The sequence below is a fragment of the Geobacillus thermocatenulatus genome, assembly GCF_002217655.1.
Classification (GTDB): domain Bacteria; phylum Bacillota; class Bacilli; order Bacillales; family Anoxybacillaceae; genus Geobacillus; species Geobacillus thermocatenulatus.
The window spans coordinates 1,776,791-1,834,102 of the sequence record NZ_NEWK01000002.1 but is presented as its reverse complement, the minus strand read 5'-3'; the positions used below and the strand labels follow the sequence as shown (position 1 = coordinate 1,834,102).

Below are 57,312 nucleotides of genomic sequence, written 5' to 3'. Positions count from 1 at the left end.
CTTGTGCACCGGAGACCTTGGATTCTCGGCGGCGAAAACGTACGATATTGAAGTTTGGCTGCCAAGTTACGGAACGTACCGGGAAATTTCGTCATGCAGCAACTTTGAGGCGTTTCAAGCGCGCCGTGCCAACATCCGCTTCCGTCGCGATCCAAAAGCGAAACCGGAGTACGTGCATACATTAAATGGTTCGGGGCTAGCCATTGGGCGGACGGTCGCCGCCATTTTGGAAAACTACCAGCAAGAAGACGGCTCGGTCATCGTTCCGGAAGCGCTTCGTCCTTACATGGGGAATCGGGACGTCATTCGCTGAAAAAAGGTGCTTGAGGCAAATCGTTGGTTGACTTTTCCCGACTGCCGTGTTATAGTGAATGACGTTGGCAATGAGGAACAAGAAATCTTGTTCTTGGCCAAGACGATGATGAAGAGGACTGACGCGCATAAGAGGAGATTGTCATCTGAAACGGCTGACCGCCGAAAGCCGTTTCCCATCATAAAAAAACCCGCCGGTCAACGGCGGGTTTTTTATGCCTTTATTTTTTTACAACAGTAAATTGATCAGCGATCAGCAGCCAGTTTTGTGGAAAATCAATGCCAAGTTTCCAATAGCTGACCCCGCGCAAACCAAGTTCCTTCACGAGATTCAATTTTGCTTGAATGGAGCGGGCGTCCTCAAACCATACTTCATGCTCGCGTCCGTTTTCGTCGCGATAGCGAAAATGCGGTGCTTGTGCCTCCGTATCGTATTCGATGGCAACGTTATACTTTGCGGCGAGGGCGATGGCTTGCTGCGGGCTGATGGCCTGGGCGTACGGGCCGCCGGGTACATATGGCAGCGTCCAGTCGTAGCCATACAAGTTTTGCCCCATCAAAATTTTTCCGGCTGGCATTTCAGAGATGGCGTACTCGAGAACGCGGCGGACCGGACCGAGCGGGGACACCGGCATCGGCGGCCCGCCGCTGTAGCCCCATTCATACGTCATGATCACGACAAAGTCGACAATTTGTCCATGGGCTCGGTAGTCGTGTGCTTCGTACCAACGTCCGCGCTGGGTCGCGCTCGTTTTCGGCGCCAAGGCGGTCGACATCATCCATCCTTCCCGTTCAAACCGCCGTTTCGCTTTGCGCAAAAACGCATTATACGCCTCACGGTCTTCCGGGCGCAAATATTCAAAATCAAAATGGATGTCGCGGAAGCCATACCGTCTAGCGGTCACGACAATGTTGTCGAGCAGACGATTTTGCAGCGTTTCGTTTGTTAACATAAGCGCGCCGAGCTCGTCGCTGAACTGCCCGTTTTCAATGTTGGCGACAACCATAACGAGCGTGACGCGGTTGACGCGGGCAATATCCGGAAAGTCGTCAAGCGGCGGCTCTTGCAATGTCGCGTCGCGTCGGATCGCAAAATAAAAAGGACTCAAATAAGTCAAATACGGAGCGGCTTCGCGAGCGCTCGCCTCCAGCGCTGGGCTGACAGTCGCGCCGCGCGGTTCAATATAGGCGTTAAACTCCGCTCTTCGCTTGGCGCCGGGCGGTATATAAAGCCGCTGTCCGACCTTAAGCGGAGCGTTTAAGGAGAGGCGATTCACTTCGGCAAGCCGCTGCATCGGAATCGAAAATCGGCGTGCAATCGACCATAACGTGTCGCCGCGCTGCACCCAGTAAAAACGACCGACGATCGGGATCACGAGCGCCTGGCCGACAACGAGCTTATCAGGGTTTGGAAGCTTGTTGGCCCGGACAATTTCTTCCGCCGTGGTCCCGTATGCCTCGGCGATCCCACTTAACGTTTGTCCACTCTGCACTACGTGGATTTGCATACTTGACCTCCTAGTTGCGTCTTTATTCTCCATATTCTATGATGAAAAGAAAGGAGAAATGACCGTTGTGTGAAGGGGTATACGATGAACACCGACGAGTACTACATGCGATTGGCAATGGAAGAAGCAAAAAAAGCGGAGCAGATCGGCGAGGTGCCGATCGGCGCTGTCATCGTTCAAGACGGCCGCATTATCGCCCGCGCCCATAATTTGCGGGAAACTGAACAACGCGCCATCGCTCATGCAGAAATTTTGGCAATCGATGAAGCATGCCGGGAAACTGGTTCATGGCGGCTTGAGCGGGCGACGTTGTACGTAACGCTTGAGCCGTGCGCCATGTGCGCAGGCGCCATTGTTCTTTCCCGCATCGAACGAGTCGTGTTTGGCGCGTTTGACCCAAAGGGAGGGTGCGCTGGGACATTGATGAACTTATTGCAGGAAAGCCGATTTAACCATCAGGTTGAGGTGGTAAGCGGAGTGCTTGCTGATGAGTGCGGTTCGCTGTTGAGCCAATTTTTTCGACGATTGCGCGAACAAAAGAGAAATGTTGGCGGGAGTGCCAATGAAAATTCCGTCGATTGACATTGCATTTTTTCCGCTAACGAGCTATACTGATAGTGCCGTGCTAAGCGGGGAGGTAGCGGTGCCCTGTACTCGCAATCCGCTCTAGCGAGGCTGAATTCCTTCTCGAGGTTAGTCTGTTGCGAGGCCTGTCTCAAGCAAGTGGTGTTGACGTCTGGGTCCCGCGCAATGGGATTCCGTGAACCCTGTCAGGTCCGGAAGGAAGCAGCAGTAAGCGGATGCTCCCATGTGCCGCGGGGGCGCCTGGGCTGAGCTAACTGCTTGAGCAACGCTCGGGGCAGCTAATCGACAGAAGGTGCACGGCCTTACATAGCGATAGGGAACAAAACCCACTCATGGCGAGTGGGTTTTTTGTTATTTCAAATTGCAATAGGAAGTTATATAATAGATAGGACGAGAGAAAGAGGAGGGCCGTTTTCCGTGGCATACCAAGCGTTATATCGCGTGTTTCGGCCGCAGCGCTTTGCGGACATGGTCGGCCAAGAACACGTGACCAAGACGTTGCAAAGCGCCCTGCTTCAACATAAAATATCGCACGCTTACTTATTTTCCGGCCCGCGCGGTACAGGAAAAACGAGCGCAGCGAAAATTTTCGCCAAGGCGGTCAACTGTGAACAGGCGCCAGCGGCGGAGCCATGCAATGAGTGTCCAGCTTGCCTCGGCATTACGAATGGAACGGTTCCCGATGTGCTGGAAATTGACGCTGCTTCCAACAACCGCGTCGATGAAATTCGTGATATCCGTGAGAAGGTGAAATTTGCGCCGACGTCGGCCCGCTACAAAGTGTATATCATCGACGAGGTGCATATGCTGTCGATCGGTGCGTTTAACGCGCTGTTGAAAACGTTGGAGGAGCCGCCGAAACACGTCATTTTCATTTTGGCCACGACCGAGCCGCACAAAATTCCGGCGACGATCATTTCCCGCTGCCAACGGTTTGATTTTCGCCGCATCCCGCTTCCGGCGATCGTTTCACGGCTAAAGTATGTCGCAAGCGCCCAAGGTGTCGAGGCGTCCGATGAGGCATTGTCCGCCATCGCCCGTGCTGCAGACGGGGGGATGCGCGATGCGCTCAGCTTGCTTGATCAAGCCATTTCGTTCAGCGACGGGAAACTTCGGCTCGACGACGTGCTGGCGATGACCGGGGCTGCATCATTTGCCGCCTTATCGAGCTTCATCGAAGCCATCCACCGCAAAGATACAGCGGCGGTTCTTCAGCAGTTGGAAACGATGATGGCGCAAGGGAAAGATCCGCATCGTTTGGTTGAAGACTTGATTTTGTACTATCGCGATTTATTGCTGTACAAAACCGCTCCCGATGTGGAGGGAGCGATTCAAATTGCTGTCGTTGACGAAGCGTTCACTTCACTGTCGGAAATGATTCCGGTTTCCAATTTATACGAGGCCATCGAGTTGCTGAACAAAAGCCAGCAAGAGATGAAGTGGACAAACCACCCGCGCCTTCTGTTGGAAGTGGCGCTTGTAAAGCTTTGCCATCCATCAGCCGCCGCTCCGTCGCTGTCGGCTTCCGAGTTGGAACCGTTGATAAAGCGGATTGAAACGCTGGAGGCGGAATTGCGGCGCCTGAGGGAACAACCGCCTGCCCCTCCGTCGACCGCCGCGCCGGTGAAAAAATTGTCCAAACCGACGAAAACGGGGGGATATAAAGCCCCGGTTGGCCGCATTTACGAGCTGTTGAAACAGGCGACGCATGAAGATTTAGCTTTGGTGAAAGGATGCTGGGCGGATGTGCTCGACACGTTGAAACGGCAGCATAAAGTGTCGCACGCTGCCTTGCTGCAAGAGAGCGAGCCGGTTGCAGCGAGCGCCTCAGCGTTTGTGTTAAAATTCAAATACGAAATCCACTGCAAAATGGCGACCGATCCCACAAGTTCGGTCAAAGAAAACGTCGAAGCGATTTTGTTTGAGCTGACAAACCGCCGCTTTGAAATGGTAGCCATTCCGGAGGGAGAATGGGGAAAAATAAGAGAAGAGTTCATCCGCAATAAGGACGCCATAGTGGAAAAAAGCGAAGAAGATCCGTTAATCGCCGAAGCGAAGCGGCTGTTTGGCGAAGAGCTGATCGAAATTAAAGAATAAACCGTTTCAAGGAGGATGCCAAGATGATGCGTGGCGGAATGGGCAATATGCAAAAAATGTTAAAACAAATGCAAAAAATGCAAAAAGAAATGCAAAAAGCGCAGGAAGAGTTGGCGGAAAAAACGGTGGAAGGCACGGCGGGCGGAGGTATGGTGACCGTTGTCGCTAACGGTCATAAACAAATTTTGGAAGTAAAAATTAAAGAGGAAGTCGTCGACCCAGACGATATTGAAATGCTGCAAGATTTGATTTTGGCAGCGACAAACGATGCGTTGAAAAAAGCGGATGAGTTGGCTAATGAAATGATGGGGCAGTTTACAAAAGGACTTAACATTCCAGGGTTGTTCTAGGGGGGGCGTATGCATTATCCAGAACCGCTATCGAAGTTGATTGACAGTTTTATGAAACTGCCCGGCATCGGCCCGAAAACGGCTGCCCGCCTTGCATTTCATGTGCTGGCGATGAAAGAAGACACCGTGCTTGGGTTTGCCAAAGCGCTCGTTGATGTCAAGCGGCATATTCATTATTGCACGATTTGCGGACATATTACAGATACAGACCCTTGCTACATCTGCAAAGACGAGCGGCGCGATCGGACGACGATTTGCGTTGTTCAGGATCCGAAAGATGTCATCGCCATGGAGAGGATGAAAGAATACAATGGCCTGTACCACGTGTTGCACGGGGCCATCTCGCCGATGGAAGGCATCGGACCGGAAGATATTAAAATCGCCGAGCTGCTCACGCGATTGCAGGATGAGACGGTCCAAGAGGTGATTTTAGCGACCGACCCGAACATCGAGGGAGAGGCAACGGCGATGTACATCTCCCGCCTGTTGAAGCCGACAGGAATCAAAGTCACCCGCATCGCCCATGGCTTGCCGGTCGGCGGCGACTTGGAGTATGCGGACGAAGTGACGTTATCAAAAGCGTTGGAAGGGCGCCGTGAGCTATAGAGAGAAAGAAGGTGGGGATCGGTTTGTTATGGCGGCGAAAGGGGAAACTAAAAAGACAATTTGATGAGAAGTTAATGGCTGAACTACAAAAGGCTAGAACGGAATGGCTTGAGCAGAAACAACTCATCGAAAAAAGCGTCGATCCGTCTCCGGAGGTGCTGAGCGCATTGCAACTCGCTGAGGCCAAATATTTTTTTCTCCTCCGTGAAGCGAAGCACCGCCGCATCACACTTAAGGAAGTGCGTTAACTTCCTTATTTTTTTGTTCTTTTTTCCCCTGTTTCTCATACGTTGGTAGTACAAGCGTGCAAAAAGGGGGTTCAAACGTTGGAGCCGAACGTCGTCATTACCGTGTTGCTAGCGCTTATCGCCGTTTTGCTTATCGTCGGCGCCCGTCTCAAAGCGCTTCGTCTGATTGGCTACGCTGCTATCCGCCTGATCGTCGGGGCGCTCGCGCTGTTTGTCATCAACGCCATCGGCGGGCATTTTAACATCCATATTCCGATTAACCTCGTTACCTCAATCGTTTGCGGATTTCTTGGCCTCCCTGGAGCGGCAGCGTTAATCGTGATTGACCGATATATTTTGTAGGCATCATTATTCAAGATGCCTTTTATTTTTTTTGTTTAAAAGTTATTGACTTTTATATGACAATGCATTATATTAATCAATGTCGCTGTTCATGAAAGATATGTTGACAACAAATTAAATGATATGTATAATAATAAAAGTGTGCAAGATAAACAAGTTCCTTGAAAACTAAACAAAACGCAAGCGTCATAAGAAAAGCGGAGGTCCGATATTTCGCCTAACAGCAGCCCGCGTCCTGCGGGCAACGGTGAAATATCGCCATCCTGGCGATCGCGACGGGCAAATGTTCTTCACCCGCAGGGGTGCTTGCACCCCGAGGGGGGAGGTGATTTGACCCCGAGCGGCGGCGGACCGAAGCTGGACAATTCGAAAAGCAGAGGCCGCTTGCCTATCGGCGAAACGCGCTGAGAGGCCCGCGAGCGGGCTTAGCCCGCCAAAGCGGGACACGAAGCGTCGCGAGCCGATAGCGGCCGAAGCTAGACAATCCGAAAAGCCAATCAACTTTCTTTTGGAGAGTTTGATCCTGGCTCAGGACGAACGCTGGCGGCGTGCCTAATACATGCAAGTCGAGCGGACCGAACGGGAGCTTGCTCTCGTTTGGTCAGCGGCGGACGGGTGAGTAACACGTGGGCAACCGCGTTAGGCGGGTAAGATCCCTCGAAGATGACGAGGTCGATAGGTCCGAGGTGGAAGCGTGGCGACACGTGGAGCTGACGGATACTAATCGATCGAGGGCTTAACCTAGAAAAGTGGAAGCGCCGCGGCTTCTTCCAACGGTTATCTAGTTTTGAAGGAATGAATTTCCTTCTTGACATTGTTTGTTTTCCAAGTATAATAAATGATGTCAAAACTGAATCGCTTGCCTAGTGGCTATGGCGGAGGGGAAACACCCGTTCCCATCCCGAACACGGAAGTTAAGCCCTCCAGCGCCGATGGTAGTTGGGGCCAGCGCCCCTGCAAGAGTAGGTCGCTGCTAGGCAATAAACGAGCAGCCAGTTGCATTTGTGCAATTGGCTGCTTTCGTTTTTTGAGGAAAAAACGATAAGGACCCGCTCAATGTCTCTCTTCCTTTCATCTACTAGTATAGAATGTTAGCAATGTGGGAAACATAGAGGATGGGAGGTGGAGAGCGTGAGGACATCAATAGCAGACCGGAATCAACGCGAACATGCATGCATCGTTTGTGAACAGGAAAAAAAGGAAGGTATTTTCCTGTTTGGCCATTTTCTTTGTTTGGACTGCAACCAGGCGATTGTGCAAACGAATACGGACGACCCGGACTACTCGTTTTATGTGCGGCAGCTGCGCAAAATGTTTACATCGAAAATTCACTCGTAATCAGGGCCTGCATTTGGGCCTGTTTTTATTTGCGTTTGACGCGACTCGTGCGTTTTTTCGGGCGTTTGTGATACTATATGTTTGATGTTTCTCCTGCATATCCCATGCATTTCGGCAGTCTGCCCGGATGATGGCCGTTCTGGGACAGACAGCAAGGAAAGAGGATGATGATGGATCAAACGAAAACTCCTTTATATGACGCTCTCGCGCACCATTGGGCGCGCCGCCCGGTTTCGTTTCACGTGCCGGGACATAAATACGGCGCTTTGTTTTCAAAACGAGGGCGAGATATGTTTGCGCCGCTGTTGGCGTTGGATGCGACGGAAATTTCCGGCTTGGATGACTTGCATCATCCTGAGTCGGTGATTGCCGAGGCGCAGGCGCTGGCGGCTGAGCTGTATGGCGTTAGGGAGACGTTTTTCCTTGTGAACGGTTCGACGGCAGGGAATTTGGCCATGATCGCCGCCGTGTGTGATGGAAAGAGGAAGAAAGTAATTGTACAACGCAATTGCCATAAATCGGTGATGCATGCATTGCAACTCATGGGGGCCACTCCTGTTCTACTTGCTCCCGAGTTTGACCGTGATGTGTGTGTCGCGTCGCACATTCGTCCTGAAGCGGTCAAAGAGGCATTGGCGCTTTATGATGATGTTGCTTCGGTTGTATTGACGAACCCAAATTATTATGGAATGGCCGCCGATTTGACAGAAATCGTCCGTCTCGTTCATGAACATGGCATTCCGGTGCTGGTTGATGAGGCGCATGGCGCTCATTTCGTTGCCGGCCCCCCTTTTCCGACATCGGCGCTTGGCTATGGCGCTGATGTCGTCGTACAGTCGGCGCATAAAACGTTGCCGGCGATGACGATGGGAGCGTTTTTGCATGTAAACAGCGAGCTGGTTGATCTTGAGCGGTTGAAATATTTTTTGCAGTTGTTTCAGTCAAGCAGCCCGTCTTACCCGATTATGGCGTCGCTCGATTTGGCGCGGAGTTATGTCGCCCAGCTTTCAAAAAGCGATACGGCGGCGATTGTGGCAGAAATTGAGAAGTTTAAAGCAGCCTTGGCCGATATTGACGGGGTGGCAGTCGTTTGTTCCCGCCATTTTGGCGTACAGACCGACCCGCTGAAAGTAACGGTGCAGACGCGCTGTTCCTTGACCGGGTATGAACTTCAGCGTCGGCTTGAGCGCGAAGGGGTGTTTGTCGAGCTTGCTGATCAAATGAATGTGCTTTTCGTTTGCCCGCTGGCGGTAACTGGGCGGCTTCAGGAAGCAGCGGAGAAAATCAAACGAGCGTGGCGCGATTTGCCAGATGGCGAGGCGCCGGTGTGTGACGCTTCGCCTTTTCTCGGACCGCCGCTATCGGTTTTAGTCCCGTATAATGAGCTTCGCCATTTGCGGACAAAAGCTGTGGCGCTCGAGGAAGCTGAAGGACATATAGCAGCGGAAACGGTCATTCCATATCCGCCTGGGGTGCCGCTCGTGTGGGTCGGAGAACGGATCGGCCGCGGCCATATTGAACAGATCCGCCAGCTTCTTTGTCAGCGGGCGCACATACAAGGCGGAAGCCGGCTGAAAGATGGTCAGCTGGTTGTATACGAATAGGAAGGATGGAAAGGATGCCGCGAGTGATGAACGGATGCTTTTTTTCGTTTGAAGGGCCGGAAGGAGCCGGCAAAACGACGATGATCAGCAAATTGGAGTCGTTGTTGCGTGAGCGGGGGATTGACGTCGTGGCGACGAGGGAACCGGGCGGGGTGCGCATTGCCGAGGCGATTCGCTCCATCATTTTAAACCGTGATTATACGGAAATGGACGGGCGGACGGAGGCGCTTTTATATGCGGCGGCGCGCCGGCAGCATTTGCTTGAGAAAATCGTGCCGGCGCTTGAGGCTGGGTGCGTCGTCCTTTGCGACCGGTTTGTTGACAGCTCCCTCGCCTACCAAGGATTTGCCCGCGGGCTTGGCATTGAAGAAGTATGGAAAATTAATGAGTTCGCTATTGATGGGTATATGCCGTCGCTGACGATTTATTTTGATATCGATCCGCAAATTGGGCTTGAACGAATCCGGCGAAACCGCGGCCGGGAAGTGAATCGGCTTGACCTTGAAACGTTGTCTTTTCATGAGAAGGTGCGAGAAGGGTATCAGGAACTCGCCAGACGGTTTGCCGACCGCATTGTCGTCATCGACGCGAACCGTCCGCTTGATGATGTATTCGCCGAAACAACAGCAGCGGTGCTTTCCCGCTTGAAAGGAAGATGACAGCGCCATTTCCATGAATCCGACCGTGATGATTCCTAGCGGACATGATAGAATAGAAATAAGAAATCAAGGAAGAGTGATGGCGATGCGATGGGAACAGCTAGCGAAACGCCAGCCGGTGGTGGCGAAAATGCTGCAAAGCGGCTTGGAAAAAGGGCGGATTTCTCATGCGTACTTGTTTGAGGGCCAGCGGGGGACGGGCAAAAAAGCGGCCAGTTTGTTGTTGGCGAAATGTTTGTTTTGTCTGTCCCCAATCGGAGTTTCCCCTTGTCTAGAGTGCCGCAACTGCCGGCGCATCGACTCCGGCAACCACCCTGACGTCCGGATGATCGGCCCAGATGGAGGATCAATCAAAAAGGAACAAATCGAATGGCTGCAGCAAGAGTTCTCGAAAACAGCGGTCGAGTCGGATAAAAAAATGTACATCGTGGAGCACGCCGATCAAATGACGACAAGCGCTGCCAACAGCCTTCTGAAATTTTTGGAAGAGCCGCATCCGGGGACGGTGGCGGTATTGCTGACTGAGCAATACCACCGCCTGCTAGGGACGATCGTTTCCCGCTGTCAAGTGCTTTCGTTCCGGCCGTTGCCGCCGGCAGAGCTCGCCCAGGAACTTGTCGAGGAGCACGTGCCGTTGCCGTTGGCGCTGTTGGCTGCCCATTTGACAAACAGCTTCGAGGAAGCACTGGCGCTTGCCAAAGATCGTTGGTTTGCCGAGGCGCGAACATTAGTGCTACAATGGTATGAGATGCTGGGCAAGCCGGAGCTGCAACTTTTGTTTTTCATCCACGACCGCTTGTTTCCGCATTTTTTGGAAAGCCATCAGCTTGACCTTGGACTTGATTTGCTTTTATATTTATACCGCGATTTGTTGCATATTCAAACCGGGCAGATGGACGGCGTGTTATACCGCGATCAGCTGGACCGCCTGCAACGATGGGCGCTTGCTTGCCCGCAGCGGCGGATTGTGGCTGGCATGGAAGCGATTTTACAAGCGAAAACGCGTTTCCATACAACGAATATGAGCACGGCGTTGCTTGTTGAGCAACTCGTTCTTCAATTGAAGCGGTAAAGGAGGGAGAGCCGTTGTATACGGTAGTCGGCGTCCGTTTTAAAAAAGCAGGGAAAATTTATTATTTTGACCCTGGCGATGCCGTGATTCCCGTCGGCGAATTCGTCATTGTCGAGACGGTCCGAGGCATTGAGTACGGAAAAGTCGTCATCGCCAATAAACAAGTCGACGAAAACGACATCGTGCTGCCGCTCAAAAAAGTGATCCGCGTGGCGAATGAGAAAGATAAATGGGTTGTAGAAGAAAACAAAAAGGCGGCGCGCGAGGCGTATGACATTTGCTTGCGCAAAGTGGAGGAGCACGGGCTGGAAATGAAGCTCGTCGATGTGGAATATACGTTTGACCGCAATAAAGTGATCTTTTATTTCACTGCCGATGGGCGCGTCGATTTCCGCGAGCTTGTGAAGGACTTAGCGTCGATTTTCCGCACGCGCATTGAGCTGCGGCAAATTGGGGTGCGCGACGAGGCGAAAATGCTTGGCGGCATCGGGCCGTGCGGCCGCATGCTTTGTTGTTCGACGTTTTTAGGCGATTTTGAACCGGTGTCGATCAAAATGGCGAAAGATCAAAACTTGTCGCTCAATCCAACGAAAATTTCCGGGTTGTGCGGCCGGCTGATGTGTTGCCTGAAATATGAAAACGAAGAGTATGAGACGGCGAAAGAACAACTCCCGGATTTAGGGGAATATGTCGAAACACCGCACGGCTTCGGCAAAGTCGTCGGCTTGAACATTTTAGAGCGGGTGCTGCAAATCGAGCTTCCAGAATTCGGACGGGTCGTCGAATATACACTCGATGAGCTGATGAAAAACGGGACGTTGTCCATTCGCGTCGCAGATTAATTTGGGGTGGGGCCAGTGGAAAAAGTAGATAAAAAAGAAGTGTTTCGATCAGTGGCCAATATGGAAGAGCAACTTAGTTATTTTTACCGCGAGCTGGTGCAGCTGAAACAGCGCGTAACGGAGCTGTTAGAAGAGAATCACCAGCTGCAAATCGAAAATGCTCATTTGCGCCGTCGGCTTGAACAATTGTCAGAAGCATGGGAAGAAGGCAAACGAAAAGGGGACAAACATGGCAAAAAACTCATCGACATTGGCGAAGGGTATGACAATTTAGCCCGCCTTTACCAAGAAGGGTTTCATATTTGTCACATCCATTACGGAAGCATTCGCACCGAGGGCGATTGTTTGTTTTGCTTGTCGTTTTTGAACAAAACCTAAAGGCAGCGCCACCCTTTCCGTTTCGGAAAGGTTATTTTTTTCAATGGAGGATCGTGCGTTATGGTGGAATTGTACGAGGATGAACGGCTCGATTATTTGTTTAACGAAGAGCTCCGCATCATTCAAAGTCCATCTGTATTTTCGTTTTCCCTTGATGCCGTGCTCCTTGCTCATTTTGCCTATATGCCGATTCAAAAGGGGCAGATTGTTGATTTGTGCACGGGCAACGGGGTGATTCCCCTCTTGTTGAGCCGGCGAACAAAAGGGACGATCATCGGCATCGAAATTCAAGAACGGCTTTGCGACATGGCGAGGCGAAGCGTGCAATACAACGGGCTTGAAGGACAAATCGAGATCATACACGGCGACATTAAAGAAGCGCCGCAACGGATCGGTTACAGCCGGTACGATGTCGTCACGTGCAACCCCCCGTATTTTCCGGCAGTCGGCAAAGACGAACTGAGCAAAAATGAACATATCGCCATCGCCCGCCATGAAATTTATTGCACCCTAGAGGATGTGATTCGAGTCAGCAGCCAGCTGTTGAAGCAAGGAGGGAAGGCGGCGTTCGTCCACCGGCCCGGGCGGCTGCTTGACCTTGTGACGCTCATGCGCCAATACCGTCTTGAGCCGAAACGGCTCCGCTTTGTGTACCCGAAAGAGGGCAAAGAGGCGAATATGATTTTAATTGAAGGGACAAAAGATGCAGGCCCGGACTTAAAAGTGTTGCCTCCGCTTGTCGTGTATGATGAGAATAACGAATGTACCGAGGAGACGAAGCGGATCTTATATGGCATTATTTCATCTTAAAGGGGCGGAACAAGGATGCTTTGGCAGCAAAAAAGTTTTACCGAACAAACGGAGCAAGGGACGCTGTACATCGTGCCGACGCCGATCGGCAATTTGGAGGATATGACGTTTCGTGCGGTTAGGACGCTTCAGGAAGCTGATGTCATCGCCGCCGAGGACACAAGGCAGACGAAAAAGCTGCTCGCTCATTTCGGCATTCATACGCCGCTCGTCAGCTACCATGAGCATAATAAATACGCGAGCGGCCGGCAGCTTGTCGAATGGCTGAAGGAAGGAAAAACGGTGGCATTGGTGAGCGACGCCGGGATGCCCGGCATTTCCGATCCGGGCTATGAGCTTATTGCTGCGGCGCTTGCTGAGCGCTGCCGCGTCGTCCCTCTTCCTGGAGCGAACGCGGCATTGACAGCGCTTGTCGCCTCCGGGCTGCCCACGGACCGCTTTTTGTTTGTCGGCTTTTTGAAACGGGTGAAAAAAGAGAAAAAAGAGCAGCTGCTGTCATTAAAAACAGCGGCGGAGACGTTAATTTTTTATGAGGCGCCCCACCGCTTGAAAGAAACGCTCGCTCTTATGTATGATATATTCGGCAATCGGCGCATCGCTCTTGGCCGCGAGTTGACGAAACGGTTTGAGGAGTTCATCCGCGGCGATTTAAGCGATGCGGTCGCCTGGGCGGAAGAACATGACATCCGCGGCGAATTTTGCCTCATTGTCGAAGGGGCGCGAGACGGGAATAAACAGGAGCAAGAGGGAGAGGAATGGTGGCAGCCGCTTTCGCTTGTCGAACATGTCGATTATTATATTCGCGAGCACAGCCTTTCCGTCAAGGAGGCGGTGAAACAGGCGGCCAGTGATCGAAATATGTCGAAACGCGACGTTTATCGACAGTATCATCAACAGCAAGAAGAAGAAAAAAAAGAGTTTCTCTGAAGCCAGAGAAACTTTTTTATTCTTTTTCTTTGTCTGTTGCTGCTTCTAGATGCTGTTGGATCTCCTGCAGCAAAATTTCCGCGCCTTCGCGGCTTAAAATGATTTTGCCGCCGGCCAGTTTGAAGTTGTCGTCCGACACTTCGCCGGTGACGACACACGTCATGTTCGGCTTATACTTTTTCAAAATGATGCGATCATCGTCAACATAAATTTCCAACGCATCTTTTTCGTTAATATCCAGCGTACGTCGCAGCTCAATTGGAATGACGACGCGGCCTAACTCATCGACTTTACGCACGATCCCTGTCGATTTCATCGTCGATTCTCCTCTCCGCAAAAAAGTTTTTGTTGTTTATTCGTCAATATTCGACAAATTTCCTACAACCTAATCATATCAGTGTTTCCATTAAGCGTCAATCCTTTAATATGTAAAATTTTAAAAAAATGTATATTGTTATTTCAAAAAAAAGTTTGTTTAGAAAGAAAGGGGAAAACGAATGAATTTGCCCATCTAAACTCTATCCTTGTATAACAAATTCGCAGCGATGGTTGAAAACGCGGCCGTATTTTTGCCGGTTTGGGTATATTTTTTCAGCCCACGAGAAATAGATGTTTTTGTAGAATGAAAAAATTATGTAAAATAGAAGTAACGCCGCTCTCGTCGCCGGACGGGGGCTTTTATGCTCAACAGTACGAGGGAGGGCCTAACCGATGGAGAAAAAAACGTTTTATTTGACGACGCCGATTTATTACCCGAGCGACCGCCTGCATATCGGTCATGCTTACACAACGGTGGCGGGGGACGCCATGGCTCGCTATAAACGGATGCGCGGCTACGATGTCATGTATTTGACCGGCACCGATGAGCATGGGCAAAAAATTCAGCGCAAGGCGGAAGAAAAAGGAGTCACGCCGCAGCAATACGTCGATGAGATCGTCGCTGGCATTCAGGAGCTATGGAAGAAGCTCGACATTTCCTACGACGATTTTATTCGCACAACGCAGGAGCGGCATAAAAAAGTCGTCGAACAAATTTTCACCCGTCTTGTCGAACAAGGCGATATTTATTTGGGCGAATATGAAGGCTGGTATTGTACGCCGTGCGAATCGTTTTACACAGAGCGGCAGCTTGTGGACGGCAACTGTCCGGACTGCGGCCGGCCTGTTGAGAAAGTGAAAGAAGAGTCCTATTTCTTCCGGATGAGCAAATATGTCGACCGCTTGTTGCAATATTACGAAGAAAATCCCGATTTTATCCAACCGGAATCGCGGAAAAATGAGATGATCAACAACTTCATTAAGCCGGGGCTTGAGGATTTGGCTGTGTCCCGGACGACGTTCGATTGGGGCATTAAAGTGCCAGGCAATCCGAAGCATGTCATCTATGTCTGGATCGACGCGCTTGCCAACTATATCACAGCGCTCGGCTACGGCACGGACAACGATGAAAAGTTCCGCAAATATTGGCCGGCGGACGTCCATTTGGTCGGCAAAGAAATCGTCCGTTTCCATACGATTTATTGGCCGATTATGTTGATGGCGCTCGGCTTGCCGTTGCCGAAAAAAGTATTCGGCCATGGCTGGTTGCTGATGAAGGATGGAAAAATGTCCAAATCGAAAGGAAATGTCGTCGACCCAGTGACGCTCATCGACCGGTATGGGCTTGATGCGCTCCGCTATTATTTGCTGCGGGAAGTGCCGTTCGGCGCTGATGGCGTGTTTACGCCGGAAGGATTTATTGAGCGCATCAACTATGACTTGGCCAACGACTTAGGCAACTTGTTGCACCGTACCGTGGCGATGATCGAGAAATATTTCGACGGCGTTATTCCGCCATACCGCGGGCCGAAAACACCGTTTGACCAAGAGTTGGCGCAAACGGCGCGCGAAGTGGTGCGTCAATATGAAGAGGCGATGGAGGGAATGGAGTTTTCCGTCGCGCTCGCCGCTGTTTGGCAGTTGATTAGCCGGACGAACAAATACATCGATGAAACGCAGCCATGGGTATTGGCGAAAGACGAACAGAAACGGGATGAGCTTGCTGCCGTCATGACCCACTTGGCTGAATCGCTTCGCCATACCGCGGTTCTGCTCCAGCCGTTTTTGACGCGCACGCCGGAGCGCATGTTCGCTCAGCTCGGCATCACGGATCATTCATTAAAAGAATGGGACAGCTTGTACGATTTCGGCCTCATTCCGGAAGGGACAAAAGTGCAAAAGGGAGAACCGCTCTTCCCGCGCCTCGACATCGAAGCGGAAGTGGAGTACATTAAGGCGCATATGCAAGGGGGCAAACCGGCCGCCGAACCGGTAAAAGAGGAAAAAAAAGCAACGGAGGCGGCGGAAATTTCGATTGATGAGTTCGCCAAAGTCGATTTGCGCGTCGCTGAAGTCATCCATGCCGAACGTATGAAAAACGCCGATAAGCTGTTGAAGCTTCAGCTTGACCTTGGCGGCGAGAAGCGGCAAGTGATCTCCGGCATTGCTGAGTTTTACAAACCAGAAGAACTCGTCGGCAAAAAAGTCATTTGCGTCGCCAATTTAAAACCAGCCAAGCTTCGCGGCGAATGGTCGGAAGGCATGATTCTAGCCGGAGGCAGCGGCGGGGAGTTTTCGCTGGCGACGGTTGATCAACACGTGCCGAATGGAACGAAAATCAAATAACGGTTTGCTTGGCAGGGGGTGTTGCGCTTGACACCTCCTTGTCGCTATTTTGTAATGGAAATGTTAACGAAATGTGACGTATGTAACCAATTTCTATGCTACACTTAACATCAAGGTGGAAAAGAGGGCATTCGTATGCTGTTTGATACGCACGCGCATTTGAATGCAGTCCAATACGAAGAAGATTTGGAACAAGTCATTGAACGCGCCCGCGATGAAGGGGTTTCACACATTGTCGTCGTCGGGTTTGACCGTCCGACGATCGATCGGGCGATCAAGCTGGCCGAGCGGTATCCGTTTATTTATGCGGCGGTTGGCTGGCATCCGGTTGATGCGATCGAGATGACGGACGATGATTTGCAGATGATTGAACAGCTCGCCGCTCACCCGAAAGTCGTGGCGCTCGGCGAGATGGGGCTTGACTACCATTGGGATAAATCGCCGAAAGACGTGCAACAAGAGGTGTTCCGGCAGCAAATTCGGCTGGCGAAAAAGGTGAAGTTGCCGATCATTATTCATAACCGTGAGGCGACGGCGGATATTTTAAACATTTTGCAAGAGGAAAACGCCGCCGAAGTCGGCGGGATTATGCATTGTTTCAGCGGCAGCGTCGAGGTGGCCAAACAGTGCATGGACATGAATTTTCTCATTTCCCTTGGCGGACCGGTCACGTTTAAAAATGCGAAAAAACCGAAGGAAGTGGCGAAGGAGATTCCGCTCAGCCATTTATTGATCGAAACCGACTGTCCATATTTAACGCCTCACCCTTTCCGCGGCAAACGAAACGAGCCGAGCTATGTCAAATACGTTGCCGAAGCGATCGCACAGATCAAAAACATTTCTTTTGCCGAAGTAGCGGAAACAACGGCGGAAAATGCCAAAAAATTGTTCGCCATCGACCGCTAAAATTAGGCGTCGAACAGCGGGGAAGCTTGTCGAAGGTGCGGCGAAGACGATAAAATTCTACAAATTCAGCCGATATGAGCCAACCGCGTGTCGACAAGTCTTCCTTCCTTTTTCACTGAATTTTCTGCATAATAGAGTATGCTCGTGCGTACATGTTAAAGGGAGAGGGGAATTCCGTAGAAAAAGGAGGCGTTCATCTAATGTTGCCGAATGGGAGGAAATGGCTGGACTTATGGAGGAAAAACGTGACCGTCACAGCGGGCGGGTTTCTCGCCATCTCCGCGACGACAGGGGTTGCTGGATATGAGATGGCCAAAGACGATGTGACGCTGATCAAAAACGGAAACAAACAAGAAATTCGCACTCATGCGAAAACGGTGAAAGAGCTGCTTGCGGAGCAAAACATTCAGCCGCGCAAAGAAGATTATGTTTATCCGTCCTTGCATTCGCCGATCACCGACGATCTCCATATTGTTTGGGAAGCAAGCAAAGAAGTGACGCTGACAGTCAATGGAAAAAAGAAAAAGATATGGACGACAGCCGATACGGTCGCGGAGCTGCTCCGTTCGCAGCACGTGGCGGTCGGGGCGTATGACAAAGTGGCGCCGGCGCTTTCGACGAAAATTCAAAAAGGCATGGACATCGGCGTTGAAAAGGCGTTTCCAGTCCACATCAATGTCGGCGGTAAACAACAGCAGGTATGGACAACTTCGACTACGGTCGCTGACTTTTTGAAGCAGCAAGGGATTCAGCTAGGTCAACTCGATCGGATAGAGCCCTCCTTGCATGAAACGGTCAAAGAACAGATGACCATTCGCGTGATCCGAGTAAAAAAAGTCACCGATGTAGTGGAAGAACCCGTCGACTTTGCCGTGGTGACAAAACGGGATGACTCATTGCCGAAAGGAGAGCGGCGCGTCATTCAGCCTGGAGAAAAAGGGACGGTTCAAAAAACGTATGAGGTGACATTGGAAAACGGCAAAGAAACGGCGCGCAAACTAATCGCTGCGAAAACGCTAAAAGAAAGCAAGGCGCGCATTGTCGCCATCGGCACGAAAATGGTGCGCCTAGCTGCCGCGCCCGACCGCCCGTCCTCGCGCGGCTCGGACCATGCCGCGAAGGAATTTTACGTCACCGCCACCGCCTACACGGCCTATTGTGCAGGCTGTTCAGGCATAACAAGCACGGGCATCAACTTGCGCAAAAATCCTTCCGCTAAAGTGATTGCGGTCGACCCGTCCATCATCCCCCTTGGGTCGAGAGTGTATGTGGAAGGATACGGATATGCCATTGCCGCTGACACCGGCTCAGGCATCCGCGGATATCAAATTGATGTGTTTTTCCCGGAACGGTCGGATGCGTTTCGTTGGGGCAGAAAGCGCGTGAAAATACGGGTATTGCCATAGAGATGCGATGGGAGAACGAAGCGGAGGGTTTTTTCCCTCTGCTTTTTTTCGCTATAATGGCATTGTGCCGAAACAATGCGCGCCGCTTCTGCCAAATTAGACGATGCAAACGAAAAAAAGTTTCAGCGAAATTCAAACAATAATAAGGGAATGAAACGGCTTTCGGCGATGATTCGCCTTACTTTTGATTTTACCGGAAAGGAGGCATTGCAGAAATAGGAAAAAGGGACGATTCCGTTGTTTCTGCAATGGGAGGATGAAGATCAAAGAAGTGATCGTTGTGGAAGGAAAAGATGATACGGCGGCGATCCGGCGCGCCGTTGATGCCGATACAATCGAGACAAACGGAGCAGCAGTGGGCGCGGATGTCATTGAGCGGATCAAGCTGGCGAAAGAGCGCCGCGGTGTGATCATTTTTACCGATCCCGATTTTCCCGGCGAAAAAATTCGCCGCACGATTGCCGAACAGGTGCCGGGGTGCAAGCATGCCTTTTTGCCGCGCGAGGCGGCCAAAGCGAAAAACGGCAAGGGCATCGGGGTTGAGCACGCGTCTCCTGACGAAATCCGTCGAGCGCTCGCCAGCGTGTATGAAGAGGCGTCGGATTGGAAGGAAGAAATTACGTTTGCTGAACTGATCGAGGCTGGGTTGATCGGCGGCGCGATGGCGCGCCGGCGGCGGCAGCGTCTCGGCGAGGAGCTGAAAATCGGCTATGCGAACGGTCGGCAGTTTCATAAGCGGCTGCAAGTGTTCCGCATTTCCCGTGATGCTTTTTATGCTGCGTTAGCGCACGTGATGCAGGAGGAGGCGGACGATGTATAAAGATATTGCAACACCGGGGCGGACGAAAGAAATTTTGGAGCGATATGGCTTTTCGTTTAAAAAGAGCCTCGGGCAAAACTTTTTGATCGATGCGAACATTTTGCGGAAAATCGTGGATGTTGCCGACATCTCCCCTGATACAGGAGCGATTGAAATCGGACCGGGCATCGGAGCGTTGACGGAACAATTGGCGCGGCGGGCGAAAAAAGTCGTCGCCTTTGAAATCGACGGCCGACTGTTGCCCATTTTGGCCGACACGCTGTCTCCTTATGACAATGTGCGCATCTTTCACCAAGATGTATTAAAGGCCGACTTGCATGCCGTCATCGCTGAGGAATTGGCTGATGTAAGCGACCGGATGGTCGTCGCCAACTTACCTTATTATGTGACGACACCGATCATTATGAAGCTGCTTACCGAGCGGTTGCCGATCCGCGGCATGGTCGTCATGCTGCAAAAAGAAGTCGCCGACCGTCTTGCCGCTAAGCCAGGGACGAAAGATTACGGCTCGCTAACGATCGCTGTGCAGTATTATACCGAAGCGGAAGTCGTCATGACGGTGCCGCGCACCGTCTTTATGCCGCAGCCGAACGTTGATTCTGCTGTCATCCGGCTCGTAAAGCGGCAGCATCCGCCTGTTGTTGTCGACGATGAGGGCGTGTTTTTCCAAGTGGTGCGGGCAAGCTTCGCCCAGCGCCGCAAAACGCTGTTCAACAACTTAACAAACAATTTGCCGGGAGGAAAAGAGAACAAAGAGCAAATTGAACGAGTGCTCGTTGCTTTGGGCATTGACCCGCGCCGCCGCGGAGAGACGCTTGACATCGCTGAGTTTGCTTCATTAAGCAACGCGTTGGCACCGCTTTTCGGCAAATGAAGGAGTCGTAAAGAAAGCGCTCCTTTGGGGGGCAGCGGTCTTTTCGTCAACCAAAGCCGTCCAAACAGGCGTCTATCACCTATTGTCCGCACGTGCATATCGTATGGATGACAACGATTATGCAATGGAGTGAGCGGTGATGGACGTCATTAAAATCGGCGATATTGTCGCCCGCAAGTCTTACCAATGTGATGTATTGTTCCGAGTGATTGATATGAAAGAAAAAAACGGCGAGTGGGAAGCGATTTTGTATGGTGAAGATGTGCGCCTCGTCGCGGACGCTCCGTGCAGCGATTTAGTCGTCATCGATGAGCAGGAGCAACAGGAACGGAAAAAGCGGGAAATCGAGCTGATCGAACAATCGTATCGGCTTTTTCGCCAAGATTATCAGGCGATCAAGCAAAAAGTCGAATATCGGGCGACCGGCGGATACCGGGTGGAGAAAGATTTTTTTCAAATTCCGGGGCGCGTCCTCCATTTGGATGGCGACCCGTTATATTTGCGCAAATGTATGGATTTGTATGAGCGGATCGGCGTGCCGGTGCACGGCATTTACTGCGAGGAAAGCGAAATGCCGGAAAAAGTTGGCTACTGGATCGAGCAGTTTCGCCCTGATATTTTAGTCATCACCGGGCATGATTCGTATTCGAAGTCAAAAGGAAAGGTGCATGAGTTAAAAGCGTACCGACATTCGCGCCATTTTGTGCAAACGGTGAAAGAGGCGCGCAAAAAAGTGCCCCATTTGGACCAACTGATCATTTTCGCCGGCGCCTGCCAGTCGCACTTTGAGTCGCTCATCCGCGCTGGGGCGAATTTTGCCAGTTCACCAGCGCGGGTGAACATTCATGCTTTGGACCCCGTCTATATCGTTTCGCGCCTCAGCTTCACCCCGTTCACCGAAACGGTCGACGTATGGGATGTGTTGCGCAACACGTTAACCGGGGAAAAGGGGCTTGGTGGGGTGGAAACGAAAGGCGTGCTCCGCACCGGGATGCCGTTTCGCCTCATTGAGGATCGGGAGGAAAACCGCCGCAGTTGATGGGCGGTTTTTTCTATACGTCCGTCGCATTTTTTTACAAAAAAGTTCCACATCACACATAAAAAGAAGGATATTGTAGAAAAATATACATTGACAGAAATAAAAATGCCCTGATATAATTTTTATTTTTTGACTTTAGACGTCATCTTTGTTATAATTACGAATAGTGAGGTGGATGATGAATGCCAAAGACTTTATCCGATATTAAAAAAACGCTGGATTCCAATATCGGGAAACGGTTGACGCTGCGGGCCAACGGCGGACGCAGAAAAATGATTGAGCGTTGTGGTATTTTGGCGGAAACATATCCATCCGTATTTGTCATTGAGCTGGATCAAAAAGAGAATTCGTTTGAACGCGTATCGTTCAGCTACGCCGATGTATTGACAGAGACGGTAAAGTTGACGTTTTGGGATGATGAGCAAGCAGGGGGGCAGTAGACAGATTTGTTTGCTGCTTTTTTGCTTTTTGTTTTGTCATAAATAGGTGACGTGAACGACTCCCACTTCGCTTTGTTTGAAGAGGGAGTTTTCTTTCGGAACTATGATAAAACCCCCTTTTTTATTTCATACTAAAACTGCCGCAGCCGCCTTTTGCCCGGCCAAATGCAAAGCCGGCTTGTTGATGCGCCGGCGGGTTGCCAAACGTTTCATGCCATAGCGCCAATGAACATGGAAAGGGGTTGCTGACATTGGGTCGACGCCGCGGGATGATGTCGCAACGCTTGAAAGAAGAGCTGGCGAAAGAGTTGGGCTTTTACGATGTCGTGCAACGTGAGGGATGGGGCGCCATCCGCGCGAAAGACGCAGGAAACATGGTCAGATTGGCGATTGAACGGGCAGAGCGGCAGCTGGCCGGAACAACGGAATAGCGTCGGCAGCGGGGCGTGTTGCGGCGAGGGTGTCCCGAACGGGGCGCCCTTTTTTGCATACATATATTGTTTGGCGTCGTCGCCAGAACATGGTAATATGATAAAATGGGTTGACGAAAGAAAGGCGGATGAGACGGGGCAAAGACAGCGGAAACGGAAAGCAGCCGATGGATGCCGATCCGCTTATTCATGATTGCGCGTGGAAGTAGGTGAGGATGAGTGAGGTTGTCGATAAAAGCGCCGGCGAAAATCAATTTGTCACTCGACGTTCTTTATAAGCGCCCGGATGGTTACCATGAAGTGAAAATGGTGATGACGACGATCGATTTGGCCGATCGCATTGAGCTTGTCGCGCTTCCAGAGGAAGATGCGGTCCGCATCGTTTCGCAAAACCGCTTTGTGCCGGATGATTGCCGCAACTTGGCGTATCAGGCGGCGAAGCTTCTTAAAGAGACGTTTTCGATCCGCCAAGGGGTGGCCATTTCGATTACGAAGCATATTCCGGTGGCCGCCGGATTGGCGGGAGGAAGCAGCGATGCCGCGGCGACGCTGCGCGGGTTGAACAAGCTTTGGCAACTCGGATTAACGGTGGATGAACTGGCAGAGCTCGGGGCGAAAATCGGCTCGGATGTCGCTTTTTGCGTCTACGGCGGAACCGCCTTGGCGACGGGGCGCGGGGAAATCATCACTCCGATCGCTTCACCGCCGCCGTGCTGGGTTGTGCTGGCCAAGCCCCCGATCGGTGTATCGACGGCGGAAGTGTACCGAAACTTGGAACTTGATCGTGTCAGCCATCCGGACGTCGATGCGATGGTGAGAGCGATCGAGCAGCAAGATTATGCGGCGATCTGCCGGTTGGTCGGCAATGTTCTTGAGGAAGTGACGTTGAAAAAATATCCGGAAGTCGCGCATATTAAAGAACAAATGAAGCGGTTTGGCGCTGATGCGGTGTTGATGAGCGGCAGCGGGCCGACCGTGTTTGGACTGATCGAGCACGATTCCAGAATGCAGCGGGTATACAATGGGTTGCGCGGCTTTTGTGACCAAGTGTTTGCGGTGAGAATGTTAGGAGAACGGCATTCTCTTGATTAAACACGTACATTTTTGTTAGAATATATTTATAATATTCGGTTTCAGGAGGTCGGCTATGAAGCTAAGGCGAAGCGGCCGTTTAGTGGATATGACGCATTATCTTCTTGAACGGCCACATCAGCTCATTCCGCTGACATTTTTTGCGGAGCGGTACGAATCGGCCAAATCGTCGATCAGCGAAGATTTGGCCATCATTAAGCAGACGTTCGAACAGCAAGGAATCGGAACCGTTCGGACGCTGCCCGGCGCTGCCGGCGGCGTGCAATACATTCCAAAAATGGATGCTGAGGAAGCGGAAGAAGTGGTTGCGTATTTGTGTGAACAACTGTCGCGCCCAGATCGGCTTCTTCCCGGCGGATACTTGTATATGACCGACATTCTTGGCGATCCCCGCATTATGAACAAAATCGGCCGCCTTTATGCGTCGATGTTTGCCGACCGTCCGGTGGATGTCGTCATGACGATCGCCACCAATGGGATTCCGTTCGCGTATGCCATCGCCAACTTTTTGTATGTGCCTGTTGTCATTGTCCGCCATGACAATAAAGTGACAGAAGGACCGATGGTAAGCATCAATTACGTATCCGGCTCGTCCAGACGCATCCAAACGATGGTCCTATCGAAGCGCAGCTTAGCGGAAGGAGCGAATGTGCTCATCGTCGACGATTTTATGAAGGCGGGGGGTACAATCAACGGCATGATCAGTTTGCTTCAGGAGTTTAACGGCAATGTCTCCGGCATTGGCGTGCTTGTGGAGTCGGAAGAGGCAAAAGAACGATTGGTCGATGAATACATTTCGCTCGTCAAACTGTCCGAGGTGGATGTAAAAGAAAAGAGGATCTCTGTTAAGGAAGGCAATTACAAAGCGTTTTTGTAGCAGCTTGCTGCTTGACATAAAAATCAAGAAAGGAGACTGGCTCATGAGAAAAGTAGAGACAACGAAGGCGCCGCAAGCGATCGGCCCGTATTCGCAAGGCATCATCGTCAACAACATGTTTTACAGCTCGGGGCAAATCCCGCTCACCCCAGAAGGGGAACTGGTGAAAGGCGACATTCAGGCGCAGACGCATCAAGTGTTCCAAAACTTGAAAGCCGTATTGGAAGCGGCCGGAGCTTCGCTCGATACAGTGGTGAAAACGACCGTATTTTTAAAAAATATGGATGATTTTGCGGCGATGAATGAAGTGTACAGCCAATACTTCCCAAACCATAAGCCGGCGCGCTCATGCGTGGAAGTAGTCCGGCTGCCGAAAGACGTCCTTGTCGAAATTGAAGTCGTTGCCCTTGTTCCGTAATGATTAGCGCCACTTTTTCCCTACATAAAAATTTATAAAAAATTTTTCGAAAAAAAGAAGGAAATGACTCGAACACGTGGAATTCATTACATCGAGTCTCATATAGGGGAAAAGGTGGTGAGCAAAATGGAAGTGACAGACGTAAGATTACGCCGCGTCAATACCGAAGGACGGATGAAAGCGATCGCCTCCATTACGTTGGACAACGAGTTTGTCGTCCATGACATCCGCGTCATCGACGGAAACAATGGGCTGTTTGTCGCGATGCCGAGCAAGCGCACACCAGATGGGGAGTTCCGTGATATCGCTCATCCGATCAATTCCGCCACGCGCGGGAAAATCCAGGAGGCGATCCTCGCTGAATATCACCGCCTCGGGAAGTTGGAAGAAGAACTTGAAGAAGCTGGCGCTTCGTAAACATATGAAAGGGAGCTTCGGTGAAATTCACCAAGCTCTCTATTTTTTTGAAAGCCGCATTGTTTCCTTGAAAAGTGCCACTGATTCATATATATTCAATTATGGATAAAAGGGTAATTGGAGGCCTTTCACATGAAACGATATGCGGTCATTTTGGCGGCCGGACAAGGGACGAGGATGAAATCGAAGCGGTATAAAGTGCTTCATCCCGTTTGCGGCAAGCCAATGGTTCAGCACGTCATCGACCAAGTGTCAAAGCTTGGGGTGGAAAAAACGATTGCGGTAGTGGGATTTGGAGCGGAACAAGTGAAAGAACAGCTCGGCTCCCAGTGTGAATATGCCCTGCAGGAGGAGCAACTCGGGACGGCGCATGCAGTCATGCAGGCGGCTCCGCATTTGCGCGGTCTTGAAGGAGTGACGATTGTCGTCTGTGGGGATACGCCGCTCATCACCGCTGAGACGATGGAGATGCTCATCGAGCATCATATGGCCGCCAAGGCGAAGGCGACCGTGTTGACGGCCATCGCTGATGATCCGTCCGGATATGGCCGCATTGTCCGCAACGAGGCTGGCCATGTCGAGAAAATTGTCGAACATAAGGATGCGAGTGAGCAAGAGCGGACCATTCGCGAGATTAACACAGGAACGTATTGTTTTGACAACCAGACATTGTTTCAAGCGCTTACAAAAGTGACCAACCACAATGCCCAAGGCGAATATTATTTAACCGATGTGATTGAGATTATCAAAGCGGATGGCGGCGTTGTATCCGCCTATCAGGCGCCTTCGTTTGAAGAAACGATCGGTGTAAACGACCGCATCGCTCTCGCTGAAGCGGAGCGGATCATGCGTGCTCGCATTTGCCGTCAACATATGAAAAACGGAGTCACGATCATCGATCCAGCTTCCACTTACCTTTCCGCCGAGGCGGTGATTGGGCGTGACACAGTCATTTACCCCGGCACGGTGATTGAAGGCGAGACAGTGATCGGTGAGGATTGCGTCATTGGGCCCCATTCGGAAATTAAAAATTGCTATATCGGCCATCGCACATCGATTCGCCATTCGGTCGCCCATGACAGCGAGATTGGGTCGGATGTGACGATCGGCCCGTTCGCCCATATTCGTCCGCTGTCAAAAATCGACGATGAGGTGCGGATCGGCAATTTCGTCGAGGTGAAAAAATCGACGTTTGGCAAAGGAAGCAAGGCGTCGCACTTGAGTTATATCGGCGATGCTGAAGTCGGCGCCGATGTTAATCTTGGCTGCGGATCCATCACGGTCAACTATGATGGGGTGCACAAACATTTGACAAAAATTGAGGACGGAGCGTTTATCGGCTGCAACGTCAATTTGATCGCCCCTGTTACGGTCGGTCAAGGCGCTTACGTCGCCGCGGGATCGACGATTACAGACGATGTTCCCGGCCGCGCACTTGCCATTGCCCGCGCCCGGCAAGTCAATAAAGAACATTATGTTGATCGCCTGCCAGGCAAGAAAAAATCTTAGCGGAGGTCTATCATGTCTGACTGTCAGCATCAATTAAAATTGTTCGCTCTGAACTCGAACATGAAGTTGGCGAAGGAAATTGCAGAAGTCATGGGAATCGAGCTCGGCAAATGTTCCGTTTCCCGTTTCAGCGACGGGGAAATTCAAATCAACATTGAAGAAAGCATCCGCGGCGACGATGTGTTCGTCATTCAATCGACGAGCGTGCCGGTCAATGAGCATTTGATGGAGCTGCTTATCATGATCGACGCGTTAAAGCGCGCCTCGGCCCGCACGATCAATATCGTGATGCCGTATTACGGCTATGCCCGTCAAGACCGGAAAGCGCGTTCGCGCGAACCGATTACAGCGAAGCTGGTCGCCAACTTGCTCGAGACGGCCGGGGCGTCGCGCGTCATCACGCTTGATTTGCATGCCCCTCAAATTCAAGGATTTTTCGATATTCCAATCGATCATTTGATGGGTGTGCCCATTTTGGCGGATTATTTCAAAAGCAAACAATTGGAGGATATTGTCGTCGTCTCTCCGGACCATGGCGGTGTCACAAGGGCGCGCAAGCTCGCTGACCGTTTGAAAGCGCCGATCGCCATTATTGATAAGCGCCGGCCGAAGCCGAACGTGGCGGAAGTGATGAACATTGTCGGGCAAGTGGCGGGGAAAACGGCTATTTTGATTGATGACATTATCGATACGGCCGGCACGATTACCCTTGCAGCCAACGCCCTCGCCGAGAATGGGGCGAAAGAAGTGTATGCATGTTGCACCCATCCGGTGCTGTCCGGTCCGGCGATTGAGCGCATCCAAAATTCCAGAATCAAGGAGCTTGTCGTCACCAATTCAATTGCCTTGCCAGAAGAGAAAAAAATTGATAAAATTGTAGAGCTGTCGGTGGCGCCGCTCATTGCCGAGGCCATTAGCCGCGTGTATGAAATGAAGTCTGTCAGCGTCCTGTTCGACTAACGCAGGAAAACATGTTTAGCCCTTCTTGTTTTAGGATAAAGTAGACAATAGATTCTAATTCAGGAAGGTGAGGAAACATGGCGATTGTGTTGGAAGCGAAGGAACGCGCAGACAAAAAACGTTCAACATTGCACCGCATTCGTTCACAAGGCGGCATTCCAGCGATTTTGTACGGCAAAAAAGTCGAAAACAAAATGATTTTCGTCAGCACTGCAGAGCTGGAGAAAGCGCTTCGTGAAGGCGGGCGCACAAGTTTGCTGACGCTGAAAGTCGGTGGTGAGGAACATTCCGTGTTGTTGCGCGAACTGCAACGCGACCCGTTGCGCGGTCATCCTCTTCACGCTGATTTTCAAGCGGTTGACATGTCAACGGAGGTTGATATTGATGTGGAAGTCCGCTTGGTGGGGGAAGCGCCTGGCGTGAAAGACGGCGGCGTGCTGCAGCAAAACTTGCATGAGCTGTCGATCCGCGTCTTGCCGGCGAACATCCCGCCAGTGATTGAAGTGGACATTTCCGGCCTGCAAGTGGGCGATACCGTCACCGTGGGCGATGTGAAAACGGACGGCAAATTTGAAATCAATCATGAACCTTCCGAGGTGATCGCCACGATCTTGCCGCCGCAACAAGAGGAAGAAATCAATAGCGGCGAACAGCAAGAGGCAGGACAGCCTGACGCTGCGGAAGGAAGAGAAACGACGCCAGAAGAGTGACAGACGTAACCGTTTCGGTTACGTCTTTTGTAGTATCATGCAAAGAGAGGAGCGCGAGGATTGAAGCTGTTTGTCGGGCTCGGCAATCCGGGCAAGGAGTATGAGCAAACAAGGCACAATGTCGGCTTTTGGGTCATCGATGAGCTGGCGAAGCGCTGGGATGTATCGTTAAAAACCGCTAAATTTCGCGGCTTGTTCGGAACGGCGTCCGTTTCTGGCGAAAAAGTAGCATTATGCAAGCCGTTGACATATATGAATTTATCAGGAGAATGTGTTCGCCCACTTATGGATTACTACGACATTGCCATCGATGATGTCATCGTCATTTACGATGACCTCGATCTCCCGCCAGGGAAAATCCGCCTTCGCTTAAAGGGGAGTTCCGGCGGCCATAACGGCGTCAAATCGCTCATTCATCACCTTGGCACCGAGCAGTTTAAGCGCATCCGCATCGGCATCGGCCGGCCGGCCGGCGGTCAGCCGGTCACGGACTACGTGCTAGGCCGATTGACAGAAGAGGAAAAATTGGCGGTGGACAAAGCGGTGCTGCGGGCGGCCGATGCGTGTGAACAGGCGGTGAAGGCGCCATTTATTCAAGTAATGAATGATTTTAACGAGTGAATATTTTCCTCTGAACTGGTGCACAATGTGAGTACGGGAGGCTGCCGAAGCGTCGGCTTTTCCTGCCTTATGGACGGAACAGCAGGTGCCCAGTAAGGAGGTTGGCTTGAATGGCGCTGCATTACTATTGCCGCCATTGCGGTGCAAAAGTCGGAACGATTGAGCAAATGCCGATATACAGCGAGAAACTGGGATTCCACCACTTAACGGAAGAGGAACGGCTCGAGATGATTTCGTATGAACCAAACGGCGACATTCATGTGAAAACGATTTGTGAAGACTGTCAAGAGGCGCTGGCGCGAAACCCGGAATGGCATCAATACGAAAAATTCATCCATTAAGGGCGGCTTTGGGCGACCAAAGCGTTTTTGCGTTTGCGAAAGAATCGTGAAATGGAAAGAAACTGGCGTTGAGAGGAGGGAGAATAGGGGTGCTTTCGTTGCATCGCTATTTAGCTGAAAACCAAGATGTCCGTACGATCATCGAAGGGCTCCATGTCCGTTTGAAGGAACAGCTTGTCGCCGGGCTGTCCGGATCGGCCCGGTCTGTTTTTATTTCCACGCTTTACAAGGAGACAGGCCGGCCGCTGTTAGTCGTCTCTCACAATTTGTTTCAGGCGCAAAAAATGTATGATGATCTCGTTTCATTGCTCGGCCCGGAAGACGTATTCCTTTACTCGGTGAACGAAGTGATCGCCGCTGAGATGGCGGTCGCCAGCCCGGAGCTGAAGGCGCAGCGCCTAGAGATTATGAACCATTGGGTGCAAGGCGGAAAAGGAGTCGTCGTCTGCCCGGTCGCCGGCTTGCGGCGTTTGTTGCCGCCCCCGTCGCTTTGGAAGCAATATTTGTTCACCTTCTCCGTTGGACAAGAGTTCGATGTAGAACGTTGTAAACAGAAGTTTGTGCAAATGGGGTACAAGCGGGTCGGCACCGTTTCCGCCCCCGGAGAGTTCAGCGTTCGCGGCGGCATCATCGACATTTATCCATTGACTGCTGAACTTCCGTACCGCATCGAGCTGTTTGATACGGAAATCGAATCGATTCGGACGTTCACCCCTGACGACCAACGTTCGCAAGAGCAAATCGAGCGCATCATGATCGGGCCGGCCGATGAAATCATTCTCGATGGCGAGACGCGGCGTCGAGGAATCGAGCGGATTGAAGCGGGGCTTGCGTCGAGTTTGGAGACGATGAAAGATGAGGCCGCCAAACAGCGGATGTATGAACATATTCACGCTGAACTTGAGCAATTGCGCGAGGGGCAGGAAATGGAGCAACAATATAAATATATGTCCCTTTTTTATGAAAAGGTTGCGAGTTTGCTAGATTACCTGCCAGAAGACGGCGTGCTGCTCATGGATGAAATGAGCCGGCTGCAAGAGGCGGCGGAACGGTTGGACCGCGAAGAGGCGGAATGGTATACGAGTTTGCTTGACGGCGGGAAAATGATTCATGGTGTGCCGCTTTCGCATTCGTTTTCTGAATTATTGCAAAAACATCGATTCCAGCGGGTATACTTATCGTTGTTTTTGCGCCATGTTCCGTATGCCCACCCACAAAACGTCGTCAATATTACGTGCAAACAGATGCAAAACTTCCATGGGCAAATGGCGCTTCTTCAATCCGAAGTCGAGCGATGGACAAAGGCAAACTATGCGGTCGTGTTTTTGGCGCCAAATGCCGCCCAGGTGAAAAAGTTGCAATCATTGCTTCAAGATTATGAGATTGACGCGTTGCCGCTTGGACGCGATGCGGCTTTGCTGCATGGCAAATGCCAGCTCCTTGAAGGAGATTTAAATACCGGGTTTGAATTGCCGTTGCAAAAAATTGCCGTCATCACAGAAGAAGAGCTGTTCAAAAAACGGATCAAACGCCCGATGCGTCGGCAAAAGCTGTCCAACGCCGAGCGGATCAAAAGCTACGCCGAATTGCAAGTCGGCGACTACGTCGTCCATGTGAACCATGGCATCGGGAAATATTTAGGCATCGAGACGTTAGAAATCAACGGGGTGCATAAAGACTATATTCATATCCAGTACCAAGGCGGCGATACGCTGTATGTTCCGGTCGACCAAATCGATCAAGTGCAAAAATACGTCGGTTCGGAAGGGAAAGAGCCAAAAATTTACAAGCTCGGCGGTTCGGAATGGAAAAAGGTCAAAAGGAAAGTGGAATCATCCGTCCAGGATATTGCTGAAGATTTAATCAAGCTGTACGCCGAGCGTGAGGCAAGCAAAGGATATGCGTTTTCGCCGGACACCGAGATGCAGCGCGAATTTGAAGCGGCGTTTCCGTATCAAGAGACGGAAGATCAACTTCGGTCGATTGAGGAAATTAAGCGTGATATGGAGAGCGACAAACCGATGGACCGCCTCCTTTGCGGCGATGTCGGCTACGGGAAGACGGAAGTGGCGTTGCGGGCGGCGTTTAAAGCCATTATGGACGGCAAACAAGTGGCCTTTCTTGTGCCGACGACGATCCTAGCCCAACAGCATTACGAAACGGTGCGCGAACGGTTTCAAGGGTTTCCGATCAAGGTTGGTCTGTTAAACCGATTTCGCACGAAAAAACAGCAAGCCGAGACAATCAAAGGGTTGAAGGACGGTACGATCGATATGGTCATCGGCACGCATCGGCTGCTGTCGAAAGACGTGAAGTTTAAAGATTTAGGCTTGCTCATTATCGACGAGGAGCAACGGTTTGGCGTGGCGCATAAAGAAAAAATCAAGCAGCTGAAGGCGAACATCGACGTGCTCACCTTAACGGCGACGCCGATTCCGCGTACGTTGCATATGTCGATGATCGGCGTGCGCGATTTGTCGATCATCGAGACGCCGCCTGAAAACCGATTCCCGGTGCAAACGTATGTCATGGAATATACGCCCGAACTCGTCAAAGAGGCGATTGAACGTGAGCTCGCCCGCGACGGGCAGGTGTTTTTCCTTTACAACCATATTGAAGACATCGATTTGAAAGCGGAAGAAATCGCACAGCTTGTCCCGGAAGCGCGCGTCACTTACGTGCATGGCCGCATGTCGGAAACGGAGCTCGAATCGACGATTTTGGCGTTTTTGGAAGGGCAATACGATGTGCTGGTGACGACGACGATCATTGAAACGGGCATCGATATTCCGAATGTCAACACGCTCATCGTCTATGACGCCGACCGGATGGGATTGTCGCAGCTGTACCAGCTGCGCGGGCGCGTCGGCCGCTCCAACCGCGTCGCTTATGCGTATTTCACCTATCGGAAAGATAAAGTGCTCAATGAAGCGGCAGAAAAGCGGCTGCAAGCCATTAAAGAGTTTACCGAGCTCGGTTCTGGTTTTAAAATTGCCATGCGCGATTTGTCGATCCGCGGAGCAGGCAACATTCTCGGTGCCGAACAGCACGGCTTTATCGACTCGGTCGGATTCGATTTGTATTCGCAAATGTTGAAAGAAGCCATCGAGAAACGGCGCGGCATCAAGCGGGAAGAAGAGCAGCCGGATGTCGTCATCGATGTCGAAGTCGACGCCTATATTCCGAGCACATACATTGCAGACGAATTGCAAAAGATCGAGATGTACAAGCGATTTAAGGCAGTGGAGACGCTCGAAGACATTGAGGAGCTGCGTGAGGAAATGGTCGACCGCTTCGGCGATTATCCAGATGAAGTTGCGTATTTGTTCCAAATTGCGGAGTTGAAGGTGTTGGCCAAGCAGCTTGGCGTCGAATCGATGAAGCAACATAAGCAGCAAATTGACATCTTGTTTACTGAACCGGCATCGAAAACGGTGGAAATCCAGCGTCTATCTGACATTGGACGCCGGCATGGCCGCTTATTCGGGTTTGGCATGGACGGAGCGAAGTTGAAAATTGTGCTCTATATCAAGGAAATGAAGCCGCACGAGTGGCTGATGATTTTAGAAGAGACGCTGCGGCGGCTGTCCGGGGTGGAAAAAGAGAAGTCGGTGACGGCATAATCAAGAAAAAGTTTTATGATGTTTATCGTTTCTTGCATGTGGCGATAATGAAGGATGGGCAATTTTATCTAAAATGGCCAAAATCACTTTCATCACGTATAGAACGTGGATTGTGAAGGATACTAATGACAACAATGGTGAATTCCCCATTGCAAGGGTTCATCGGAGTATCCTTCAAATCCTAGATGAAAGTGAGGGTATACAAGGCATGAAAGCAACCGGTATTGTTCGTCGCATTGATGATTTGGGAAGGGTTGTCATTCCGAAGGAAATTCGCAGAACGTTGCGCATTCGCGAAGGAGATCCGCTCGAAATATTTGTTGACCGCGATGGAGAAGTCATTTTGAAAAAATATTCGCCGATCAGTGAATTAGGCGACTTTGCCAAAGAGTACGCCGAAGCGCTGTTTGACAGCCTCGGCCAGCCTGTGCTCATTTGCGACCGCGATGTATACATCGCTGTCGCCGGCGTTTCGAAAAAAGAGTATATGAACAAAAGCGTCAGCCCGTTGGTGGAAAAAGCCATGGAAGACCGCAATTCCATCCTCCATACGGAGGAAGGGGAAGTCGAGCTCGTTGACGGGATGACGGAAACGTTGAAGTCGTATACGATCGGCCCGATTGTCGCCAACGGCGATCCGATCGGAGCCGTCATCATTTTATCGCGTGAGAAAACGCTTGGCGAAGTGGAGCATAAAGCAGTAGAAACAGCCGCCAGCTTTTTGGCTCGACAAATGGAACAATAGGCGAAACAACAAGGCAGCTTCACAGGCTGCCTTTTTTCCGCCCGGCAAATGGGGGCGAGATGCCTTGAATCCCGGAATCGCTTCCACATCCTGCTTTTTTCGTCCGCCTGGCTTGCGGAACAGCGCATGAAGCCGTGCGAGTTGACCATCACCTTTGTTCAACAGGCGGAAGTTGCGCTATAATATCGAGCGTAGCCATCATGGCGCTTGGCGGCTTCTATCGCCCTCCGGCGTCTAGGTTGAGTGGGTTGTCTATGCGAGGGGAGAAACTGGATGGGAAACGTATGGAAAGGGGCGGCGATCTTAACGGCCGCCGCTTTGGCCGCAAAACTATTAAGCGCTTTGTACCGTGTTCCGTATCAAAATATGGTCGGGGACATTGGTTTTTATATTTACCAACAAGTGTACCCGATTTATGGCATCGTCGTCGCACTCTCGTTGACCGGCTACCCGGTTGCCGTCTCGAAGCTTGTCGCCGAGCGGTTGGCGGGACAGGATGAAGCGGGCGCTGCCGCTAGTGTGCGCGTCGCCTTGTTGGTGTTAAGCGTCCTTGGCGTCATCCTGTTTGCTTCGCTGTATCTAGGGGCGGGGGTGATGGCCTCGGCGATGGGCGATGGACGGCTTACGCCGCTCGTTCGCTTGCTTTCATTTTCGTTTTTGCTGTTTCCGCCCATCGCGTTGTTGCGTGGCTATTTCCAAGGGCGGCATGATATGACGCCGACGGCGGCGTCCCAAGTTGGCGAGCAATTCGTCCGGGTGACGGCGATTTTAGGGCTGTCGTATGGAGCGGTGCAGCGCGGCGCCGACGTCTATGCTTGCGGCATGGCAGCGGTCGCAGGGACGCTAGTAGGCATGACGGCGGCGCTTTTCATTTTGCTTTTCTTCCTGTCCCGGCGTCGGCGGCTAAAAACGGCGGGCCGCACGCCGCCAGCTTGGGATCGACAGGTGGGCCGGCGTTTATTGACGGCGGGGACGGTCATTTGCTTGACGAATATGGCGTTGACGCTGATTCCACTCGTCGATTCCTTTTTATTCGTTCCGCTTCTACAGGAAGCGGGGGCAAGGCTCGATGAGGTGCAGCGGCTAAAAGGAGTGTACGACCGCGGTCAGCCGCTCATTCAGCTCGGCACGGTCGTCGGCACGTCGTTTTCATTGGCGCTTGTTCCCCTTCTTTCTGGAGAGCGCCGCCAAGGTGCCGTTTTCGCCTATGGAGCGCTGTCCATCCGGCTTGCCGTTGTCATCGGGCTTGGTGCTTCGTTAGGGCTCATTTGCCTCATTCGACCGATCAATGCGATGTTGTTCGAGAATGACTACGGTTCGTCGGTTCTCGCCGTCTTGTCCTCCTCTGTCTTTTTTACGACGATCGCGTTGACCGCCTCTGCATTATTGCAAGGAATGGGGAGGGAATGGACGGCCGCTGCCGGCGTGGCGTTGGCAGTGGCGGGGAAGGCCGCGCTTATGCATTGGCTTGCTCCGCGGTTTGGAGCGCTTGGCGCCGCCGCGGCGACGACGGGTGCTTATGCGCTTATGGCCGGCTTTTTATGCGCCTTTTTGCCGCGAGAATATTGGATGGCGGGCCGGAAATACATGTACCCAACCGTGAAAGCGGCCGCTATGATGGCTGTCGTCTTGCATGGGTATAGGTGGCTGATGGACAGCTCGAGCGAGGGGCGGCTATGGGCGGCTGCCGAGGCGCTTGGCGGCGTTGCCATCGGTGCTGTCGTTTACCTTGCGTGTATTGTGAAAGGACATGTTTTTTCTGAACAGGAGTTGGCAGCTTTCCCATTGGCTAATAAATTCCGTTTACGATTAGGAGGCAGGTGATCGGCGATGAATACGATTTATGTGTTCGGCCTCGGCGCCGGAGATGTAAAACAGCTGCCGATCGGTGTGTACCGAAAGCTAAAGCGGGCGCATCCGCTCTTTTTGCGGACGAAAGAACACCCGGTGGTCAAATGGCTTGTGGAGGAAGGGATTGCGTTTACGTCATTTGATGAAGTGTATGAAAAACACGAGCAGTTTGCTGATGTGTACGCTGACATCGTCGATCGATTGACGGAACAAGCGAAGCGCGGCGATGTGTTTTACGCTGTTCCCGGCCATCCGCTTGTTGCCGAGCGGACGGTGCAGCTTCTTTTCGAAGCTGAGCGGCGCGGCGTCTGCCGAATCGTGATCGAAGGTGGTCAAAGCTTTTTGGATGCGCTGTTTACGGCGGTGCGCATCGATCCCATTGAAGGGTTTCAGTTGCTTGATGCGACGACTTTTCGAGGAGAAGAATGGTCGCCTTCACTGCATGCTGTTTTTTGTCAAGTGTACGATTCGTTTGTGGCCTCGAACGTGAAGCTTTCTTTGATGGAGCAGCTTCCCGACGATTACCCAATCTACATTGTCACCGCGGCAGGCACGAAGGACGAGCAAGTAAAGCGCGTGCCGCTTTATGAGTTGGACCGCGAGACGGGGCTTGACAACTTGACAAGCGTCTACGTGCCGCCGGTGAAGGACGAGCCGTTGCTTTACCACCGGTTTGAGACGCTGCGTCGCGTCATCGCCACGCTGAGAGGGCCGAACGGCTGCCCATGGGATCGGAAGCAGACGCATGCGTCGCTGAAGCGCTATTTGCTTGAGGAGGCGTATGAGCTGCTCGAGGCGATTGACGAGGGTGACGATGATCATATGGTCGAGGAGCTCGGCGACGTACTGCTGCAAGTGATGCTCCATGCGCAAATCGGCGCCGACCGAGGGTTGTTTTCGATCGACGACGTCATCCGCACGCTGACGGCGAAAATGATCCGACGCCACCCGCATGTGTTTGGTGATGTCACGGCCGAGACGGCCGAACAAGTCGTTGCCAACTGGGAGAAGATCAAGGAGAAAGAAAAAGGAGGCGGGCTTTCGGAATCGATTCTTGCCGACATTCCGAAAAGTCTGCCAGGGACGATGCGGGCGTACGAGCTGCAGAAACGAGCGGCGAAAGTCGGGTTTGACTGGGATGATGCCGCGCCGATATGGCAAAAAGTCGAAGAAGAAATGGCCGAGTTTCGAGCCGAAACGTCCGGCGGCCGTCGCGATCGGCTTGTCGGCGAGTTTGGCGATCTATTGTTCGCGCTCATCAACCTTGCCCGTTATTACGGGATTCAACCGGAAGAAGCGTTGCAAATGGCCAACGACAAATTTGCCCGCCGTTTCGCTTATATCGAGGAACAAGTGCGAAAAAGCGGCCGGTCGATCACCTCGTTTTCGCTTGCCGAACTCGATCGTTTTTGGGAAGAAGCCAAAGAAAACGAACGGTAAGGGGGATCATGCCATGCGTCTTGATAAATTTTTAAAAGTGTCCCGCCTCATCAAACGCCGCACGTTGGCGAAGGAAATCGCCGATCAAGGGAGAGTGTGGATCAACGGCCATGTCGCCAAAGCAAGCTCCGATGTGAAAGTCGGCGATGAATTGACGATTCAATTTGGGCAAAAGCGGGTAACGGTAAAAGTGACGGATCTAAAAGAAACAACGAAAAAAGAGGAGGCAACCGGGCTGTACGAATTGATCCGCGAAGAACGGACCACCCCGGCGCCGGAACAAGACGACGTCTAATTTGTCCTGCAGGCTTGTTCTAAACCATCCCCCGCTGACATACATATGGTACAAACAACGGATGAGAAAAGGCGGTTGGCCTTGCCGGCTTTCGATACTAAATGGAAATGCGGGGGATGAACATGAGTCGACACGATGAATTTGGCGGAAGCACGAACAAAGGTCCGGTCCAGGAACATGATGTGATCATGCGCGGCCGGCGCCTTCTTGACATCACCGGGGTGAAACAAGTCGAGAGTTTTGACAACGAGGAGTTTTTGCTTGAGACGGTCATGGGCTTTTTGGCCATCCGCGGGCAAAACTTGCAGATGAAAAACTTAGATGTCGACAAAGGCGTTGTTTCGATTAAAGGGCGCATTTTCGACCTCGTTTATTTAGATGACCATCAGGAGAAGGCTAAAGGATTCTTTAGCAAGTTGTTCAAATGAATGTCAGCATACAGCTGTACACCATGCTGGCGATGATTGGCATGGGCGGCTGGCTTGGCCTGGCGTGGGATACGTACAGCCGGATGTTGAAACGGCATGAGCGGGCGCACTGGCTCGTCTTTGTGAATGACGTGCTGTTTTGGGCGGTGCAGGCGCTCATCGTGTTTGATGTGCTTCTTTTCGTCAATGAAGGCGAGCTTCGCTTTTATTTGTTTCTCGCGCTTTTATGCGGATATGCCGCTTATCAAAGCTTGCTCCGCTCCTTTTATATTCGAGTGCTCGAGTGGTTCATTGGGCTGGCGGTAAGACTCGGACAGACGCTCGTTCAGCTGTTCCGCCTCATGGTCATGCGCCCGCTCATCCTCCTTGGGCAAATGGCGCTGGCACTTCTATTGATCGTTTGGCGGCTTTTGTTGTGGATCGTTCGGTTTGTGCTGCTTTCTGTTTGGAAGATGATCCGCCTTTTGCTTGCTCCGCTGCGTTGGACGGGCATCATGATTTGGCGGCGGGTGCCGCCGCCAAGACGAGCCGGGATGGAAAAATTTTTTCGACGTGTAAAAGGATTTGCTGGACAAATCAAGAATACAAAAGAGAAAATAAGCATGTGGTTTGCGAAATGGCGCGAGTAAAAGAGGTGTAAACGCGATGAACGTGCCCCGGAGAACGAATGTGACGAAGCTGTCGTCGACGTACATAGCTGAGCATGAAGAGAAAAAGCAGAAGGCGGCGAGAAGACGGCGGGCTGTCGCTGTCCGTTTGGTTGTCTGGTCGTTGTTGTTTGCGATGTTCGCCTCCGCTCTTGTCTACACCTTGCACTCGCAAGCGAAGGCGATCGATGCCAAAACGGCGGAACAGCAAAAGCTGAAAGAGCAGCTTGTGGAGCTTGAACGGAAGGAAAAGCAACTGAAAGAGGAAATAAAAAAGTTGCATGATGATGACTATATCGCCGAGCTGGCGCGGAAAAAATATTACTTATCGAAAGATGGAGAAATTATTTTCGTCTTGCCGGAAAAATAATTTTGCCTGCGAATGCCCGTTTTCTATGGGCATTCGTCATATTGACACGCATTTTTTTCATTCGCTATAATAAAAAAAACACCATCTTTAAAGCGTTTTAAGGAGGAGCACTTTTTTTATGTCGATTGAAGTAGGCAGCAAGTTACAAGGCAAGGTCACGGGCATTACGAAATTTGGGGCGTTTGTGGAGCTGCCGGAGGGGGTCACAGGACTCGTTCATATTAGCGAGGTAGCCGATAACTATGTCAAAGACATCCACGATCATCTGAAAGTCGGCGATATGGTGTATGTCAAAGTCATCAACGTCGGTCAAGATGGAAAAATCGGCCTGTCCATTCGCAAAGCAAAAGACACGCCTTCTTCGCAGCGGCCGCGCCATCGGACAAACGACCGCTCCGCGGCGGACAGCTTAGAACAAAAAATCAGCCGATTTTTAAAAGAGAGTGAAGACCGATTGGCATCGCTGCGCCGTCATACGGAGTCGAAGCGGGGAGGTCGTGGAGCGAGACGAGGGTAACTTGCTGCTGAAAGATTGTTTGAAGGATGACAAATGAGAAAACAAGCATCCGTCGCGATGGATGCTTTTTTGTTTCTGTATGGAATAAGAGGATATATTTCCCCTCTGCATTTTCCGCCTATATGTATTGACAATCGTCATCTCCTCCGTTATGATATAAACTGTTGTCACACGGCGGTGTAGCTCAGCTGGCTAGAGCGTACGGTTCATACCCGTGAGGTCGGGGGTTCGATCCCCTCCACCGCCACCAACAATCAAACATGGCCCGTTGGTCAAGTGGTTAAGACACCGCCCTTTCACGGCGGTAACACGGGTTCGAATCCCGTACGGGTCATCGCAAACGAGCATGCGCCATCAAGCGACGTGCTCGTTTTTCTTTTTTGTCTCTTTCTGTCGGAACAAGCCCGTTGACCGCGTTTTGCCGTGGAAAACGTCGAACGATTTTTGATTTTTCTCTGTGGTTTTGACAAATTTCTGACAATTCGAGCGATATAATAGGGGGTAATAGAAAGGTAAAGGAGAGGATCGGGAATGGAAAGAGTAGAAAGAGGGACGGTGCGCCGCAGCATTTCGGAAGTGCCGATTCATGACACGCAAGCAACGGTGTCGCGCTGGATGCGCCATGTGAAGCTGCGCCTTGGTCATCTGTTCATCCATCAAGGCTTTTTGCTTCTTCTTGTCGGCTTTTTGCTTGGACGAGCATTGATTTTATCGAAGCTGACCCCGTTCGCTTTGCCATTTTTCGTTTCGGTCTATATGCTGCGCCGCGATAAGGCCGCTTTTGCGTTGATCTCGCTGTTGGCCGGTGCTTTGACGCTGTCGCTTGATGTGGCGCTGTTTGTCGGCGTTTCCATTTTTGGCTTTCTCTTTATTTACGGATGGGTGCGGAGGGTGATCAGTGAGTCACTGAAAATCGTTCCATTGGTTGTGTTTGTGCTGTCTCTTTCCGCCAAATGGCTGATCTCCTATTATTGGCTCGGAGAGCGATCGGTCTACGGCGCCGCCATGGCGGTCGTCGAAGCCGGGCTGTCGCTTGTATTGACCTTGATTTTTATGCAAAGCATCCCGTTGTTGACCGTGCAGAAGCATAAACATGCGTTGCGAGCGGAAGAGATCATTTCGTTGATCATTTTGCTCGCCTCGATGTTGACCGGGATGATCGGCTGGGCTGTGTACGGTTTGTCGCTTGAGCATGTGATGTCGCGCTACCTCGTTTTGTTGTTCGCGTTTGTCGCCGGGGCGGCGACCGGCTCCACCGTCGGCGTTGTCACCGGGCTTGTACTGAGTTTGGCAAATGTCGGCAACTTGTCGGAAATGAGTTTGCTTGCTTTCGCCGGGCTGCTTGGCGGGTTGCTGAGGGAAGGGAAAAAACTTGGGGTGGCGTTCGGCCTCCTCGTCGCGACGCTGTTGCTTGGTTTATACGGCGAAGGGAAGAGTGAGCTTGTGCCGACGCTGCTTGAATCCAGCATCGCTATGATGCTGTTTTTTGGTACATCCCGTTCACTGACGGAGAAAATCGCCAAATACATTCCCGGCACGGCAGAATATATCCATGAGCAACAACAATACGTCCGGAAAATCCGCGATATGACGGTGCAACGCGTCTCGCAGTTTTCCAACGTCTTTCAGGCGCTGGCGGAAAGCTTTTCGCCCGAACCGCTTCCGGATGCCAATGAATACAGCGACCGTGAAGTCGACTATTTTTTGAGCGACATCACGGAAAAAACGTGCCAAACGTGCTTTAAGAAGACGCAATGCTGGGCGGACAACTTTCGTACCACCTATGCGTACATGAAGCAAATGATGGGCGAGGCGGACGAAAAAACATTGTCGCAAAACCATCAGTTGCTGCGCGAGTGGGAGCGGTATTGCGTCAAGGCCGGCAAAGTCGTCGACGCGATTGAAAAAGAGATGGTCGCTTATCAAGCAAACCGCAAGCTCAAACGGCAAATCCACGAAAGCCGGAAGCTTGTCGCTGAACAGCTGTTGGGCGTTTCCCAAGTGATGGACGATTTCGCCAAAGAAATGCAGAAAGAACAGGAAAACCATTATTTGCAGGAAGAACAAATTTACCGTGCGCTGCAAGAGTTTGGCATCGAAGTGGGCCATGTCGACATTTACAGTTTGGAAAAAGGAAATATCGATATTGAAATGAGCATTCCTTACTGCGAAGGGCGGGGTGAGTGCGAAAAACTGATCGCGCCGATGCTGTCAGATATTTTAGGAGAGACGATCGTTGTCAAGCGCGAAGAATGCGCCGCCTACCCGAACGGCTACTGCCGCGTCGCCTTCGGCTCCACGAAAGCGTTCGTCGTCGAAACGGGCGTCGCGTTTGCCGCCAAAGGAGGGGGGTTCATTTCTGGCGACAGTTATGCAACGATTGAACTTGCTACCGGCAAGTACGCCGTTGCCATCAGCGATGGCATGGGCAATGGGGAGCGGGCGCATGACGAAAGCCGCGAGACGCTGCGCCTGTTGCAAAAGATTTTGCAGACGGGAATGGACGAGTCGATTGCCATCAAATCGATCAATTCGATTTTGGCATTGCGGACGACAGAAGACATGTATGCGACACTGGATTTGGCCATCATCGACTTGCAAAACGCGGCGACGAAGTTTTTGAAAATCGGATCGACGCCAAGCTTTATTAAGCGCGGTGACAAGGTGATGAAAGTGGAAGCGAGCAACTTGCCGATGGGCATCATTAAAGAAGTCGAATTTGACGTTGTCACCGAGCAGCTGAAATCGGGCGACTTGCTCATTATGATGAGCGATGGTGTGTTTGAAGGGCCGATGAACGTTGAAAACCATGATGTTTGGATGAAGCGGAAAATTCAAGAATTAAAGACGAACGACCCGCAGGAAGTCGCCGATTTGATCATGGAAGAAGTGATCCGCCAATGCGGCGGCGAGATTGAAGACGATATGACCGTCGTTGTCGCCAAAGTTCGGCACAATACGCCGAAATGGGCGACGATTCCGGCATACATGTATATGAAAAAGGCGCAATAGCTAGCGTATAAAAACGTTCCCCTGCGGCGATGATGATAATACATTCGCCAAGGAGGGGAACGAACGTGCGAAAGGGAACGTTGCGGCAAATTTTGCTCATTACCGATGGCTGCTCCAACCATGGTGAGGATCCAGCCGCCATGGCGGCGCTAGCCCGTGAGCAAGGCATTACGGTGAACGTGATCGGCATCTTGGACCGAGGTGCGATGGATGAAAACGGACGGCGGGAAATTGAAGCGATCGCCGCGGCTGGCGGCGGGATGAGCCAAGTCGTGTACGCAAAACAGCTGTCGCAAACGGTGCAAATGGTGACGCGCCAAGCGATGACTCAGACGTTGCAAGGGCTCGTCAATCGAGAGTTGAAACAAATCTTTGGTTCTGACGTTTCGCTTGAGGACTTGCCGCCGGACAAGCGCGGCCAAGTGATGGAAGTCGTCGATGAACTTGGGGAAACGGTGGCCCTTGATGTGCTCATTTTGATCGATACGAGCGGGAGCATGAAAACAAAATTGCCAACCGTCAAAGAGGCGCTCCTCGATTTATCGCTCAGCTTAAATGCGCGCATGGGCGAAAACCGCTTTTCGGTGTTCATCTTCCCGGGAAAACGGGCGCACGCCGAAAAAATGATCGACTGGACGCCAAGGATTGAAGAGTTGTCCACCATCTTTCCGAAATTGGCGTCGGGCGGGCTGACGCCGACCGGACCAGCGTTGCGTGAGGCAATCGCCTATTTTGAGCGTAAACGGTCGTTAAGGAGCTGGATCGGCGATGGCGATGAGCCATACATCGAAGAATCGTCTTTGTAATTTGCCGCCTGGTACGGTCATCACTGGGAAATGGCACGGCCGTTCCTACCGGCTGCTGCGGCGGCTTGGCAACGGAGCGAACGGCGTCGTCTATTTGGCGGAGAACGGCCGGACTCGCGTCGCCGTCAAGTTGAGCGATGACTATGCGTCATTGGCATCGGAAATGAATATATTGCGCCGTTTTGCTAAGGTCCAGGGAGCCGCCCTCGGGCCTTCTTTGCTGGAAGCCGATGACTGGCAAAGCCCGTTTGCGCGGGAGACGATCCCGTTTTATGTGATGGAGTATATTGAAGGGGAGAATTTCGCTGCTTTCATCCGCCGCCGTGGAAAAGAATGGGCGCCCGTGCTCGTAATGCAACTGTTGTCGGTGCTTGATCGGCTTCATCAAGAAGGATGGGTATTTGGGGATTTAAAGCCGGACAATTTGATCGTTACCGGGTCGCCGCCGTCGGTTCGGTTGCTTGATGTGGGCGGGGCGACGCTGCAAGGAAGGGCGGTAAAAGAGTTTACTGAGCTGTATGACCGCGGCTATTGGGGGCTTGGATCGCGCAAAGCGGAGCCATCTTACGACTTGTTTGCGGCGGCGATGGTGATGATTTCTTCTTGCTGCCCGGGGCCGATTGAGAAAAAGGGTGACGGTCGGGCGCAGCTGTTGTCCATCATCGAAACGGACCGCTTTTTAACCCGATACAAGGAGGTGCTTCAAAAGGCGCTTGACGGCCGATATCGAAAGGCGGCCGATATGCGTCGCGACTTATTGGCCGCCTCTTCCTGCCATACATCGGCGGAAAACGAAAGAAAGGCAGTGCCAAGCCGTCGGTCGGGGCGGCAGGTGAAACGGCGCCGCCAAGCGAGAGGGATTGTCGAAACGGTGGTCATCGCCGCTGCATTGCTGGGCGCCTATGCCTTTTATATATATTGGCAGCTGGCGATGTAATTGTTTTGAGAAAACAGGGCGGACGTGTTACGATGAAGCTGAAAGAAATGCAAAGAGGTTGGCTTGGATGATCGACAAAGTGCGCGCCTTTATCCACAGGCATCAACTGCTTTCAGAAGGAGCGGCCGTCATCGTTGGCGTCTCGGGAGGCCCGGATTCGCTTGCGTTGCTGCACGTTTTTTTGTCGCTGCGCGACGAATGGAAGCTTCAGGTCATAGCGGCCCATGTTGACCATATGTTTCGTGGGCGGGAGTCAGAAGAAGAGATGGAGTTTGTGAAACGTTTTTGCGTGGAGCGCCGTATTTTATGTGAGACTGCGCAAATCGACGTCCCGTCCTTTCAGCGCAGCGCAGGTCTCGGCGCCCAAGAGGCGGCGCGGATCTGCCGCTACCGCTTTTTTGCCGAACTGATGGAAAAGCATCAAGCGGGGTACGTCGCCGTAGGCCATCATGGCGACGATCAAGTCGAGACGATTTTAATGCGGCTTGTGCGCGGCAGCACAAGCAAAGGATACGCTGGTATCCCCGTCAAACGGCCGTTTCACGTCGGCTATCTCATCCGTCCGTTTTTGGCTGTCAGCCGGGCGGAGATTGAAGCGTATTGCCGGCAGATGGGGCTGTCTCCACGCCGCGATCCGAGCAATGAAAAAGACGATTATACGCGCAACCGGTTCCGCCATCATATTGTCCCGTTGCTGCGGCAGGAAAATCCGCGCTTGCACGAGCGGTTTCAGCAATACAGCGAAATGATGGCGGAAGATGAGCAATTTTTGGAGGAATTAGCCGCGGACGCGCTGAATAAAGTAATGGAAAAACAACATCGCGATGCGGCGCTTTCCATCGGACCTTTTTTGGCGCTGCCGCGACCGCTGCAGCGCCGGGTGCTGCAGCTGTTGCTTCTCCGTCTTTATGGCGGCATTCCGCCGACATTGACTTCCGTACATATCGGCCATATACTGATGCTTTGTGAGCGCGGCCGCCCTTCCGGAATGATCGATTTACCAAAAGGGCTCAAAGTGATTCGCTCGTACGACCGCTGTTTGTTTACGTTTGACGCAGAAAGCGGCGAGAAAGGCTATTGGTTTGAACTGCCGGTTCCGGCGCTATTGCCCCTCCCAAATGGCTATGCAATCATCAGTGAATTTGGGGAACACTATCCAAGAAAGCAGGCCGGGAATGATTGGTTCGTCGTGGATCCTGCTTCCGTCTCCTTGCCGCTTCGCGTGCGGACGCGTCGGCGCGGCGACCGGATGGTGCTCAAGGGGACGGGAGGCACGAAAAAATTGAAAGAAATTTTCATTGAAGCAAAAATTCCGCGGATGGAAAGGGATCGCTGGCCGATTGTCGAAGATGCCGACGGTCGCATCCTTTGGGTGCCTGGCTTGAAAAAATCGGCTTTGGAAGCGCAACACCGTGGGCAAGCTCGCTATATTTTGCTGCACTATCAGGCGATGAACAGCTAGGAGGAAAAAAGATGGGGATGAAAGACGATATTCAAAAAGTGTTGATCACAGAAGAGGAAATTCAGGCAAAAGTCAAAGAACTCGGCGGTTTGTTAACGAAAGAATATGAAGGCCGTTTTCCGCTCGCTGTCGGCGTCCTCAAAGGGGCGATGCCGTTTATGGCCGACTTGCTCAAACATATTGATACATATTTAGAAATGGATTTTATGGACGTATCAAGCTATGGCAATGCGACCGTTTCATCCGGCGAAGTGAAAATCGTCAAAGACTTGAACACCTCCGTCGAAGGACGGGATATTTTGATCATTGAGGATATTATTGACAGTGGGCTGACGCTCAGCTATTTGGTCGACTTGTTTCGCTACCGGAAGGCGAATTCGATCAAAATCGTCACGCTTCTTGACAAGCCGTCTGGACGGAAGGCGGACATTCAAGCCGATTACACCGGATTTACCGTCCCGGATGAATTCGTCGTCGGCTATGGGCTCGATTACGCGGAAAAATACCGCAACCTCCCGTTTATCGGCGTCTTAAAGCCGGAAGTGTACCAAAAGTAGAACGGTTGCTGGGCGACGGCCGAATTGTTTGTATTGAAACAAATTTCTATGATAGTATTGAGTATAGTGTGTTTCATATGGGAGGAGGCAAGAAATGAACCGGATTTTCCGCAATACCATCTTTTATTTGCTGATTTTCCTCGTCGTGATCGGCGTCGTCAGCTTTTTTAACGGCACGAACCAGCGAACGGAGCCGATGACGTACGATGCGTTCATCACTCATCTGGAAAACGGGGATGTCAAGTCGTTTTCCATTAAGCCGGAGCGCGGCGTATATGAAATCAAAGGCCAGTTGAAAACATATAGCGAAGGGCAGTACTTTTCCACCTACGTCATGAACAGTGACAAAGTGCTTGACCGCATCGATGCGGCAGCGGCGCGGACGCGGGTGGAAGTCGTGCCAGCGGACGAAACGAGCGGATGGGTGACGTTTTTCACTTCCATCATCCCGTTTGTGATTATTTTTATTTTGTTCTTCTTCCTTTTGAACCAGGCACAGGGCGGCGGCAGCCGGGTGATGAATTTCGGCAAAAGCCGGGCGCGGCTGTATACGGATGACAAGCGGAAAGTCCGCTTCCGCGATGTCGCTGGGGCAGATGAGGAAAAGGAAGAGTTGGTGGAAATCGTCGAGTTTTTAAAAGATCCGCGCAAGTTTGCGGAACTTGGCGCCCGCATTCCGAAAGGGGTATTGCTCGTTGGGCCGCCCGGAACCGGGAAAACGCTGTTGGCGCGCGCGGTTGCCGGAGAAGCGGGCGTGCCGTTTTTCTCGATCAGCGGGTCGGATTTCGTGGAAATGTTCGTCGGGGTCGGGGCATCGCGGGTGCGCGACTTGTTTGAGACGGCGAAAAAAAATGCCCCGTGCATCATCTTCATTGATGAGATCGACGCCGTCGGCCGCCAGCGCGGCGCCGGCCTTGGCGGCGGCCATGACGAGCGTGAGCAGACGCTCAACCAACTGCTTGTCGAAATGGACGGCTTTAACGGCAACGAAGGGATCATTATTATCGCGGCCACCAACCGGCCGGACATTTTAGACCCGGCGCTGTTGCGCCCGGGTCGCTTCGACCGGCAGATTACCGTCGACCGCCCGGACGTCAAAGGGCGCGAAGCGGTGTTGCGCGTGCATGCCCGCAACAAGCCGCTCGATGAATCGGTTGACTTGAAGACGATCGCGATGCGGACGCCTGGATTTTCCGGCGCCGACTTGGAAAACTTGCTGAATGAGGCGGCGCTCGTTGCAGCGCGCCGCAACAAAAAGAAAATTGATATGAGCGACATCGATGAGGCGACGGACCGGGTGATTGCCGGACCGGCGAAAAAAAGCCGCGTCATCTCGGAAAAAGAGCGGCGCATTGTGGCGTTCCATGAGGCGGGGCATACGGTCATCGGCATGGTGCTCGCCGATGCGGAAATGGTGCATAAAGTGACGATTGTGCCGCGCGGCCAAGCCGGAGGCTATGCGGTCATGCTGCCGAAAGAAGACCGCTACTTTATGACGAAAGCCGAACTGATGGATAAAATCACCGGACTGCTCGGCGGGCGCGTCGCCGAGGAAATCGTGTTCAATGAAGTGAGTACAGGGGCTCATAACGATTTTCAGCGGGCGACAAACATCGCGCGCCGGATGGTGACGGAGTTTGGCATGAGCGAAAAGCTTGGTCCGCTTCAATTCGGCCAACCGAGCGGGCAAGTGTTTTTAGGACGTGACTTGCACAACGAGCAAAACTACAGCGACAAAATCGCCTATGAAATTGACTTAGAGATTCAGCGCATCATTAAAGAGTGCTATGAAAAAGCGAAACAAATTTTGACCCAACATCGCGACAAATTGGATTTGATCGCCAACACGCTGTTAGAAGTCGAGACGCTCGATGCGGAGCAAATTAAACATTTGTTCGAACATGGCACGCTGCCCAAAGACCGGAACGGGCGCGAGGAGGCCGGCAAAAGCGACGGCGATGTGAAGATCAACATCCAAAAGAAAGAGGAGTAATCGATGTCTCTGTTCGGAGGCATCTTTTTTTTGCCGGCGGCCCAGGGAAAGAAGGACAGTTTTTTTCCCGTAAGTATGATATGATAAAGAATGGGAATTTATCGAGGAAAAGCGAGGAATGAAGCGATGATTTTTGTATTGGACGTCGGCAATACAAACACGGTGTTAGGGGTGTATGACGGGGACGAACTGAAACATCATTGGCGCATTGAAACAAGCCGCTCGAAAACGGAAGACGAATACGGCATGATGATCAAAGCGCTCTTGAACCATGTCGGCTTGCAGTTTTCCGACATTCGAGGCATCATCATTTCCTCGGTCGTGCCGCCGATTATGTTTGCTCTTGAACGCATGTGTCTAAAATATTTCCATATCAAACCGCTCATCGTCGGTCCGGGCATTAAAACCGGGCTCGACATCAAATATGACAATCCGCGTGAGGTGGGCGCCGACCGGATTGTCAACGCGGTTGCCGGCATCCATTTGTACGGCAGTCCGCTGATTATCGTCGATTTTGGCACGGCGACGACGTATTGTTATATTAATGAACATAAACAATATATGGGAGGGGCCATTGCCCCGGGAATTATGATCTCGACAGAGGCTCTGTTTGCGCGGGCGGCGAAATTGCCGCGCATTGAAATCGCCCGCCCGGATGATATCATCGGCAAAAATACGGTCAGCGCCATGCAAGCCGGTATTTTATACGGTTATGTCGGACAAGTGGAAGGCATCGTGTCGCGAATGAAGGCGAAAAGCAAAATCCCGCCGAAGGTGATTGCGACTGGCGGTTTGGCTCCGCTCATTGCCAGCGAATCGGACATCATCGATGTCGTGGATCCGTTTTTGACGCTGACGGGCTTAAAATTGTTGTACGAGAAAAACACCGAGAAAAAAGGATGAAAGGCTTGATGAAGATGGGAGACTACTTAGTCAAAGCACTCGCTTACAATGGACAAGTGAGAGCGTATGCCACAAGAACGACGGAAACGGTCGCCGAGGCGCAACGCCGCCACCAAACATGGCCGACCGCCTCAGCGGCCCTTGGTCGAGCGTTGACCGCCGGTGTTATGATGGGAGCGATGCTGAAAGGCGAGGAAACGTTGACGATTAAAATTGACGGCGGCGGCCCGATCGGCGTCATTTTGGTCGACAGCAACGCCAGAGGGGAAGTGCGTGGCTATGTAACGAATCCGCATGTGCATTTTGAGCTGAACGAGCACGGGAAACTTGATGTGGCACGGGCGGTCGGCAAAAATGGGATGTTGACGGTTGTGAAGGATCTTGGGCTGCGCGACTTTTTCACCGGACAAGTGCCGCTTATCTCCGGGGAGCTTGGCGATGATTTTACGTATTATTTTGCTTCGTCCGAACAAATTCCGTCATCGGTTGGCGTCGGGGTGCTCGTCAATCCCGACCATACCATCCGAGCCGCCGGAGGATTTATGATCCAGTTGATGCCCGGGACGGAGGAGAACACGATCACTCGCATTGAAGAGCGGCTGAAACAAATTCCGCCCGTGTCGCGCATGATCGAAAGAGGGCTCAGTCCGGAACAGCTGCTCGAACAACTGTTGGGAGATGGAGGCGTCCGTGTGCTCGAGACGATGCCGGTGTCATTCGTCTGCCGCTGTTCGCGCGAGCGGATCGCTGATGCCCTTATCAGCCTAGGACCTGAGGAAATCCAAGACATCATCGACAAAGAAGGGCAGGCGGAAGCTTCGTGCCATTTTTGCAATGAAACGTACCATTTCGACAAAGCGGAGCTGGAACAGTTGAAACAACTCGCAAAAAAAGAATGAAAACAGTAAAATGATTGACAATTACGCCAATAGTTGATACATTGGAGACAAAGTCGATAAAATTAATGGGGATTAGAGGTGGAACAATGGCACGCACAGTCAACTCGATAACCGAATTGATCGGCGATACGCCGGCCGTGAAACTGAACCGCATCGTTGATGAAGACAGCGCGGATGTGTATTTGAAACTGGAATTTATGAACCCGGGCAGCAGCGTCAAAGACCGGATTGCGTTGGCGATGATTGAAGCGGCGGAAAAAGCGGGCAAGCTGAAGCCGGGCGACACGATCGTTGAGCCGACAAGCGGCAACACTGGGATCGGATTGGCGATGGTCGCGGCGGCGAAAGGATATAAGGCTGTATTGGTCATGCCGGATACGATGAGCTTGGAGCGCCGCAACCTGCTGCGGGCGTATGGAGCCGAGCTTGTGCTCACACCGGGTGCACAAGGGATGCGCGGAGCAATTGCAAAGGCGGAAGAGCTCGTCCGCGAGCACGGCTACTTTATGCCGCAGCAATTTAAAAACGAGGCGAACCCGGAAATCCATCGCTTGACGACCGGGAAAGAGATCGTGGAGCAAATGGGCGACCAGCTTGATGCGTTTGTTGCCGGCGTTGGCACGGGCGGAACGATCACCGGAGCAGGCCAAGTGTTGCGCGAAGCTTACCCAAACATTAAAATTTACGCCGTTGAACCGGCCGATTCCCCAGTCTTGTCGGGAGGAAAACCGGGCCCGCACAAAATCCAAGGGATCGGCGCTGGCTTTGTTCCAGATATTTTGGATACGAGCATTTACGATGGGGTTATTACGGTAACGACGGAAGAAGCGTTTGCGGCCGCCCGCCGCGCGGCTCGCGAGGAAGGCATTCTCGGCGGCATTTCGTCCGGCGCTGCGATTCATGCGGCATTGAAAGTGGCGAAAGAGCTCGGCAAAGGGAAAAAAGTGCTCGCCATCATCCCGAGCAACGGCGAACGTTATTTGAGCACGCCTCTTTACCAATTTGAAGACTAAGCAGACTTTTTCGGCAGGGGCAACCCTGTCGAATTTTTTTACGAGGATGGTGACCCAGACGGACAATCATTGTACAATAAAAGTAACGATGGACATCGTAAGGAGCTGACGAGGATGGAACAGCGGCGCAGACGACTGAAACGAACTATCGATTATCGCGGACGGGATTGGTTCCGCCAGTACGAACAGCTGGCCTATAGCCGGCCTCATCATGTGTTGCTTGAGAGCGGCCAAGGGGGAAGGTACAGCATTATCGGCCTTGACCCGATCGGAGTGATCCGCGCTGAAGAGCGGCGGCTCATCATCAAGCAGCGCGGGGTTGAAACGGTGCTGGATGGCTCGCCGCTCGAAGGGCTCCGGCAATGGCTTCGGTGTTTCGCCGTGCCGGATGAGGGGGAGTCGTTGCCTTGCCAAGGCGGGCTGATCGGTTTCATTAGCTATGATGCGGTTCGCTATCTGGAACGGCTTCCGATGCTTGCCCAAGATGATTTGCGGCTGCCGCTCATGTATTTTTTCCTCTTTGACGACGTAGCGATTTATGATCACCAAACTGAACAGCTTCATTTGCTTGCCTACGCGAATGAAGGGGAGGAAAGCGAAGCAAACCGGCGGCTTGCGCGGCATGCACGGATGTGGCTTGAGGATCGGAATGAAGCGCTGGTCTGGCCGCTTGCTGCCTCGACAGCTGCGCCGTCTGTTTCAATGACAAAAGAGAGGTTTATGGATGCGGTTCGCCGCGTGCAACGCTATATTGCGGCGGGCGATGTGTTTCAAGTCAACTTATCGGTGCGTCAGTCGCAGCCGCTGGTGACGCATCCATTTGCCGTCTACAAGCAGTTGCGGGTGCTGAATCCGTCCCCTTACATGGCGTATTTGCATACCCCGGAATTTCAAGTCGTCAGCGGCTCGCCGGAGTTGCTCGTCCGCAAGCGGGGATGGCGTCTTGAGACGCGGCCGATTGCCGGCACACGTTCGCGCGGTCGGACGGCGGCAGAGGATGGACAAATTGCTCGCAAGTTGCTTGCGAGTGAAAAGGAGCGGGCCGAGCACGCCATGCTCGTTGATCTTGAACGGAATGACCTTGGGCGCGTCTGTGCATACGGGACGGTTCGAGTTGACGAATGGATGACCGTCGAAAAGTATTCTCATGTGATGCATATCGTTTCTCACGTATCCGGCACCATGACGACGGAGCACGATGCGTTTTCCGTCATTCGCGCCATGTTTCCCGGCGGGACGATCACCGGCGCTCCGAAAGTGCGAACAATGGAAATTATTGAAGAGTTGGAACCGGTCCGCCGCGGCTTGTACACGGGCTCGATCGGTTGGATCGATTTTCAAGGAAACATGGAGCTGAACATCGCCATTCGAACGATGGTCGTCAAAGACGGATTGGCGCATGTACAGGCAGGAGCGGGCATCGTCATCGATTCCAACCCAGAGCATGAGTACAAGGAATGTTTAAAGAAAGCGGCTGCCCTTTGGAAAGCAAAAGAGTTGAGCGAAGCAGAGGCATTATTTCCGAGCATGAGGTGAGAATGATGATCGTCATGATTGATAACTATGATTCATTTACGTACAATTTGGTGCAATATTTGGGTGTGTTGGGCGAAGAGTTGATCGTTAAGCGGAATGATGACATTACGATAGCGGAAATGGAACGGCTCCGCCCTGATTTTATTATGATTTCCCCCGGTCCGTGCACGCCGAATGAGGCAGGGGTCAGCCTGGAAGTCATCGATCGCTTTGCCGGCCAAATTCCGATTTTCGGCGTCTGCCTCGGGCATCAAGCCATCGCCCAGGCGTTCGGCGGCCGTGTTGTCCGCGCCCCGAGGCTGATGCACGGGAAAACATCGTCCATCTACCATGATGGAGAGACGATTTTCCGCGGCGTGCCGAACCCGTTTACGGCAATGCGCTACCATTCCCTTATCGTTGAGAAAGAGACGCTTCCGGACTGTTTCGTCGTATCGGCTTGGACGAAAGAGGATGAAGTGATGGCGATTCGCCATAAAACGCTGCCGGTGGAAGGCGTGCAGTTTCACCCGGAATCGATTATGACAAGCCATGGGATGCAGCTGTTGAAAAATTTTATCGACACATATAAAAAGGCGTGACAGTCATGTACGTGTATATCAACGGCGCGGTCGTTCCACGCGAAGAAGCGCGGTTATCAGCGTTTGATCACGGCTTTTTATATGGGCTCGGCTTATTTGAAACATTCCGCACGTATAGCGGCCACCCTTTTTTGCTTGACGATCATTTGGCCCGATTGAACAAAGGGCTGTCTGAGCTTCACATCGAAAGACAGTTCGGCCGCGCCGAAGCGGTGGCGATCATCGAGCAGTTGCTCGAGGCCAATGGCTTGCGCGACGCTTATGTGCGCTTCAATGTATCGGCCGGGGTCGGCGATCTCGGCTTGCCGATCGAACGTTACCGAAACCCGACCGTCATCGTCTATATGAAGCCGCTTCCGCCGCCCGTCCCTTCGGAAGGAAAAGAAGGGGTGGTGCTCGCGGCAAGGCGAAACAGCCCGGAAGGCAATGAGCGACTAAAGTCGCACCATTATTTAAACAATATGATCGGGAAATGGGAGCTCGGACATCGACCTCATGCGGAAGGAATTTTTTTGAATTCAGATGGTGCGGTAGCGGAGGGGATCGTTTCCAATATTTTTTGGGTGAAAGACGGCATCGTCTACACGCCAGCGCCGGCTGTCGGCATATTAAACGGCATCACAAGACAATTCATCATGGCTTTGCTCAAGCAGTTGCGCATCCCAGTTGAAGAAGGGGTATATCCGCTGTCCCATTTGTTGCAGGCTGATGAAGCATTTATCACCAACTCTGTGCAGGAAATTGTACCCCTTTGCCGCATTGGCCATTGCGTTTACCAAGGAAAAAATGGTTCGGTGGTCCAGGCCTTGCAGCACCATTACCGACGCTTGACCCATCGGTTATGGACGAGGAACGAATTGGCAGAAAGGATGAACGACTGATGACAACATCGATGCGCCCTCTTCGGCTTCAATGCCGCGGGCATGAGCTTGACTTAAACAAAAAAACGTTGATCATGGGCATTGTCAACGTCACGCCCGATTCGTTTTCCGACGGCGGCCGGTTTTACGACGTGGAAAACGCGGTCAAGCACGCGAAGCGGCTCGTGGCGGAAGGAGCGGACATCATCGATATCGGCGGTGAATCAACTCGTCCGGGGGCGGATCCAGTGCCGCTTGATGAAGAGTTGCGCCGCGTCATTCCGGCGGTAAAAGCGATTGCTAAGGCGGTGAGTGTACCGATCTCCATTGACACGTACAAAGCGGAAGTGGCGCGGCAAGCCATGGAAGCCGGGGCGCACATCATCAACGACGTTTGGGGAGCCAAGGCGGATCTTGATATGGCCCGCGTCGCCGCCGCGTATGGCGCGCCGATCATTTTAATGCACAACCGCCGCGATATGGCCTATCGCGATTTGATTTCCGACATGATCGCCGATTTGAAAGAAAGCATTCGCATTGTCAAAGAGGCGGGTGTGAAAGATGAGAACATTATTTTAGATCCAGGGATCGGCTTCGCCAAGACGGTCGAGCATAACTTGGAGGTGATGCGGCGCCTTGATGAATTTGCCGCTCTCGGCTATCCGCTTTTGCTTGGCACGTCGCGCAAACGATTTATCGGCCATGTGCTCGGCGTGCCTGTCGAGGAGCGGGTCGAAGGAACAGGAGCGACCGTTTGTCTCGGCATCATGAAAGGGGTGCACATCGTCCGAGTCCATGATGTATTGCCGATCGCCCGCATGGCCAAAATGATGGATGCTATGCTTGGGAAGGGAGAGAGCGGTCATCGATAAAATGTATGTGCAAGGCATGGAGTTTTACGGCTACCACGGGGTGTTTCGCGAAGAAAACATCCTCGGCCAGCGATTTTTGGTCGATGTGACGTTGGAGCTCGACTTGCAGCCCGCCGGGCGGAGCGATTGTCTTGAGTATACCGTCAACTACGCCGATGTGTACGAGCGCTGCCGGGCGATCGTTGAGGAGCGGACGTTCGCCTTGATCGAGGCGGTCGCTGAAGCGATCGCCGCCGACTTGCTCGCTGCCTTTCCTGTTGTCGAGCGCTGCATTGTCAAAGTGACGAAGCCGAATCCGCCGATTCGCGGCCATTATCAACATGTCGCAGTCGAAATTGATAGGGGTCGTTAAATGGAAAACATCGCATATCTCGCTTTAGGCTCCAATCTCGGAGATCGTGTTTTCTATTTGCGTTCTGCCATTGAAGCGCTTCATCATCATCAGGAAATTTTGATCACATCGAGCTCATCGATTTATGAAACCGATCCGGTCGGTTATGTCAACCAAGGCAAGTTTTTAAACATGGTGATCGAGGTGGCAACGACGTTGTCGCCGTTTGCCTTGCTTGACGTGACCCAGCAAATCGAACGACGTCTTGGAAGAAAAAGGGAAATTCGCTGGGGACCACGGACGTTAGACCTTGACATTTTGCTGTATAATCATGAAAATATTGAAACAGAGCAGCTGACGATCCCGCATCCGCGCATGGCGGAGCGGGCGTTCGTGCTCATCCCGTTGTTTGAAGTCAACTCCCACGTGGCAATACCGAACCTTTCTGAGCCGTTAATCGACATCATTGGCCGACTACCTGACAAAAAAGGAGTTCATGTATGGAAGCGGAAAGATGGGGAAGACGTATTCGCGCTTTTCGAAAGTTGAAAGGATATACGCAAGAAAGACTGGCGAAAGAACTAGGCATTTCCGTATCGATCCTTGGTGAAATTGAACGGGGAAACCGGATGCCGTCCGATTCGCTCGTTGGACAAATCGCCGAACGGCTGAATATATCGGTGGAAGAACTGGCGCCGCCGAAACTCGAATCGAACAAGTAGAAAGGAGGCATCTGCGATGTTTCGCATTGGCGATGTCGAAATTAAAAACCGCGTCGTGCTTGCTCCGATGGCAGGCGTATGCAACTCCGCGTTCCGCCTGACCGTCAAAGAATTCGGCGCCGGGCTTGTATGCGCCGAGATGGTAAGCGACAAAGGAATCGTATACAACAACGAAAAGACGTTAAACATGTTATATATTGATGAACGGGAAAAGCCGATCAGCTTGCAAATTTTCGGCGGCGAGAAAGAAACGCTCGTCAAAGCAGCGAAATTTGTTGATAAAAATACGAATGCAGATATCATCGACATCAACATGGGTTGCCCAGTGCCGAAAATTACGAATTGCGACGCTGGAGCGAAGTGGCTGCTTGACCCGAATAAAATCTATGATGTCGTTGCCGCGATCGTCGATGCCGTTGAAAAACCGGTCACGGTGAAAATGCGGATCGGTTGGGATGAAAAGCACATTTACGCCGTCGAAAACGCTCAAGCCGTTGAGCGCGCCGGCGGGAAGGCCGTCGCCGTCCACGGACGGACAAGGGTGCAAATGTATGAAGGAAAAGCGGACTGGAACATCATCAAGCAAGTGAAAGAAGCCGTCAACATCCCGGTTATCGGCAACGGAGATGTCAAAACGCCTCAAGATGCAAAGCGGATGCTTGAAGAAACAGGGGTCGACGGCGTCATGATCGGACGGGCGGCTCTTGGAAACCCTTGGATGATCTATCGCACTGTCCGTTATTTAGAAACTGGAGAGCTCATCCCGGAACCGACGCCGAGGGAAAAAATCGATGTCTGCCTGCTGCATTTAGACCGATTAATTGCCTTAAAAGGCGAGTATATCGCCGTCAAAGAAATGCGTAAACACGCTGCTTGGTATTTAAAAGGCATTCGCGGCGCAGCGAAAATCCGCAACGCCATCAATGAATGTGAAACGCGGGACGAACTGGCCGCACTGTTGCTTCGCGTGGCGGAGGAAGCGGAAGTCCAAGCAGCGGCGAACGCCGAAGCCGTTTAAACAACGGAGATGACGTTCATGCAGCGGAGGACTGCCAGCGAGCGCTGGCAGTATTTTTCGTAAAAAATCGCTAAATGGAGTGAATGAGGTATGAGTCATGAAGAATTGAACGACCAACTGCGCGTCCGCAGGGAAAAGCTGAAAAAAATTGAGGAATTGGGTGTCGACCCGTTTGGCAAACGGTTCGAGCGCACTCATAAAGCGCAAGAACTGTTCGAACTGTACGGCGATTTGTCGAAAGAGGAACTTGAAGAAAAGCAAATTGAAGTCGCCGTCGCCGGCCGCATCATGACAAAGCGCGGCAAAGGAAAAGCGGGGTTCGCCCATATCCAGGATGTCACCGGGCAGATTCAAATTTACGTCCGTCAAGACGATGTTGGCGAACAGCAGTACGAACTGTTTAAAATCTCTGACCTTGGCGATATCGTCGGCGTGCGCGGCACAATGTTTAAAACAAAAGTTGGTGAACTTTCCATCAAAGTGTCGTCGTACGAATTTTTGACGAAATCGCTGCGTCCGCTGCCGGAAAAATACCATGGTTTGAAAGACATAGAGCAACGCTATCGCCAGCGTTATCTCGATTTAATTATGAATCCGGAGAGCAAAAAGACGTTCATCACCCGCAGTTTCATCATCCAATCGATGCGGCGGTATCTCGACAGCCATGGCTATTTGGAAGTTGAAACGCCGA

General features: G+C 52.0%; 61 protein-coding genes, 2 tRNA genes, 1 rRNA gene, 1 other RNA gene and 1 other annotated feature (2 of these 66 only partly in view). Of the genes, 63 read left to right on the top strand and 2 right to left on the bottom strand.

Annotation, left to right across the window (positions count from 1 at the left end; translation table 11 throughout):
- Positions 1-313: the end of a serine--tRNA ligase gene (gene serS / locus B9L19_RS18430; protein ID WP_025948443.1), read on the top strand. 962 nt of this gene lie to the left of the window's left edge; only the last 313 of its 1,275 coding nucleotides appear in the window; its start codon lies off the left edge, out of view; it ends in the stop codon at positions 311-313.
- 220 nt (positions 314-533) lie between these two features.
- On the opposite strand, the gene B9L19_RS18425 is transcribed toward serS, so the two are convergent.
- Positions 534-1,820 (bottom strand): glycoside hydrolase family 18 protein, encoded by a 1,287-nt coding sequence (locus B9L19_RS18425; RefSeq protein ID WP_025948442.1) that lies wholly within the window; start codon positions 1,818-1,820, stop codon positions 534-536.
- Between the two features lie 84 nt (positions 1,821-1,904).
- On the opposite strand from B9L19_RS18425, the gene tadA reads away from it, so the two are divergent.
- From tadA to rsmI, 16 genes are all read left to right on the top strand, one after another.
- The gene (tadA, locus tag B9L19_RS18420; protein ID WP_025948441.1) at positions 1,905-2,402 is read left to right on the top strand and encodes a tRNA adenosine(34) deaminase TadA; all 498 of its coding nucleotides are present in this window, start codon (positions 1,905-1,907) and stop codon (positions 2,400-2,402) included.
- Positions 2,403-2,440: 38 nt separating this feature from the next.
- An RNA gene (ffs, locus tag B9L19_RS18415) (signal recognition particle sRNA large type) lies at positions 2,441-2,705 on the top strand.
- Positions 2,706-2,822: 117 nt separating this feature from the next.
- Complete coding sequence (dnaX, locus tag B9L19_RS18410; protein WP_025948440.1) at positions 2,823-4,502, top strand: DNA polymerase III subunit gamma/tau; 1,680 nt, start codon at positions 2,823-2,825, stop codon at positions 4,500-4,502.
- 26 nt (positions 4,503-4,528) lie between these two features.
- The gene (locus B9L19_RS18405) at positions 4,529-4,852 is read left to right on the top strand and encodes a YbaB/EbfC family nucleoid-associated protein (RefSeq protein ID WP_020279743.1); all 324 of its coding nucleotides are present in this window, start codon (positions 4,529-4,531) and stop codon (positions 4,850-4,852) included.
- Between the two features lie 9 nt (positions 4,853-4,861).
- A complete protein-coding gene (recR, locus tag B9L19_RS18400) occupies positions 4,862-5,458 on the top strand; it encodes a recombination mediator RecR (protein ID WP_025948439.1) in 597 nt (198 codons plus the stop codon).
- Between the two features lie 23 nt (positions 5,459-5,481).
- On the top strand, positions 5,482-5,706 hold the full coding sequence (locus tag B9L19_RS18395) for a YaaL family protein (RefSeq protein WP_012820427.1): 225 nt from the start codon (positions 5,482-5,484) through the stop codon (positions 5,704-5,706).
- Between the two features lie 78 nt (positions 5,707-5,784).
- Positions 5,785-6,048 carry a pro-sigmaK processing inhibitor BofA family protein gene (locus B9L19_RS18390; protein ID WP_025948438.1) on the top strand — a complete coding sequence of 88 codons (264 nt, stop codon included), beginning with the start codon at positions 5,785-5,787 and terminating at the stop codon, positions 6,046-6,048.
- A 633-nt stretch (positions 6,049-6,681) separates the two neighbouring features.
- Positions 6,682-6,780, top strand: a sequence feature (23S ribosomal RNA rRNA prediction is too short).
- Positions 6,781-6,910: 130 nt separating this feature from the next.
- Positions 6,911-7,027, top strand: a 5S ribosomal RNA gene (gene rrf, locus B9L19_RS18385).
- A 152-nt stretch (positions 7,028-7,179) separates the two neighbouring features.
- Positions 7,180-7,386, top strand: coding sequence for a sigma factor G inhibitor Gin (locus B9L19_RS18380; protein ID WP_025950894.1), 207 nt, complete (start codon positions 7,180-7,182; stop codon positions 7,384-7,386).
- Between the two features lie 170 nt (positions 7,387-7,556).
- Positions 7,557-8,990: an aminotransferase class I/II-fold pyridoxal phosphate-dependent enzyme gene (locus B9L19_RS18375; RefSeq protein WP_025950895.1), complete on the top strand. Its 1,434-nt coding sequence runs from the start codon at positions 7,557-7,559 to the stop codon at positions 8,988-8,990.
- Positions 8,991-9,016: 26 nt separating this feature from the next.
- Positions 9,017-9,649, top strand: coding sequence for a dTMP kinase (tmk, locus tag B9L19_RS18370; protein ID WP_025950896.1), 633 nt, complete (start codon positions 9,017-9,019; stop codon positions 9,647-9,649).
- A 79-nt stretch (positions 9,650-9,728) separates the two neighbouring features.
- Positions 9,729-10,721, top strand: coding sequence for a DNA polymerase III subunit delta' (gene holB / locus B9L19_RS18365; protein WP_025950897.1), 993 nt, complete (start codon positions 9,729-9,731; stop codon positions 10,719-10,721).
- A 14-nt stretch (positions 10,722-10,735) separates the two neighbouring features.
- Positions 10,736-11,563, top strand: coding sequence for a PSP1 domain-containing protein (locus tag B9L19_RS18360; RefSeq protein WP_011229542.1), 828 nt, complete (start codon positions 10,736-10,738; stop codon positions 11,561-11,563).
- Between the two features lie 15 nt (positions 11,564-11,578).
- A complete protein-coding gene (gene yabA / locus B9L19_RS18355; RefSeq protein ID WP_025950898.1) occupies positions 11,579-11,941 on the top strand; it encodes a DNA replication initiation control protein YabA in 363 nt (120 codons plus the stop codon).
- Between the two features lie 60 nt (positions 11,942-12,001).
- A complete protein-coding gene (locus B9L19_RS18350; protein ID WP_047752442.1) occupies positions 12,002-12,751 on the top strand; it encodes a tRNA1(Val) (adenine(37)-N6)-methyltransferase in 750 nt (249 codons plus the stop codon).
- Positions 12,752-12,766: 15 nt separating this feature from the next.
- Positions 12,767-13,678 (top strand): 16S rRNA (cytidine(1402)-2'-O)-methyltransferase, encoded by a 912-nt coding sequence (rsmI, locus tag B9L19_RS18345; RefSeq protein WP_025950900.1) that lies wholly within the window; start codon positions 12,767-12,769, stop codon positions 13,676-13,678.
- A gap of 16 nt (positions 13,679-13,694) precedes the next feature.
- Here the strand turns inward: rsmI and abrB are convergent, their stop codons facing one another.
- Entirely contained in the window at positions 13,695-13,994 is a 300-nt protein-coding gene (gene abrB, locus B9L19_RS18340; protein WP_011229546.1) for a transition state genes transcriptional regulator AbrB, read from the bottom strand.
- Between the two features lie 395 nt (positions 13,995-14,389).
- On the opposite strand from abrB, the gene metG reads away from it, so the two are divergent.
- The 46 genes from metG to lysS all read left to right on the top strand — a co-directional run.
- Positions 14,390-16,342: a methionine--tRNA ligase gene (gene metG, locus B9L19_RS18335; RefSeq protein ID WP_025950901.1), complete on the top strand. Its 1,953-nt coding sequence runs from the start codon at positions 14,390-14,392 to the stop codon at positions 16,340-16,342.
- Positions 16,343-16,477: 135 nt separating this feature from the next.
- A complete protein-coding gene (locus B9L19_RS18330) occupies positions 16,478-17,248 on the top strand; it encodes a TatD family hydrolase (protein WP_025950902.1) in 771 nt (256 codons plus the stop codon).
- A gap of 200 nt (positions 17,249-17,448) precedes the next feature.
- Positions 17,449-18,654, top strand: a complete 1,206-nt coding sequence (locus B9L19_RS18325; RefSeq protein ID WP_025950903.1) for a G5 and 3D domain-containing protein — start codon at positions 17,449-17,451, stop codon at positions 18,652-18,654.
- A gap of 256 nt (positions 18,655-18,910) precedes the next feature.
- On the top strand, positions 18,911-19,474 hold the full coding sequence (rnmV, locus tag B9L19_RS18320; protein WP_025950904.1) for a ribonuclease M5: 564 nt from the start codon (positions 18,911-18,913) through the stop codon (positions 19,472-19,474).
- Positions 19,467-20,348 carry a 16S rRNA (adenine(1518)-N(6)/adenine(1519)-N(6))-dimethyltransferase RsmA gene (rsmA, locus tag B9L19_RS18315; protein ID WP_025950905.1) on the top strand — a complete coding sequence of 294 codons (882 nt, stop codon included), beginning with the start codon at positions 19,467-19,469 and terminating at the stop codon, positions 20,346-20,348. The genes rnmV and rsmA overlap by 8 nt, the downstream gene beginning before the upstream one ends.
- A gap of 139 nt (positions 20,349-20,487) precedes the next feature.
- On the top strand, positions 20,488-21,387 hold the full coding sequence (gene yabG, locus B9L19_RS18310) for a sporulation peptidase YabG (RefSeq protein ID WP_025950906.1): 900 nt from the start codon (positions 20,488-20,490) through the stop codon (positions 21,385-21,387).
- 182 nt (positions 21,388-21,569) lie between these two features.
- Positions 21,570-21,827 carry a biofilm formation stimulator Veg gene (gene veg, locus B9L19_RS18305; protein WP_011229553.1) on the top strand — a complete coding sequence of 86 codons (258 nt, stop codon included), beginning with the start codon at positions 21,570-21,572 and terminating at the stop codon, positions 21,825-21,827.
- A 251-nt stretch (positions 21,828-22,078) separates the two neighbouring features.
- Positions 22,079-22,258 carry a small, acid-soluble spore protein, alpha/beta type gene (locus tag B9L19_RS18300; RefSeq protein ID WP_128733404.1) on the top strand — a complete coding sequence of 60 codons (180 nt, stop codon included), beginning with the start codon at positions 22,079-22,081 and terminating at the stop codon, positions 22,256-22,258.
- Between the two features lie 219 nt (positions 22,259-22,477).
- Positions 22,478-23,350, top strand: a complete 873-nt coding sequence (gene ispE, locus B9L19_RS18290; protein ID WP_025950907.1) for a 4-(cytidine 5'-diphospho)-2-C-methyl-D-erythritol kinase — start codon at positions 22,478-22,480, stop codon at positions 23,348-23,350.
- A gap of 55 nt (positions 23,351-23,405) precedes the next feature.
- A complete protein-coding gene (purR, locus tag B9L19_RS18285) occupies positions 23,406-24,227 on the top strand; it encodes a pur operon repressor (RefSeq protein WP_025950908.1) in 822 nt (273 codons plus the stop codon).
- A 43-nt stretch (positions 24,228-24,270) separates the two neighbouring features.
- Positions 24,271-24,645, top strand: coding sequence for a RidA family protein (locus B9L19_RS18280; RefSeq protein WP_047752438.1), 375 nt, complete (start codon positions 24,271-24,273; stop codon positions 24,643-24,645).
- 126 nt (positions 24,646-24,771) lie between these two features.
- A complete protein-coding gene (gene spoVG / locus B9L19_RS18275; protein ID WP_003247437.1) occupies positions 24,772-25,062 on the top strand; it encodes a septation regulator SpoVG in 291 nt (96 codons plus the stop codon).
- Between the two features lie 132 nt (positions 25,063-25,194).
- The gene (gene glmU, locus B9L19_RS18270; protein WP_025950909.1) at positions 25,195-26,571 is read left to right on the top strand and encodes a bifunctional UDP-N-acetylglucosamine diphosphorylase/glucosamine-1-phosphate N-acetyltransferase GlmU; all 1,377 of its coding nucleotides are present in this window, start codon (positions 25,195-25,197) and stop codon (positions 26,569-26,571) included.
- A 12-nt stretch (positions 26,572-26,583) separates the two neighbouring features.
- Positions 26,584-27,531: a ribose-phosphate diphosphokinase gene (locus B9L19_RS18265; RefSeq protein ID WP_011229559.1), complete on the top strand. Its 948-nt coding sequence runs from the start codon at positions 26,584-26,586 to the stop codon at positions 27,529-27,531.
- Between the two features lie 77 nt (positions 27,532-27,608).
- Positions 27,609-28,241 (top strand): 50S ribosomal protein L25/general stress protein Ctc, encoded by a 633-nt coding sequence (locus B9L19_RS18260; RefSeq protein WP_025950910.1) that lies wholly within the window; start codon positions 27,609-27,611, stop codon positions 28,239-28,241.
- 60 nt (positions 28,242-28,301) lie between these two features.
- Positions 28,302-28,862 carry an aminoacyl-tRNA hydrolase gene (gene pth, locus B9L19_RS18255; protein ID WP_025950911.1) on the top strand — a complete coding sequence of 187 codons (561 nt, stop codon included), beginning with the start codon at positions 28,302-28,304 and terminating at the stop codon, positions 28,860-28,862.
- 110 nt (positions 28,863-28,972) lie between these two features.
- Positions 28,973-29,203, top strand: a complete 231-nt coding sequence (fin, locus tag B9L19_RS18250; protein WP_011229562.1) for an anti-sigma-F factor Fin — start codon at positions 28,973-28,975, stop codon at positions 29,201-29,203.
- An 89-nt stretch (positions 29,204-29,292) separates the two neighbouring features.
- Complete coding sequence (mfd, locus tag B9L19_RS18245) at positions 29,293-32,826, top strand: transcription-repair coupling factor (RefSeq protein ID WP_025950912.1); 3,534 nt, start codon at positions 29,293-29,295, stop codon at positions 32,824-32,826.
- 208 nt (positions 32,827-33,034) lie between these two features.
- A complete protein-coding gene (gene spoVT, locus B9L19_RS18240) occupies positions 33,035-33,571 on the top strand; it encodes a stage V sporulation protein T (protein ID WP_011229564.1) in 537 nt (178 codons plus the stop codon).
- Positions 33,572-33,844: 273 nt separating this feature from the next.
- The gene (locus B9L19_RS18235) at positions 33,845-35,395 is read left to right on the top strand and encodes a putative polysaccharide biosynthesis protein (RefSeq protein WP_025950913.1); all 1,551 of its coding nucleotides are present in this window, start codon (positions 33,845-33,847) and stop codon (positions 35,393-35,395) included.
- 6 nt (positions 35,396-35,401) lie between these two features.
- Positions 35,402-36,862: a bifunctional methyltransferase/pyrophosphohydrolase YabN gene (gene yabN / locus B9L19_RS18230; protein WP_025950914.1), complete on the top strand. Its 1,461-nt coding sequence runs from the start codon at positions 35,402-35,404 to the stop codon at positions 36,860-36,862.
- 13 nt (positions 36,863-36,875) lie between these two features.
- A complete protein-coding gene (locus B9L19_RS18225; protein ID WP_012820451.1) occupies positions 36,876-37,157 on the top strand; it encodes an RNA-binding S4 domain-containing protein in 282 nt (93 codons plus the stop codon).
- A 122-nt stretch (positions 37,158-37,279) separates the two neighbouring features.
- Positions 37,280-37,585: a sporulation protein YabP gene (yabP, locus tag B9L19_RS18220; protein ID WP_012820452.1), complete on the top strand. Its 306-nt coding sequence runs from the start codon at positions 37,280-37,282 to the stop codon at positions 37,583-37,585.
- Entirely contained in the window at positions 37,582-38,214 is a 633-nt protein-coding gene (gene yabQ, locus B9L19_RS18215) for a spore cortex biosynthesis protein YabQ (RefSeq protein ID WP_025950915.1), read from the top strand. Before yabP ends, yabQ begins: the two co-directional genes overlap by 4 nt.
- 16 nt (positions 38,215-38,230) lie before the next feature.
- A complete protein-coding gene (locus B9L19_RS18210) occupies positions 38,231-38,602 on the top strand; it encodes an FtsB family cell division protein (protein ID WP_047752435.1) in 372 nt (123 codons plus the stop codon).
- Positions 38,603-38,720: 118 nt separating this feature from the next.
- Positions 38,721-39,119 carry a S1 domain-containing RNA-binding protein gene (locus B9L19_RS18205; protein ID WP_025950917.1) on the top strand — a complete coding sequence of 133 codons (399 nt, stop codon included), beginning with the start codon at positions 38,721-38,723 and terminating at the stop codon, positions 39,117-39,119.
- A 173-nt stretch (positions 39,120-39,292) separates the two neighbouring features.
- Positions 39,293-39,369: transfer RNA gene (locus tag B9L19_RS18200), tRNA-Met, on the top strand.
- Positions 39,370-39,381: 12 nt separating this feature from the next.
- Positions 39,382-39,453, top strand: a tRNA-Glu gene (locus B9L19_RS18195).
- A 197-nt stretch (positions 39,454-39,650) separates the two neighbouring features.
- A complete protein-coding gene (spoIIE, locus tag B9L19_RS18190; protein WP_047752434.1) occupies positions 39,651-42,131 on the top strand; it encodes a stage II sporulation protein E in 2,481 nt (826 codons plus the stop codon).
- Positions 42,132-42,196: 65 nt separating this feature from the next.
- Positions 42,197-42,937 carry a vWA domain-containing protein gene (locus tag B9L19_RS18185; RefSeq protein ID WP_025950919.1) on the top strand — a complete coding sequence of 247 codons (741 nt, stop codon included), beginning with the start codon at positions 42,197-42,199 and terminating at the stop codon, positions 42,935-42,937.
- Complete coding sequence (locus B9L19_RS18180) at positions 42,900-43,874, top strand: serine/threonine protein kinase (protein ID WP_025950920.1); 975 nt, start codon at positions 42,900-42,902, stop codon at positions 43,872-43,874. The genes B9L19_RS18185 and B9L19_RS18180 overlap by 38 nt, the downstream gene beginning before the upstream one ends.
- A 67-nt stretch (positions 43,875-43,941) precedes the next feature.
- Positions 43,942-45,336, top strand: a complete 1,395-nt coding sequence (gene tilS / locus B9L19_RS18175; RefSeq protein ID WP_047752433.1) for a tRNA lysidine(34) synthetase TilS — start codon at positions 43,942-43,944, stop codon at positions 45,334-45,336.
- Positions 45,337-45,347: 11 nt separating this feature from the next.
- Positions 45,348-45,893 (top strand): hypoxanthine phosphoribosyltransferase, encoded by a 546-nt coding sequence (hpt, locus tag B9L19_RS18170; RefSeq protein ID WP_012820458.1) that lies wholly within the window; start codon positions 45,348-45,350, stop codon positions 45,891-45,893.
- Between the two features lie 94 nt (positions 45,894-45,987).
- Entirely contained in the window at positions 45,988-47,886 is a 1,899-nt protein-coding gene (gene ftsH, locus B9L19_RS18165; protein WP_012820459.1) for an ATP-dependent zinc metalloprotease FtsH, read from the top strand.
- Between the two features lie 126 nt (positions 47,887-48,012).
- Positions 48,013-48,789, top strand: coding sequence for a type III pantothenate kinase (locus B9L19_RS18160; RefSeq protein ID WP_011229578.1), 777 nt, complete (start codon positions 48,013-48,015; stop codon positions 48,787-48,789).
- An 8-nt stretch (positions 48,790-48,797) separates the two neighbouring features.
- Positions 48,798-49,688 carry an Hsp33 family molecular chaperone HslO gene (gene hslO, locus B9L19_RS18155; RefSeq protein WP_081804151.1) on the top strand — a complete coding sequence of 297 codons (891 nt, stop codon included), beginning with the start codon at positions 48,798-48,800 and terminating at the stop codon, positions 49,686-49,688.
- A gap of 86 nt (positions 49,689-49,774) precedes the next feature.
- The gene (cysK, locus tag B9L19_RS18150) at positions 49,775-50,701 is read left to right on the top strand and encodes a cysteine synthase A (protein WP_025950923.1); all 927 of its coding nucleotides are present in this window, start codon (positions 49,775-49,777) and stop codon (positions 50,699-50,701) included.
- A 114-nt stretch (positions 50,702-50,815) separates the two neighbouring features.
- A complete protein-coding gene (gene pabB, locus B9L19_RS18145) occupies positions 50,816-52,237 on the top strand; it encodes an aminodeoxychorismate synthase component I (protein ID WP_025950924.1) in 1,422 nt (473 codons plus the stop codon).
- Positions 52,238-52,242: 5 nt separating this feature from the next.
- Positions 52,243-52,818, top strand: coding sequence for an aminodeoxychorismate/anthranilate synthase component II (gene pabA, locus B9L19_RS18140; protein ID WP_025950925.1), 576 nt, complete (start codon positions 52,243-52,245; stop codon positions 52,816-52,818).
- Between the two features lie 5 nt (positions 52,819-52,823).
- Positions 52,824-53,699, top strand: a complete 876-nt coding sequence (gene pabC, locus B9L19_RS18135; protein WP_089114004.1) for an aminodeoxychorismate lyase — start codon at positions 52,824-52,826, stop codon at positions 53,697-53,699.
- On the top strand, positions 53,699-54,550 hold the full coding sequence (gene folP / locus B9L19_RS18130; protein ID WP_089114003.1) for a dihydropteroate synthase: 852 nt from the start codon (positions 53,699-53,701) through the stop codon (positions 54,548-54,550). The genes pabC and folP overlap by 1 nt, the downstream gene beginning before the upstream one ends.
- A 16-nt stretch (positions 54,551-54,566) precedes the next feature.
- On the top strand, positions 54,567-54,902 hold the full coding sequence (gene folB / locus B9L19_RS18125; protein WP_015373715.1) for a dihydroneopterin aldolase: 336 nt from the start codon (positions 54,567-54,569) through the stop codon (positions 54,900-54,902).
- Positions 54,903-55,430 (top strand): 2-amino-4-hydroxy-6-hydroxymethyldihydropteridine diphosphokinase, encoded by a 528-nt coding sequence (folK, locus tag B9L19_RS18120; protein WP_025950929.1) that lies wholly within the window; start codon positions 54,903-54,905, stop codon positions 55,428-55,430.
- A complete protein-coding gene (locus B9L19_RS18115) occupies positions 55,382-55,603 on the top strand; it encodes a helix-turn-helix domain-containing protein (protein WP_011229587.1) in 222 nt (73 codons plus the stop codon). Before folK ends, B9L19_RS18115 begins: the two co-directional genes overlap by 49 nt.
- Positions 55,604-55,619: 16 nt before the next feature.
- The gene (gene dusB, locus B9L19_RS18110) at positions 55,620-56,621 is read left to right on the top strand and encodes a tRNA dihydrouridine synthase DusB (RefSeq protein WP_011229588.1); all 1,002 of its coding nucleotides are present in this window, start codon (positions 55,620-55,622) and stop codon (positions 56,619-56,621) included.
- A 90-nt stretch (positions 56,622-56,711) separates the two neighbouring features.
- Positions 56,712-57,312, top strand: the 5' end (the start) of a protein-coding gene (lysS, locus tag B9L19_RS18105) for a lysine--tRNA ligase (RefSeq protein WP_025950930.1). It continues 884 nt past the right edge of the window; 601 of the gene's 1,485 nt are visible here — the first part of the coding sequence; it begins with the start codon at positions 56,712-56,714; its stop codon lies beyond the right edge, outside the window.

Bases quoted from the DNA above. Each gene is read 5' to 3' on its own strand.
- yabG (WP_025950906.1), top strand. From the start codon at position 20,488: ATGGACGTCATTAAAATCGGCGATATTGTCGCCCGCAAGTCTTACCAA.
- pabA (WP_025950925.1), top strand. From the start codon at position 52,243: ATGATCGTCATGATTGATAACTATGATTCATTTACGTACAATTTGGTG.
- spoVG (WP_003247437.1), top strand. From the start codon at position 24,772: ATGGAAGTGACAGACGTAAGATTACGCCGCGTCAATACCGAAGGACGG.
- hpt (WP_012820458.1), top strand. From the start codon at position 45,348: ATGGGGATGAAAGACGATATTCAAAAAGTGTTGATCACAGAAGAGGAA.
- holB (WP_025950897.1), top strand. From the start codon at position 9,729: ATGGCGATGCGATGGGAACAGCTAGCGAAACGCCAGCCGGTGGTGGCG.
- B9L19_RS18225 (WP_012820451.1), top strand. From the start codon at position 36,876: ATGCGTCTTGATAAATTTTTAAAAGTGTCCCGCCTCATCAAACGCCGC.
- B9L19_RS18160 (WP_011229578.1), top strand. From the start codon at position 48,013: ATGATTTTTGTATTGGACGTCGGCAATACAAACACGGTGTTAGGGGTG.
- folB (WP_015373715.1), top strand. From the start codon at position 54,567: ATGGAGTTTTACGGCTACCACGGGGTGTTTCGCGAAGAAAACATCCTC.
- yabP (WP_012820452.1), top strand. From the start codon at position 37,280: ATGAGTCGACACGATGAATTTGGCGGAAGCACGAACAAAGGTCCGGTC.
- pabC (WP_089114004.1), top strand. From the start codon at position 52,824: ATGTACGTGTATATCAACGGCGCGGTCGTTCCACGCGAAGAAGCGCGG.
- B9L19_RS18235 (WP_025950913.1), top strand. From the start codon at position 33,845: ATGGGAAACGTATGGAAAGGGGCGGCGATCTTAACGGCCGCCGCTTTG.
- fin (WP_011229562.1), top strand. From the start codon at position 28,973: ATGGCGCTGCATTACTATTGCCGCCATTGCGGTGCAAAAGTCGGAACG.
- recR (WP_025948439.1), top strand. From the start codon at position 4,862: ATGCATTATCCAGAACCGCTATCGAAGTTGATTGACAGTTTTATGAAA.
- B9L19_RS18375 (WP_025950895.1), top strand. From the start codon at position 7,557: ATGGATCAAACGAAAACTCCTTTATATGACGCTCTCGCGCACCATTGG.
- rsmA (WP_025950905.1), top strand. From the start codon at position 19,467: ATGTATAAAGATATTGCAACACCGGGGCGGACGAAAGAAATTTTGGAG.
- glmU (WP_025950909.1), top strand. From the start codon at position 25,195: ATGAAACGATATGCGGTCATTTTGGCGGCCGGACAAGGGACGAGGATG.
- B9L19_RS18115 (WP_011229587.1), top strand. From the start codon at position 55,382: ATGGAAGCGGAAAGATGGGGAAGACGTATTCGCGCTTTTCGAAAGTTG.
- tmk (WP_025950896.1), top strand. From the start codon at position 9,017: ATGAACGGATGCTTTTTTTCGTTTGAAGGGCCGGAAGGAGCCGGCAAA.
- abrB (WP_011229546.1), bottom strand. From the start codon at position 13,994: ATGAAATCGACAGGGATCGTGCGTAAAGTCGATGAGTTAGGCCGCGTC.
- yabQ (WP_025950915.1), top strand. From the start codon at position 37,582: ATGAATGTCAGCATACAGCTGTACACCATGCTGGCGATGATTGGCATG.
- rnmV (WP_025950904.1), top strand. From the start codon at position 18,911: ATGAAGATCAAAGAAGTGATCGTTGTGGAAGGAAAAGATGATACGGCG.
- B9L19_RS18405 (WP_020279743.1), top strand. From the start codon at position 4,529: ATGCGTGGCGGAATGGGCAATATGCAAAAAATGTTAAAACAAATGCAA.
- folK (WP_025950929.1), top strand. From the start codon at position 54,903: ATGGAAAACATCGCATATCTCGCTTTAGGCTCCAATCTCGGAGATCGT.
- B9L19_RS18265 (WP_011229559.1), top strand. From the start codon at position 26,584: ATGTCTGACTGTCAGCATCAATTAAAATTGTTCGCTCTGAACTCGAAC.
- purR (WP_025950908.1), top strand. From the start codon at position 23,406: ATGAAGCTAAGGCGAAGCGGCCGTTTAGTGGATATGACGCATTATCTT.
- cysK (WP_025950923.1), top strand. From the start codon at position 49,775: ATGGCACGCACAGTCAACTCGATAACCGAATTGATCGGCGATACGCCG.
- hslO (WP_081804151.1), top strand. From the start codon at position 48,798: ATGAAGATGGGAGACTACTTAGTCAAAGCACTCGCTTACAATGGACAA.
- B9L19_RS18205 (WP_025950917.1), top strand. From the start codon at position 38,721: ATGTCGATTGAAGTAGGCAGCAAGTTACAAGGCAAGGTCACGGGCATT.
- folP (WP_089114003.1), top strand. From the start codon at position 53,699: ATGACAACATCGATGCGCCCTCTTCGGCTTCAATGCCGCGGGCATGAG.
- veg (WP_011229553.1), top strand. From the start codon at position 21,570: ATGCCAAAGACTTTATCCGATATTAAAAAAACGCTGGATTCCAATATC.
- B9L19_RS18280 (WP_047752438.1), top strand. From the start codon at position 24,271: ATGAGAAAAGTAGAGACAACGAAGGCGCCGCAAGCGATCGGCCCGTAT.
- rsmI (WP_025950900.1), top strand. From the start codon at position 12,767: ATGCTTTGGCAGCAAAAAAGTTTTACCGAACAAACGGAGCAAGGGACG.
- pabB (WP_025950924.1), top strand. From the start codon at position 50,816: ATGGAACAGCGGCGCAGACGACTGAAACGAACTATCGATTATCGCGGA.
- B9L19_RS18350 (WP_047752442.1), top strand. From the start codon at position 12,002: ATGGTGGAATTGTACGAGGATGAACGGCTCGATTATTTGTTTAACGAA.
- B9L19_RS18325 (WP_025950903.1), top strand. From the start codon at position 17,449: ATGTTGCCGAATGGGAGGAAATGGCTGGACTTATGGAGGAAAAACGTG.
- B9L19_RS18425 (WP_025948442.1), bottom strand. From the start codon at position 1,820: ATGCAAATCCACGTAGTGCAGAGTGGACAAACGTTAAGTGGGATCGCC.
- spoIIE (WP_047752434.1), top strand. From the start codon at position 39,651: ATGGAAAGAGTAGAAAGAGGGACGGTGCGCCGCAGCATTTCGGAAGTG.
- metG (WP_025950901.1), top strand. From the start codon at position 14,390: ATGGAGAAAAAAACGTTTTATTTGACGACGCCGATTTATTACCCGAGC.
- spoVT (WP_011229564.1), top strand. From the start codon at position 33,035: ATGAAAGCAACCGGTATTGTTCGTCGCATTGATGATTTGGGAAGGGTT.
- yabN (WP_025950914.1), top strand. From the start codon at position 35,402: ATGAATACGATTTATGTGTTCGGCCTCGGCGCCGGAGATGTAAAACAG.
- B9L19_RS18330 (WP_025950902.1), top strand. From the start codon at position 16,478: ATGCTGTTTGATACGCACGCGCATTTGAATGCAGTCCAATACGAAGAA.
- B9L19_RS18210 (WP_047752435.1), top strand. From the start codon at position 38,231: ATGAACGTGCCCCGGAGAACGAATGTGACGAAGCTGTCGTCGACGTAC.
- tilS (WP_047752433.1), top strand. From the start codon at position 43,942: ATGATCGACAAAGTGCGCGCCTTTATCCACAGGCATCAACTGCTTTCA.
- tadA (WP_025948441.1), top strand. From the start codon at position 1,905: ATGAACACCGACGAGTACTACATGCGATTGGCAATGGAAGAAGCAAAA.
- B9L19_RS18260 (WP_025950910.1), top strand. From the start codon at position 27,609: ATGGCGATTGTGTTGGAAGCGAAGGAACGCGCAGACAAAAAACGTTCA.
- dusB (WP_011229588.1), top strand. From the start codon at position 55,620: ATGTTTCGCATTGGCGATGTCGAAATTAAAAACCGCGTCGTGCTTGCT.
- ftsH (WP_012820459.1), top strand. From the start codon at position 45,988: ATGAACCGGATTTTCCGCAATACCATCTTTTATTTGCTGATTTTCCTC.
- B9L19_RS18180 (WP_025950920.1), top strand. From the start codon at position 42,900: ATGGCGATGAGCCATACATCGAAGAATCGTCTTTGTAATTTGCCGCCT.